Consider the following 57,671-nt stretch of genomic DNA (forward strand, 5'->3'; position numbering starts at 1 on the left):
TGCCGCCTCGGCCGAGGACCTCACGGGCACGCTCCAGAAGATTAAGGAGACGAAGAAGGTCACGCTCGGCTATCAGGAAGCGTCCGTGCCGTTCAGCTATCTGGACGGCAACCAGAAGCCGGTCGGCTTCGCCATGGACATCTGCCTCAAAGTCGTCGATGCGGTGAAGAAGCAGCTCAACATGCCCGACATCGCCGTCGACACGCTCGCGGTGACCTCGTCGAACCGGATTCCCTTGATGGTCAACGGCACGCTCGACCTGCACTGCTCGGCGACCACCAACAACGCCGACCGGCAGAAGCAGGTCGCCTTCACCAACACGCATTTCCTCAGCGCGACGCGCTTTGCTGCCAAGAAGGCCGCGAAGATCAACACCATCGACGACCTCAAGGGCAAGGCGGTCACGGCGGTGGCCGGCTCGGTCAACCTGACGCAGCTCGCCAAGGTCAATACGGAGCGCAATCTCGGCATCAATATCATGCCGGCGAAGGACCAGGCCGAGGCGTTCCTGCTGCTGGAAACCGACCGTGCCCAGGCTTACGCACTCGACGACGTGCAACTCGCGGTCGCGATCGCGCGCTCGAAGGAGCCGCAAGCCTTCATGATCAGCGAGGAGGCGTTCTCCAAGCCCGAGCCCTACGGCATCATGCTGAGGCGTGAGGATGCGCCGTTCAAGGCGCTCGCCGACCGCGCGACTGCGGAGCTCTACGCGAGCCCGGAGATCGAGGTGCTCTACAAGAAATGGCTGCAATCGCCGACGCCGCCGAACGGCCTCAACTACAACGTCCCGATGTCGCCCGCCCTGCGCAACGCCTTCAAGAAGCCGAGCTCGAGCGCAGATCCCGACGTGTATGTGGTGAACTGAGGCGAGGGCGCTCGATCGCGCACTTCGCGCTTCTCACCCGTTCGAATATTTTTTCAGCTCGAACCGGGCGATCTGGTTCCGATGGACCTCGTCCGGTCCGTCGGCAAGCCGCAGCAATCGCGCGGTGGCATAAGCTTGCGTCAGCCCGAAATCGTTCGAGGTGCCGCCGCCGCCATGGGCCTGGATCGCCCAGTCGATGACCTGGCAGGCCATGTTGGGCACGGCGACCTTGATCATCGCGATCTCGGCTTTCGCCACCTTGTTGCCGACCGTGTCCATGGCATAGGCCGCGTTCAGCGTCAGGAGCCGGGCCTGCTCGATCATGATGCGGGATTCCGCAATGCGCTCCTGCGTCACGGTCTGCTCCGAGACCGGCTTGCCGAAGGCGACGCGGCTGCGCACGCGGCGGCACATTTTTTCCAGCGTACGTTCGGCGAGGCCGATCAGCCGCATGCAGTGGTGGATGCGGCCCGGGCCGAGCCGGCCCTGCGCGATCTCGAAGCCGCGGCCCTCGCCGAGTAGCATGTTCTCCCTGGGGACGCGCACGTTGGTGAAGACGACTTCGGAGGCGCGGTCGGGGACACCATAGAACCCGAACACGGGCAGCGGGCGCTTCACCTCGATGCCTGGCGTGTCCATCGGCACCAGGATCATCGATTGCTGCCTGTGACGGTCCGGATTGTCCGGATCTGTCTTGCCCATGAAGATGCAGATCTTGCAGCGCGGGTCGGTCGCGTTGGTCGTGTACCATTTGCGGCCGTTGATGACGTAATGGTCGCCATCGCCCACGATCGAGCTTTCGATGTTGGTTGCGTCGGAGGAGGCCACTGCCGGCTCGGTCATCGCAAAGCAGGAACGGATCTCGCCGGCGAGCAGCGGCTTCAGCCAGCGCTCCTTGTCCTTCTCCGAACCATAACGCTCCAGCACCTCCATGTTGCCGGTGTCGGGCGCCGAGCAGTTGAAGACTTCAGGCGCCAGGTGAGAGCGGCCCATCACTTCGCAGAGCGGGGCGTATTCGAGATTGGTCAGGCCTGCACCATGGCCGGACTCAGGCAGGAACAGATTCCAGAGGCCTTCGGCGCGCGCCAGCGGCTTCAGCTGCTCGACGACCGGATAGACCTTCCAGGGTCCCAGCTCTTCCGCCTCGCGATAGAAACGCTCCTCGTTCGGGTAGATGTGCCGATCCATGAAGCTCTCGAGCTTGCGCTTGAGCTCGACGACTTTTGGTGACATCGGGTAGAGCATCTCTGGTCTCCTTGATCGGCGGACGGTGCGGGCTCCAGCGCGCGTCGCTTCAAGCGACGCGATAGTCCCTGAATTTCTCGCGCAGCGTGGATTTGAGCACCTTGCCCGTGCCGGTCATCGGAAATTCGTCGAGGAATTCGACGGCGTCCGGCATCCACCAGTTGGCGATTCTCGGGCGCATGTGGTCAAGCAGCGTTTTGCCGTCGACGGTTGCGCCCTTCCTGCGGACGACCAGGAGCAGGGGACGTTCCTGCCATTTCTCATGGTTGATCGCGACCACCGCGGCCTGAAGCACATCGGGGTGGGACAAGGCGACGTCCTCGAGCTGGATCGAGGAGATCCATTCGCCGCCGGACTTGATGACGTCCTTGGAGCGGTCGGTGAGCGTGACGTGGCCCTGGCTGTCGATCACGGCCATGTCGCCGGTGATCAACCAGCCGTCGCGGTCGAGACCTTCCTCGAGCTTCATGTAGCCGGAGGCGACCCAGGGACCGCGGGCGCGGAGATGGCCGACGGTCTTGCCATCGCGCGGCAGCTCGTTTCCGGCGTCATCGACGATACGCAAGGCAGTGCCGAAACAGGCGCGGCCGGAGACCTGGCGCCGGTCGAATTTCTCCTTGTCGCTGAGATGCTCCGAGCCGGGCCTCAAGCCCGGCATCGAGCAGCCCAGCGCCTCGGTCATGCCCCAGGCCTGTATGTAGTCGATATCGTAGTCACGCTTGAGCTTCTCGACCATGGCGCGCGGCGGCGCCGAGCCTGACGACAGCGTCGCCCGTAGCGTGGAGAATTTGTTGCCGGTGCGGCCCAGCCAGTCGAGCAGAATGAGCCAGAAGCTCGGCACGCCCGCCGACAGCGTCACCTTTTCGCCTTCGAGCAATTCATAGAGCTTGTCGGGCTCGTAATTGCGGCCGGGCAGCACCAGCTTCGAGCCGGTATAGGGCGCGGTGAACGGCATGTTCCAGCCATTGCCGTGGAACAGCGGCGCCATCGGCATCATCACCTCGCGCACGCCTTCGACATGGCCCGGCAGGAAGTCGAAACTGCTGCAGGTCATGGTCTGCAGGATCGCGGCGCGGTGCGAATAGATCACGCCCTTGGGATTGCCGGTCGTGCCCGAGGTGTAGCAGATGGTGGAGGCGGACTTTTCGTCGAACTCCGGCCAAGCGAAGCCGGCGTCGTTCTCCTTGTCCAGCAGCTCTTCGTAACAATGCACGTTGGCAAGTTTGGTCTCCGGCATCCGCTCGCGCGAGGACATCACGACATAGGCCTCGATCGTCTTCAGCTGCGGCGCGATCGCCTCGACGATCGGCAGCGTGGCGCGGTCAATGAACAGCAGGCGGTCTTCGGCGTGGTTGATGATGTAGACGAGCTGTTCGGGAAACAGCCGTGGGTTGACGGTGTGCAGCACATAGCCCATGCCCGGCGCCGCATAGAACATCTCGAAATGACGATGCGTATTCCAGGCCAGCGTGCCGACGCGATCGCCCGGATTCATGCCGAGCCGCTTCAACGCCAGTGCCATGCGCTTGATGCGCGGATGGGCGTCGGCATAAGTGTAACGATGGACGTCGCCCTCGATCTCGCGCGCGACGATCTCGGCTTCGCCGTGATAGTCCGCGGCATACTGGATCAGGCCGCTGATCAGAAGCGGCATGTCCATCATCAATCCCTGCATCGTTTCCTCCACGGCCACGTCGTTGCGTGGCGTTGCGCTTGTGATTTGCGCGTGAGGTTAGCGGAACGCACCGCGCCGTTCACGCAAAAAACGGGTGATGTGATTGCGTGCGTCGCTTTTTCAGGGCTAATTGGAGATGAGTTGCCGAAGAAGCAGCGTCTCCCTGGAGGAAATGGATGTCAGCGGAAAGACACAAGACGGGTGCAGCCGGCGAACCTACCGTCGATATTGCCTCGCTCCGTGCGCGCTATCGCGACGAGCGCGATCGCCGCCTGCGTGCCGAGGGCAAAGCGCAGTATGTCGAGGTGTCAGGCGATTTCGGCCGATACCTCGATGACCCCTGGGCCGATCCCGGCTTTGCGCGCGAACCCATCAGTGAAGAGACGGAAGTGCTCGTCGTCGGCGGCGGCTTCGGCGGTCTGCTTTGCGGTGCGCGCTTGCGCGAGGCCGGCATCGACGATTTCCGTATCGTGGAAAAGGCTGCGGATTTCGGCGGCACCTGGTACTGGAATCGCTATCCCGGCGCGGCCTGCGATACCGAGAGCTACATCTATCTGCCGCTGCTGGAAGAGACCGGCTACATGCCGGTGCGCAAATACGCCCGGGCGCCGGAGATCTACGAGCACTCCCGTCGTATCGGCCGCCATTTCGGCCTCTACGATCGCGCGCTGTTTCAGACCGTCATCGCGCGGATGACATGGCAGGAGCAGGAGGCGCGCTGGCTGGTCGAGACCAGCAGGGGCGATCAGATCCGCGCACGCTTCGTCATTCTCGCCGGAGGTCCGCTCAGCCGGCCGAAGCTGCCGGGCATTCCCGGCATCGAGACCTTCAAGGGGCACAGCTTTCATACCAGCCGTTGGGATTACGGCTACACCGGCGGCAATGCGGATGGTGGTCTGAGCGGACTTGCCGACAAGCGCGTCGGAATCATCGGCACCGGCGCCACCGCCGTGCAATGCGTGCCGCATCTCGGCCGCTCGGCGAAAGAGCTCTATGTCTTCCAGCGCACGCCGTCCGCGATCGGCGTGCGCGACGACCGGTCGACGGATCAGGACTGGGCGCAGAGCCTCAAGCCCGGCTGGCAGCGCCAGCGCATGGACAATTTCACCGCGGTGATATCAGGCGAGCCGTTCGAGCGGGACCTGGTGCAGGACGGCTGGACCGGCCTGCTCGGCGAGATCCTGCTGGCGCCGCGTCGTCAGAAGCAGCCGGTGACTTCCATGGAAGAGGCGCTGAAGGTCATCGAGCAGGCCGACTACCGCAAGATGGAGGAGATCCGCGCCCGCGTCGATGCGGTGGTCAGGGACACCGCGACCGCGGACGCGCTCAAGCCCTGGTACAAGGCGTTCTGCAAGCGGCCTTGCTTCCACGACGAATATCTCGACACCTTCAATCGCCCGAACGTGCATCTGGTCGACACCCAGGGACAGGGCGTCGAGCGTATCACGGAGAATGCCGTCGTGGCCGGCGGCAAGGCCTACGAGCTCGACTGCCTGATCTACGCCAGCGGTTTCGAGGTCGGCACCGACTACGCCCGCCGCATGGGCTTCGAGGTCCATGGCCGCGACGGCATGAGCCTGTCCGAGCGCTGGCGGGACGGCGTCAAGACGATGCACGGCTTCTACAGCCGCGGCTTCCCGAACTGCTTCCTGATCGTCACCGTGCAGGCCGGCCAGAGCGCCAACTTCCCGCACATCATCGACGAGCAGTCGCAGCACATCGCCTATGTGATCGCCGAAGTGCGCAAGCGCAAAGCCCGAACGCTGGAGCCGACGCTCGCCGCCGAGAACGCCTGGGTCGAGGAGGTCGTCAAGGCTGCGATCGGCCGGCAGACCTATCTCGCCGAATGCACGCCGGGTTACTACAACAATGAGGGCGTGTTCGATCCGATCGCGGCAAGAAACAGCCAATATTGGCGCGGGCCGATGGCGTTCCTGCGGCTGCTCGACAAATGGCGGAAGGAAGGCAATCTGGAAGGGCTCGAATTGTCCTATGATCGGGCCATGGAGTCGGCGTCTTCCACCGGTTAAGATGCGCGCCGATCGGTACAGGACGGAGACTTGGTATGATCAGGGGCAGGGCTGTTGCGGGAGCGGTTGTTGGCGCGATGGCGCTGCTCGGGTGCCTGGCGCCGGCCGCCGAGGCCGCGCAATGCGGCAGCTCGCCGGCGGGGTTCGAGGCCTGGAAGCGCGAGTTCAGCGCGGAGGCGCAGGGCAAGGGCATCGGCCAGACCGCGCTCTCGGCCTTGATGCAGACCAACTACGCCAGCGCCACCATCGCGGCCGACCGCGGCCAGCGGAGCTTTCAGCTGACGCTCGACCAGTTCCTCGCCAAGCGCGGCGCCACCACCATCGTCGCCAAGGGGCGCCAGCTCAAGCAGTCGCAGGCGGCCTTGTTCGCCTCGATCCAGCAGCGCTATGGCGTCCCGCCCGGACCGCTCCTCGCGATCTGGGGGATGGAGACCGGTTTCGGCAGCCAGCGCGGCAACCAGAACATGCTGTCGTCGATCGCAACCCTAGCCTATGACTGCCGCCGCCCCGAATTCTTCACCGATCAGCTCTACGCCGCCCTGAAGCTGGTGGACCGCGGCACACTGTCGGGGGCGACCCGCGGCTCGATGCACGGCGAGGTCGGCCAGACCCAGTTCATGCCCAAGAACATCCTGGCCTATGGCACCGGAAATCTCGAAGTTGCCGCCAACGCGCTGAACTCGACGGCGAATTTCCTCAAAGCGCATGGCTGGCGCGCGGGAGCCGGATACCAGCCGGGCGAACCGAATTTCGCCGCCATCGAGGCTTGGAATGCGGCGGGCGTCTATCAGAAGGCGATCGCGCTGATGGGCCGGCAGATCGACGAGGGCGGCGGGACGGCGGCGTCGCGCTGAAGAAACCCCGTCCACGTCGCTCGAAGACGTTCTGCTCAGCAAGGCGTGATGCGCCGACACGAGAAAGTTGTTGCCATCCGGAACCGACGGCACGAGGTTTGCTTTGATCAGATTCAGGGCTGGGCATGAGGAGACTCAACATGGCTACCCAGATCGTGATGGACCAGACTGGCGATACGCGCCACGAGTTTGATCCTGACAATGCCGAAGCGCTGGCGCGAGCCGAACGGCGCTTTCGGGAGCTGACGGGGGCCGGCTTCACCGCCGCCCTCCGAACCGGACCCGGCGAAGTCACTCGCGTCAAATCGTTCGACCCGACCGCGCAGGAAACGCTGTTCTATCCTCGCCTGGTCGGCGGTTGATCTGAGCTGCTCATGATGACGGCGGTTTGGCTCCGCGCGCCGGCGCGTGCGCGTCTGCATGCGCTGCGTGAACTCTATCGGCGCTTCTTCGGCGAGAACACGCCGGACGCGCGTGGCCGCCGGCTGCTGTTCGAATGGCTTTCGCCCGCACAACGCGCACAGTTCGAAGAGCATCGGTATTTCGACGTCATCGGCTGCGACACCGGCAAGACCTATCGCATACATTACGGCACGGCCGCCAACGTCCACGAAATCGACGGCGACGGCCGGGCGATGATGGGATGGTGCTTCGTCCCGTCAGGCTTCCTGGTGCCGGGCGACGTCATGCTGGCCCAGAAAATCGCGATCGAGACGGACGAAAAAGGCGCGCTCTCGCTCGCCAACCGTTTTCCGCCGGCAACGCATTCCGAGCAGTTCTACCGTCGGCCTTTCTAGCGGCTGAACGGTGAAGCGCGCGGTGCTCAGTAATGTGTGGTGCGGTAGGCATCCAGCGCATGCGCCGCGAAGACACCGATGCTGCAGAGGGCGAGCAGGCCTGAAATCAGCTCGATCATAGTTCGTCCTCCCGGTGCGAATGGGCGACGAGGTTGCGGCAGCAGGAATAATCGTAGATCAGGTCGAGGAGGAATTGCATGGTGGCCGTCCCTGTATTTATTTTGACAACCACTTAGACGGCCGTCTGTTTCAGGCGTGTTTCGTCGCACCGGGAAAGGGGTTTCGCGTGGAACCCTGGGCTGGTTTGTGCGGCGCAGAGAAGCTACGTCTCATTCCTGGTTAATGTCTTGAGCCGCGCCTTCTGGTGGGGCGATCAAGATGAGGCTCCCCAGGTAAGGCCTTGCGGCACTCCCGCGGAGGTGGTCATCTCAGCCCGGGAACGCGCTGGAGGCTGACATGAAACGATATCTTCTCGCCGCTGTGCTGACCGCGGGCGCCCTGGGCGCCGGGCCGGCGCTTGCGCAGCAATCCAAGGTCGGCGACTGGACCATCGAAAAGCGCACGCAGGATACGCATTGCAATGCGAGCCGTGGCTACAAGGACAAGGATGACGAGAACCGCGACTACGTCATTGTGATCACCTATTCCGACAAGGCGATCGTGATCGTGATGATCTACGACGGCTGGGAGTGGGAGAAGGTCGGCGAGATCCTCCGGGCCGACGTCGGCACCGACGACGCCGACATCATGAAGAAGGCGAAGTGGGAGGTCATGGACAAGACCACCGTGCGCGGCATCTTCGAGTACGACCAGTCGATGATGGACCGCCTGTCGAAGGCGAGGCGCCTGACGCTCGATTTCGAGGACGATGACGACGACAGTATCGAGATGCAGCTTCCGCGTGCTGGCGAAGCGCTGGCGGCGTTGAAGTTCTGCGAGGAGAATCGGAAATAGATTGCCGCTGCCGGCTGTGAAGCCGGCAGGATCTCCGCAATGAAGTGGGTGGCAGCGAACCCGCGCGTGACTCATCGCACAGAGTACGCGCGCTGTTCGCATTTATCCTAGTCTTTGGCGAAACCGTCCAAGCCGCACCCTGCGGTTGACGTTACGCAAGGACGATGTTCGAGATTCCAGCATCCGGCTGCAACGTTATTTTCTCGCCGAAGGCCGCAATCGACCGGCCCGTCTTCTCCGTCAGCTCCCGGATCGCGAGCCGCCCGTCTCGGACGGGCCGCCGGCAAATGGCGTCGTCCGTCCGATGACGATCCATCAGGCAAATCGGTTCTCGTCTCTCATCGGCGAGATCTACGATGCGGCAGTTGACCCCGCGTTGCGCAGCGGCGCGTTGGAACAGATTTCGCAGTTCGTCGGTGGTTGCGCCGCGATGATCCTGTCCAGGGATTCCGCGCGGCTTTCGATCGAGATTCACCAGCATTTTGGAACCGACGCCCGCTTCCGTCAGCTTTATCGCGATCGGTATGTGGAGCTCGATCCTCTGCTCGACCGTCATCTCACCCTCGCGCCCGAACGGACGATCGGCGTGACCGACATCATGTCCTATGCGGATTTTATCGAGACGAGCTTCCATCGCGAGTGGGTGGAACCGCAAGGGGCCATCGACATCGCGACGGTCGCGCTCGAGAAGACCGCCGCCCGCACCACGATCCTGCAGGTGCTGCGTCATCGCTCCCGCGGAACCGTCGACGAGGCGATGCGCGAACGCATGCGGCTGCTCGCTCCGCACGTCCATCGGTCCCATATTATGGGCCGACAGATCAGGGCACGCTCCCACACGGTGGACGACCTCGCCGACGTCCTCGACGGATTGAACACGGCGATCTGCCTGCTGGACGCCGACGGCCGGGTCGTCCATGCCAACGCAGCATGCCGCCAGTTGTTCGCCGACGCTAATTTGCTTGCGATGGTCGGCGACCGGATCGTGGCCCGTAACACCCAGACCGACAAAATATTCCGTGGCCTGTGCGAAATCGATGATAGCGCTCGCCGTCGGATCGAGCTTGCGACGTCGACTGATGGGCAGCACTATCTGCTTCATGCCCTTCCGCTGAAGCGGGACCGCAGCTTGGCGCGGGATGCAGCGGCCACGATGCTCTTCATTCAAAGGGCATCCATGTCGCCAATGCTCGCCACTGCCGCGATTGCAGCGGCCTTCAGGCTGACGCCATCCGAATTGCGCGTGCTGATGGCAATCGTCGAGATCGGCGGTGTTCCCGACATCGCCGCAAAACTCGGCATCGCCGAAACGACTGTGAAGACGCATCTCGGTCGCCTGTTCGAGAAGACGGGCGCGGGCAGGCAGGCTGATCTGGTGAAGATCGCCGCCGGCTTTGCCGTTCCATTCGGGCGACGGACGGGCGGCGATGACAGGGCCGCGTGATACGCATTCACGTGCTTCGGTGTTACGCGCCGCGCTCTCAATCCATTGTGATGGGTCGCGATCTCGGGTCCTCCGAACGCAGGACGCCAGCCATTCGAGACTTTCGTATATCGCGCTTGAAAGAAGAGCAGCGCCCGCCGCACGAACATGCCGCGATGGCATCGAACGCGCGTGTGAGGAAACGACAGCGTATGGCCGGCCTGCTCGTCGGTTGGAGAGATTGCAGTGAGCAGCATGGATGATTTTTCCGTTCTTAACGTTTCGACCAATGAAATTCCTGAAGGCGACCGCATCTCGGTGCTTCGCGATTTCTATTGTCGCGGGGTGCTGAAGGCAGAGGTCGAGGCAAGGGAAGGAAAGCCGGCCGCGGCGAGCTTCACGTCCCACGTTATGCCGGAAGCCCAGTTGCTGATCGGGGGATTGTGCGGAGCGCGGGTCATTCGCACCAAGCAACTGGTGGCCGATGGCGACGACAGTCTTGCCCTGATCGTGAACAGGTCCGGCGTTCTAGGGATATCCGAGCGAGGACACGATCTGCAGCTCCATGCAGGGGAAGCGGTCCTGACGAGCGCGGAGGACGTCACGACGTTCGAGCGGCTAAGGCTGGGGATCTGCCTCTCGTTGCGTGTGCCGAGGCGCGTACTGGCGCCGATGATCGTGGACGTCGATGATGCCATGATGCGCGTCATGCCGGAAAGCTCCACCGGACTCGGTCTGCTGGTCGATTACGCGGTGACGCTGGTGCGGGAGAATGCGTTCGCGATGCCCGAGCTCCGGAAGCTCGGGGTCGGGCATCTGCATGATCTTCTGGCGATCGTCCTCGGCGCGACCGGTGAGACGCGGGAGCTGGCCGGACGGCGCGGTGTCAAGGCGGCCCGTCTCCAGAAGGCGAAAGTCTCCATCGCCAACAATTGCTGGCGGCAGGATCTCTCGGTGGCCTCGGTTGCCCAGGAGCTCGGCGTGACGCCGCGCTATCTCCAGCGCCTGTTCGAGGCCGACGGCAAGACCTTCTCCTCCTTCCTGATCGAGCAGCGCGTCAAGCGGGCGCATCGCATGCTGCGGGAACCCGGATACGCCGGGCGAACGGTGAGCTCGATCGCCTACGACGTCGGCTTCGGCGATCTCTCTTATTTCAACCGCTGTTTCCGGCGGACCTACAACGCGACGCCGAGCGACGTCAGGAGCGGCGAGATGCCGTAGCCGTCGCGACTGAATTCAAACCAGTTTCAATCGACTGGCAGGGATCTGGCCGATCCCTGATCGCGAAGTCATGACCACCGCGTTGCGTGCGGCATCGGCAGCCGGAGTATCGAATGCGCCGTTTCTTTTTCGACCTGCTGGTCGGCAATATCGTGAAGATCGACCCTGGCGGTATGATCTTCGAGCAGGCCGGGGCGACGTTCATCGTTGCTGACGAGATGGCGAAGCACCTGTTCGTCTGGCGCGACGATCTGCGCGACCGCGACGCCTGGATTCGCGTCAGGGATGCCGGCGGCAACGAGATCTATCGCTCCCCGGTCTGGGCGGAGAATGCCGAGAAGGTCGGCTGGGACCAGGCGTAGTTCTTTCGAAGCACGGTGTCGCAATTACGCATCAGTGCGGCACGAAGCGGCATCGGTTCGTTCCAGGCCGAGCTCCGGTCGTATTCGTCCAAGTCTGAAGTGACGCTCCTTCCTAACCTGGCGTTCAGCGAATCCAGGCCGCCGCTTCCATCGGGCGGGATGGCGGACGACGGCTCGCGGGTGACGAGGAACTGGAAATGATTATGACGGGTTTGGACGGCGTTGCACACTGGCGTTTGGCGAAGCGCTCGCTGCGCCTCTGGATTCCGGCCGCGCTGGTCATCTCGATATTTGTGAGCCAGCCTGCCATCGCCGCCTGTACACCGACGGCGCCGGTCAGCAATGCGACGGTGGTGTGCGCGACCGACACGGACACCCAGCAGGGCGCCGGCACTGGCTACGGTACCAGCAACGACGACAACAATTCCTATGACATCCGCGCGGGCGTTACCGTCCGGGGAAGCGATTTTGGCTTTAAGGTGGGCCTCAACAGCGTTTTCACGAACGCAGGCACGATCAGTGGGTCGAACGCGGCTGGTATTACCGGTGGCGACATGACGATCAATAACCTGGTGGGGGCGACGATTGAGGGCTTCAACGCCATTACGCCGACGACAATCGTTCTCGGCAATGCCGGCACGATCAGGGGCGAGGACAGAGCCATCGACACCAATGGCAATGCGACCGTCACCAACCTCAGCACAGGTCTGATCACGCAGACCCGAACATCGGGCGTCGCGATCTTCTCCGATCGTCTGGCGACTGTCGACAATTCCGGTGCGATTGCCGGTCATGAAGCCGGGATCATGGCAAAAAGCATCAATCTGACGAACCGTGCAGCCGGCACCGTCACTGCTGGAACCAATGCGGTTTTCGCCGCGACCTCGGCCGTCATCGACAATGCCGGGACGATCAGCGCCGACGGCGGCACGGGCATTGCCATCGTAGTGGACGCGGGAGATGCGACCGTCCGCAACAGCGGTACGATCAGCGGGACCCAATCCGGCATCAACGCCGGAAACGGCGCGGCTAACGTGCTGAACAGCGGCACCATCACCAGCGGCTCCACCGTGATTTTCGCCACGACGGTGAATGTGACCAATGCCGGCCGGATTGCGACGACGCTCGGCTTCGGCCTGAGCGGCGTCACGGTGAACCTCGACAACTCTGGAACCGTCACGGCGGACCGCGGCGTCAGCGCGATCTTCGGCAACGTCAACAATTCCGGATCGATCATCGGAGGGCGCGCCGCCGTCAACGCCAATGTTGCCAATGTCACGAATACCGGCTTGCTTCAGGGCTCGACGACCAATGGCAGCGGCATCCTGACGACCCAGGCGACTGTCAAAAATTCCGGCACGATCATCGGCAGGTTCGGCATCACCTCGAGCGATGGATCGAACATCACGAATTCCGGCACGATCACCGGCGCCGGCGGGGTTGCGATCCTGCTGTCCAACAGCGCAGATACGCTGACGCTGCTACCTGGATCGAAGATCAACGGCGTGGTCGATTTCGGATTCGGTGCCGACGTCGTCAACGTCAACTTCATTCCTTTGAGCAGCCGGGTATCGTCCCTGACGAGCATCCAGCTTCCGACCTTCGTCAACTTCACCGGCACCATCAACACCAACATCTCGGGCGGCGGCTTCAACGGTCCATCGGTCTTCGCCGGCGGCACACTGGCGACGCTCGACCCCACCGCGCTGGCGCAGACCGACCGCACCTTAATGGACTTCACCGGCGGCGCCTCCTCGCTGGTGCAGGGACGCCTGAACGGCGGCGCCGGGCAGAGCGGCAGCAACATGATGGCGATGGCCTACGCGCCGGAGACCGCGCAGGCCGGTCCCTTCGCCAAGGCACCGCGCAGCCTCTGGACCGATCCGGCGCCGATCACGGTCTGGGCCAACAGCTTCGGCGGGCAGCGCATCCAGGACGAGACCACGGCGACCCTGCGTGCGACCTCGACGGCGTGGGGCGGGGCGATCGGTGTCGATCGCAAGGTGCGGCCGGACTGGCTGGTCGGCGCCTTCCTCGGCGGCGGGCAGGGCGGTCTCTCGGTCGATCTCAATTCGCAGTCGGTCGACACCAATTACGTCTTCGGCGGCGTCTACAGCCGCTTCGAATGGGCTTCGCAATTCTTCGACTTCACCTTCCAGGGCGGCAATGCAGACAACAAGTCTCGCCGCCTGGTGCTGAACAATGCGGCCGTCGGCGGCATGGAGACCGCGACGGCGAATTACAGCGGCTGGTACGTCAGCCCGGAGGTCGCCTACGGCTACAAGCTCGACATCGGCAACGGCTATGTGCTGACGCCGACGGCGCGGCTGCGCTACGTCGCCGGCCGGTTCGACGGCTATAGCGAGACGGGTTCGGCGCAGTCGCTCTCGGTCGGCGGTCGCACGCTGCAGGATTTCGAGGAACGGGGCGAGGTCGATCTGTCGCGGGTGGCGAGTTTCGTCGGCGGTGAACTCAAGGCCAACGTCCATGGCGGCGTCATCGCGCTCCAGCGCGTCGGCGACACCACCATCAACACGGTGCTGATCGGCCAGAACCTGTCGTTCGTCACGCCGGGCAGCCGCAGCACGGTGGGTGCGGTGGCCGGCCTCGGCTTCGACTACCGTACCGGGCCCAACGTGTCGGTGTTCGGCGCGCTTGAGGGCATGATGATGTCCGACCAGAGCCGCAGCGGTACGGCCAAGGGTGGCGTTCGCGTCGCGTTCTGAGCCGGCATCAGCCCTGGCGGTTCGAACGCGATGCCGCCGGCCGGGCTCCATCCGCCCGGCCGGCGCCTCCTCCTCCTCCGATCGGAGGATGCCGCGTGCTGCGGTTGCGTTATACTTCCGGCATTGATCATTCAGTGCCATTCTGAGCCATGCACGGATCGCAAAAGCTGCCAGCTCTCGTCGAGTCCATTTACGATGCCGGGCTCGATCCCTCGCTGTGGAATGATGTGGTGGCCGGCGTCCGCGATTTCGTGGGCGGCCAGGCCTGCGGGCTGTTCTCCAAGGATGCGATCAGCAAATCCGGGGTCACGCATTACTATTGCGGAGCGGACCCGCACTACATCCAGCTCTATGCCGAGACCCATGCGAAATTCGATCCGCTGTCGGTCCTGCCGCCGCACGGCCGGATTGTGAGCATTCCAGATCTGGTCAATTTCGATGAGTACCGGCGCGGCCGCTTCTATCAGGAATGGATGCAGCCGCAGGGGTGCCGCGATGCGGCCAATGTCGTGCTCGAAATGTCGAATGCGAGCTGCCCGGTGATGATGACCGTGCTGTCGGGCCGCCGCATGGTCGATCGGGGCATGAAGCAGCGCCTGTCGCTGCTGGTGCCGCACGCCAGCCGCGCGCTGCTGATCAACCGCGCCATGACCGCGCAACTGACGCTGGCGACGGCGCTGGCGGACGTGCTCGACAATCTGGCGGTCGGAATCTTCCTGCTCGACGGCGTCTGCCGCCTGGTGCACGCGAATTCGGCTGGCCAGATCCTGCTCGCGGCCGATGACGTGGTGCGGTCGGTTGCCGGGCAGCTTGTCACCAGCAGCACTGAAGCCAACCAGGTGCTGCGCAAGGCATTTGCGGGCCGCGGTGACGGCGCACCGCTTGCCGCGGGCGGCGATGCGATTCCGCTGTTGTCCGCCACCGGCGAGCGCTATGTCGCTCACATGCTGCCATTGTCGTCCCTGTTGCGCGATGGCAACGAGCGCGTGGCCGATGCCGCCGGAGCGCTGCTCGTGCGCAAGGTGTCGCTCGGTGGACAATCCTGTGGCGAATTGATCGCGCGAACGTTCGAGCTGACGCCGGCGGAGCGCCGCGTATTCCTGTCGATCGTGGAGGTCGGCGGCGTCCCGGAGACGGCGGCAGCACTCGGTATCGCGGAGACGACCGTGAAGACGCATCTGCATCGCGTCTTCGCCAAGACCGGCGTGTCCCGGCAGGCCGATCTCGTCAAGCTCGCGGCGGGATTTGCCAATCCGCTCGTCCACTGACAGATCGCCGTCTGCGTTGAACCTTTTGCTCTCGCCACAGACTCACAGGAGCCGGAAGGCACGAAGAACATTCCGCAAACTTTCGAATGTGACCATTGGCTCTTCCGATGCCCCGAGCTGCCAAACATTCCGAGCTGATCGAGAGCATTTATGATGCAGGACTCCACCCCGAGTTGTGGAGCGACGTCGTCGTCATGCTCAATGGGTTCATCGGCAGCCAGGCCTGCGGTCTGATTTCGAAGGATACGGTCAACAAATCAGGTGCGACGCATTATTATTGCGGCGTCGATCCTCACTATATCCAGCTCTATTCAGAAACCTACGCCCGGTACGATCCGCTCGCCCGGCTTCCCCGTTACGGCGAGGTCCGCAACATTCCGGACCTCGTGAATTTCGACGAGTACCGCCGCGGACGCTTCTATCAGGAATGGCTGCGCCCGCAGGGCTGCATCGACGTCGCCAACGTGGTGCTCGAGCAGTCGAACTCGCCGTGTCCGATGCTGCTGACCGTCATCCCGGGCAGGGAGATGCTCGACGCCGAGCAGCGCGCGCGCATGCAGTTCCTGGCCCCGCATGCGAGCCGGGCGCTGCTGATCAACCGCGCCATCGAGCGGAAGCAGCAACGCGCCAGCGCGCTTGCCGACGTCGTCGATCGTCTGAATGCCGGCGTCATCCTGCTCGATGCAGCCTGCCGGATCGTCCACAGCAATCCGGCGGCCGAGACGATCCTGGCCGAGGACGACGTCCTGCGCTCGATCGCCGGTCGGCTGGCGACGAGATCCTCCGAGGCCAATCTGGCCCTGCGCAATATCTTTCGTGATCCGGGCGAGGTGGCGGTCGCCGCGGCCGATGGTCGAAAGATCCCTCTGACGTCGCATGATGGTTCGCACTACGTCGCGCACGTGATCGCGCTGCCGTCGCTGCTGCGCGATGGGGCGACCGAGCGCAGCTCGGCGGTCGGAGCCTTGCTGGTCTGGAAAGCGGAACTCGACAGTCGCTCCAGTGCCGGCCTGATCAACCGCACCTTCGAACTGACGCCGGCGGAACTGAGGGTTCTCCAGTCGATCGTCGAGGTCGGCGGAGTGCCGGAGACCGCGGTAGCGTTGGGGATCGCCGAGACGACGGTGAAGACGCATCTGCATCGCGTCTTCGCCAAGACCGGCGTGTCCCGTCAGGCCGATCTCGTCAAGCTTGCGGCGGGATTCTCCAATCCGCTGCTGCACTGACGCGCCCGCGTCGCGGACTCTTCGCCGCAGCTCGCGAACAGGTTCAAACAGAGACATCATTTGAAAGTTATCGCGCGTCATTCGATCGAATGACGCGATTTTTTGCGTTCTCTTCTAGTCACGCATCACACGCGTTGTTGTTCGACGTCTCATATTTTCTGTGAAGCAACTCACGGCAGGCCGGCGTGAACCCAATCATTCTCTGTCACGGGTTGAGAGGAGATCGTCATGCGAAGGACGTCATTTGCCATGGCCGACAAGTTCCGCGACATCGTCGCTCGCGTCGGCGCTGTGTTCCGCGAGCAGCGCAGGATCGAGGCGCGGCGCGCATTGCAGCGCTATCACCATCTGCTGGCCCGGCCGGACGAGATATTGCCTTTGAACGAAATCGCTCCGCTCAGCAAGCAAGAGGATATTTCAGGACATGCCCACGGATCTGATGCGCGCGAGCGCGGCGCCGGCCAGCCGGCCTACGAGCGCGCGTAATTTCAACATCGTCGCGATCGCGCTGACGACGGCGCTCGTCGCGCTTCAACTGATCGGGCTGGCGCTTCTGGAACGATCCCACGCTCATGCCATGCAGATGTCGTTTTCGCACGAGGCGGCCGCCTGCACCGACAGCCCGGATGCTGCCGTTCCGCAGACCCCCTATGATTGACCGGAGGACGGTCCGTGCCTGATGTCACGACTCTGATTCTGCTTAGCGTTGCCGTGTTCGCCGGCGCCTTCGTGTCGGGGCTCTCGGGTTTCGCGTTCTCGGCCGTCGCGGGGGCGATCCTGCTGCGGGTGTTTCAGCCGCTCGAGGCCGTGCCGTTGATGATGGCGTGCAGCATCGGCGTGCAGGCGACCAATCTCTGGGCGCTCCGGCGCAGCATCCGCTGGGAGGGCAGTCTGCTGCTGATCGTCGGCGGATTGATCGGCGTGCCCATCGCAGTGTCGCTGCTGCAGAGCGTGGATACGCATCTGCTCAGGCGCGGCTTCGGTATCGTGGTTGCGCTCTATGCGGCCTACATGCTGCTGCGCCCGACGCTGATCACCGCCGGTGACGCGGTCGGCCGGCACTGGGTCGCGCTGATCGGCTTCGGCGGAGGGCTGGTCGGCGGGCTGACGGCGATGCCGGGCGCGATCCCGACGATCTGGTGCGACATGCGCGGCATGCCCAAGAGCGAGCAGCGCGGTCTGATACAGCCTTTCATCGCCGCGATGCAGGTATTCGCGATCGTCCTGCTGGTCGGACACCAAGACCTGTCGTCGAAAGTCTTCGTCGATCTCGCGGTCAGCCTGCCGGCACTGTTCGCTGGTTCGGCGCTCGGCGTGATCGCCTTTCACCGCGTCAACGAGACGGTCTTTCGCAAGACCGTGCTCGTCCTGTTGCTGCTCTCGGGCGTCTCCCTGGTTTAGTGGGAAGGCGTGGTGATCGACCCCTGAACCGGTGCCGCGCTGATGTCGCTGCCGTGATGCACTAGCGGCTTGTTGCCGGTCACGGTCCGCAGCAGCACGTAGAACACCGGCGTCAGGAACAGGCCGAACACGGTGACGCCGATCATGCCGGAGAACACGGCAACGCCCATGGCTCGCCGCATCTCCGAGCCCGCGCCGGTCGAGAGCACCAGCGGCAGCACGCCCATGATGAACGCCATCGACGTCATCAGGATCGGGCGAAGCCGCAAGCGGCTCGCTTCGATCGCGGCACGGATCGGCGGGCGCCCCGCGAATTCGAGCTCGCGCGCGAATTCGACGATCAGGATCGCGTTCTTGGCCGAGAGTCCCACCAGAACGATCAGGCCGATCTGGGTGAAGACGTTGTTGTCGCCCTTGGAGATCCAGACGCCGAACATGGCGGCGAGCAGGCCCATCGGCACGATCATGATGATCGAGAGCGGCAGCGTCAGGCTCTCGTAGAGCGCGGCCAGCACCAGGAACACCAGCAGGATCGCCAGCGGGAACACCCAGAGGCCGGAATTGCCGGCGATGAACTCCTGATAGGTCAGGTCGGTCCATTCGAAGGCAAAGCCGGGCGGCAGCGTCTCTGCCGCGATCCGGGTCGCTGCCTCCTGCGCCTGGCCCGACGAGAAGCCGGGCGCGGCGGCGGCGTTGATGTCGGATGACAGGAATCCGTTGTAGCGGATCGCGCGCTCCGGTCCCGCGCTCTGGCGGATGTTGAGCAGCGCCGACAACGGCACCATGTCGCCCGAGGACGAGCGCACCTTCAACTGCCTGATGTCGTCGGCGCGCGCACGGAACGGTGCGTCGGCCTGCACATAGACCGAATAGGTGCGGCCGAACTTGTTGAAGTCGTTGACGTAGTACGACCCGAGGTAGATCTGCAGCGTGTTGAAGACTTCAGTCACGGGCACGCCGAGCTGCAGCGCCTTGGTGCGGTCGATGTCGGCGAACAGCTGGGGCACGTTGACCTGGAAGCTGGAGAACACGCCGGCGATCTCCGGTGCCTTCTGCATCGCCGCCATGAATGCGTTGGTCGCCTCGTTCAACGCCTCGTAGCCGAGACCGGCGCGGTCCTCGATCTGAAGCTTGAAGCCGCCGATGGTGCCGAGACCGTTGACCGGCGGCGGCGGGAACATGGCGATGAAGGCCTCCTGGATGCCGGCATATTTCTTGTTCAGCTCGGCCGCGATGGCGTTCCCGCTCAACTCCGCGCCCTTGCGCTCGTCGAACGGCTTCAGCGTCGAGAACACGATGCCGGCATTGGACGAGTTGGTGAAGCCGGAGATCGACAGGCCGGGGAAGGCAACGGAGCTCTCGACACCGGGCTGGGTCAGCGCAATGTCGCTCATCTTGCGGATCACCTCTTCGGTGCGGTCGAGCGTCGCGCCATCGGGCAGGCGCGAGAAGCCGACCAGATACTGCTTGTCCTGGCCGGGCACGAATCCGCCAGGCACTTGCTGGAACAGCAGGGCGGTGAGACCGACCAGCACCACGTAGAGCCCCATCACCGCGGCCTTGCCGGAGATCACCTTGGTGACGGTGCCGCTGTAATTATCCGAGGAGCGCGTGAAGGCCTTGTTGAAGCCGCGGAAGAACCAGCCAAGGCCCTTTTCCATGATCAGCGTGAGCTTGTCTTTGGGCTCGTCGTGTCCCTTGAGCAGCAGCGCCGACAGCGCCGGCGACAGCGTCAGCGAGTTGACCGCCGAGATCACGGTCGAGATCGCGATCGTCAGTGCGAATTGCTTGTAGAACTGCCCGGTGAGGCCGGAGATGAAGGCCAGCGGCACGAACACCGCGATCAGCACCATCGCGATGGCGATGATCGGGCCCGATACCTCGCGCATGGCCTGATAGGTGGCGTCGCGAGGCGACAGCCCGGCCTCGATGTTGCGCTCGACATTCTCGACCACGACGATGGCGTCGTCGACGACGATGCCGATCGCGAGCACGAGACCGAACAGGCTGAGCGCGTTGATGGAGAAGCCGAACACGTGCATCACCGCGAACGTGCCGACGATCGACACCGGCACCGCCAGCAGCGGGATGATCGAAGCGCGCCAGGTCTGCAGGAACAGGATCACCACCAGCACCACCAGCGCGATCGCTTCCAGCAGCGTGTGGATGACGGCCTCGATCGATGAGCGCACGAACTGGGTGGGGTCGTAGACGATCTGGTAGGACACGCCCTCCGGCATGTTCTTCTTGATTTCGGCCATGGTGGCGCGGACGTTGTCCGAGATCTGCAGCGCGTTGGACCCCGGCGCCTGGAAGATCGGGATTGCCACCGCCTGCTTGTTGTCGAGCAGCGAGCGCAGGCCGTATTGCGAGGCGCCGAGCTCGATCCGCGCAACGTCGCGCAGCCGCACGACTTCGCCGCGCGAGCCGGTCTTGACCACGATGTCGCCGAACTGATCTTCGCTGGAGAGCCGGCCTTCCGCATTGACGGACAGTTGCAGGTCGATGCCCTTCACGTTCGGGGAGGAGCCGACGACGCCGGCGGCGGCCTCGACGTTCTGCGCCTGGATCGATCGGACGATGTCGCTCGCGGTCAGGCCGTGCTCGGCCGCCTTCTGCGGATCGACCCAGACCCGCATGGAATAGTCGCCGGCGCCGTAGAGCTGGACGTCGCCGACGCCGTCGATCCGCGCCAGCCGGTCCTTGACGTTGAGCACCGCGTAGTTGCGCAGATACGTCATGTCGTAGCGGCCGTTCGGCGACAACAGATGCACGACCATGGTGAGGTCGGGCGACGACTTCTTGGTGATGATGCCGAGTTGGCGCACCACGGCCGGGAGACGGGGCTCGGCCTGCTGCACGCGGTTTTGCACCAGCTGCGTCGCCTTGTCGGGGTCCGTGCCGAGCCGGAACGTCACCGTCAGCGTCATTGCGCCGTCGGTGGTCGCCTGGCTCGACATGTACAGCATGTTCTCGACGCCGTTGATCTGCTCCTCGATCGGGGTCGCGACCGTCTCGGCGATCACCTTGGGATTGGCGCCGGGATAGTTGGCGCGCACCACGACGGAGGGCGGCACCACGTCCGGATATTCCGAGATCGGCATTGCGAACAGCGAGATCAGGCCGGCAAGGAAGATCAGGACCGACAGCACGCCGGCAAAAATCGGACGATCGATGAAGAATTTCGAGAGATTCATGGCTTTGCCTCTGGGCAACATCAACCCGATCTCCGATCGCCTCACCGTCATTCCGGGGCGTGCGCGTAAGCGCGCAGACCCGGAATCCAGAGGTGGAGTGATCGGAGTTTCGTAAGCTCGAGATCCCGGGTTCGCGCTACGCGCGTCCCGGGATGACGGAAAGCACTAGCGTTGCACCACGTCCTGGTTGCTGTGATTGGAGGCTGCTTGCTGCCCGCGCGCGCCCATCGCCGCGACCTCCGTCTTGAGCAGGGCGCCCGGACGCACGCGCTGCAGACCGTTGACGACGATGCGATCGCCGGACTTCAGGCCCGAGGTGACGATGCGAAGCCCGTCGACGGCGCCGCCGAGCGTGATCGGCCGGTAGACCGCGCGGCTGTCGTCGCCGACCGCCATTACGAACTTCTTGTCCTGGTCGGTGCCGATCGCGCGCTCGTCGATCATCACCAGCGTCTGCTGCTTTGGCTGTCCCATGCGCACGCGGGCAAACTGGCCGGGGATCAGACGCCCGTCCTCGTTCCTGAATACCGCGCGGACGCGGATGGTACCGCTCTGGCCGTTGACCTGGTTGTCGATGAGCTGGATGTGGCCTTTCGCCGAGAGGCCGCCGGAGGTCGTCATCTCCACCGGGATCTGGTCGAGCTTGCCGCGCAGGCCTGAGCTATCGGCGATCGAGTTCAGCGCGCGCAGGACCACCTCTTCGTCGGCATCGAACGAGGCATAGATCGGATTGACCGAGACCAGCGAGGTCAGCACCGGGGAGGCGGTGCCGGCAGCGACGAGATTGCCGACGGTGATCTCGATCTTGCCGACGCGCCCGTCCACGGGCGCGCGCACCTCGGTGTAGTCGAGATTGAGCTTTGCGGTTTGGAGCGTTGCCTCGGCCGCCTTCACGCTGGCGATCGCTTCGCGGTTGGCGTTCTCGCGCTGGTCGAAATCACGCCGCGTCACCACGGCGTTGCCGACAAGCTGCGCGCCGCGTTCGACCTCGCTGGTGGTGAACACCACGCGCGCCTTTGCGGCCTCGAGCTGGGCGTTGGCCTTGTCGACCTCGGCGGCGTAGGGCGCCGGATCGATCTTGAAGAGAATGTCGCCGGCCTTCACCAGCGCGCCTTCGGTGAACTCCGTCGCAAGGATCGCACCGGCAACGCGCGGGCGGAGCTCGACGCGGTTGATGGCTTCCAATCGGCCGGAGAAATCGTCCCACAGCGCGGTCTGCCGTGGTTCGATCATGGCGACGGTGACCGGCACCGCCTGTTCAGCCGCGGCGGCCGTTGCGGTTGCCTGGGCCGAACGAAGATAGTGGCCGGTCGCGATCGTACCGGCTACGGCGAGGGCACCGACGATGGCAACGCCGCCAAGGAGGCGGCGGAAACGGCCGGTGCGGGAGGTATTTCGGGCGGGGTGCATTTGCGCGCTCCAGATATGTAGTGTTCACTACAGATGTGGAGCTGGATGCCGCAGTGCAAGATACTTATGTACCAGTCACTAAGAAAATTGTACGCCGATACCGCGACGATGGGAAGACACAAGAAAAAGAAAGCTAGAACAAATAGATAGGACCGGCGTTAGACCGACACAGGCCGCCGCTTCCGAGGAGACAGGGAACATGCGCATGGGACGTCCCCGCGAATTCAACGCCGAAACGGCGTTGGATCAGGCGATGGAAGTGTTTTGGCGCCACGGCTATGAGGGCGCCACCATCGCCCAGCTGACCGAGGCCATGGGCATCAATCCCCCAAGTCTCTACGCCTGCTTCGGCAACAAGGAAGGCCTGCTGAAGGCCGCGCTCGACCGTTACACCAAACTGCGCAATGTCTGGATGAACGAGGTGGTGGCCGCATCCACCGCCCGCGAGGTTGCCGAACGGATGCTGATGGGCATCGCCGACAAGCAGACCGATCCGGCCAATCCGCCCGGCTGCCTGCTCGTGCAGGGCGGCATCGCCTGCGGCACCGGCTCCGAGAACGTCCCGTTCGAACTCGCCGCCCACCGCGCCCGGAATGAAGACCAACTCCGCGACCGTTTCATCCGCGCCAAGGCCGAAGGCGATCTCAAGGAAAGTGCCGACCCCGCCGCGCTCGCCCGCTATGTCTCGGCCGTCTCGGTCGGCATGGGCGTGATGGCATCCTCCGGCGCGGATCGCGAAGCGCTGCGGCAGGTGGCGAGCGTCGCGGTGCAGGCGGTCGAGGCGCAATCGGCCGATTGAACCTGAATCATTTTGGAAGCGACGGCGGCGCAACGAAACCGCCGAACTCGCGTTCGATCAGTCCGGCCAGTGCGATCGTCGTGCGATCCTCCAGATACGGCCCGATGATCTGCACGCCGACCGGCAGGCCCGCCGGCGTGCGCTCGATCGGGACGGCGGTTGCCGGCAGTCCGCAGGTCGAGGCGGGGTCGGCCCAGATGAAGCATGCGTCGGAATAATTGAAGCGCTTACCGTCGATGTCCAGCGTTCGGGCGTCGAACGGCTCGGACTGGTCTTGCAGGAAGGCTGGCACAGCGGCGGCGGGATAGATCACCGCATCGAACTCGCGGAAGAACTGATACCACTTCTGCTGCAATTGCAGCCGCGCCGCATCGGCCGCGAGCCATTCGCGGTGGCTCATGCCCCAGCCACGAGCGCGTTCGGCCTGCAGGCTGCGGTCATCAGACGCCAGTGTTGCGGCAGCTGCTTGCGCTTCGGCGAGGGCGGCCGGCGTCAGGCGCGGGCTCCTCGCTCCGTTCAACAGCCTCATATAGAGCCGGGCGGAGTCCGCGAGATCGGGCAGTGACGCGCTCGTGCGGGCGACTTGCGCGCCCGCACGTTCGAGCCGTTCGGCCAATCGTCCGATGGCAGAGCGCACGGCGTCGCCCGTCGGCATCAGCGGATGCGTGTCGATCACCAGGATCCTGAAATCCTCGAGTTGCTCATGGCGCGGGGCGGCCAGCGCGAGGCGATAGCCGACGCCGTCGCGCGTCTCATCGGGGCCGGCGATCACGTCGAGCGACAGAGCAAGGTCCGAGGCGGTGCGCGCCATCGGCCCGACGACGGCGAGATCGCCCTGTCCAGGCACGGGCGAGGCCGGCGGCAAACTGTATCCGCGCAGCGGGACCAGGCCGAGGCTCGGCTTGTGTCCGAACACGCCGCAGAAATGCGCAGGCACCCGGATCGAGCCGCCGATATCCGAGCCGATCGAGAGCGGACTGAACCCTGCCGCGAGAGCGGCCCCGCATCCGCCCGAGGAGCCGCCGGGCGACCGGCCGAGATCCCACGGGTTGTTGGTCGTCCCGTAGATCTCGTTGTAGCTCTGGAAATCCCGCAGCCCGATCGGGATGTTGGTCTTGCCGAGGATAATGGCGCCAGCAGTCTTGAGCCGAGAAACAACCAGAGCATCCTCTGTCGGGTGAAAATCCCTGAAATGCGCAAAGCCCCATGTCGTCGGCAGGCCGGCGACATTGAACGGCTCTTTTATGGTCACGGGAATGCCGAGCAACGGCAGCCTTTCCCCGCGGTCAAGGGCGGCATCGGCCGCGCGTGCGGCCTCCCTGGCACGATCGAAATCGCGAACGATGATGGCGTTGATCGGGCCGTCCAGCGCCTCGATGCGCGCGATCGTGTGTTCGAGCAGCTCCAATGAGGAGAGCTTGCGCGCGTGCAGGGCGCTCAGCAGTGCGCCGATCGAGCCATAGTTCAGGTCAGCAGCATCTGCGGTCATATGACGACCTCCAATGCATCAATGTATCTCATCGCCGGGTTGACGCTACCCCGCCGCGCCGATCGCGCGGGGCACCAAACATGCGATTTTGAAATGGCGATGAGGAGGCAGCGCGACGGGTATGCCCGCCGGTTGGGGCGGGGATGGACCGTTGCCTGTGGCCATTCTTCGAGACGCCTGCCAAAGCGGGCGTCTCGAACCATGCAGGCCGAGCTTGCCTCAGGAAGCTTCCTTCAGCACTGGCGCTGCCGATTCCTCGGCCTTGAGCTCCTCGAGACTGCGATGCCGCGGCTCGATGCCCAGCGCCCAGACCGTGATGATCTGCACCACCAGCAGTCCGATCATCAGCGCCATCACGCCGGCCACGCCGCGCGACTCGAACAGCGACACCACGAGGAACGGCGTAACGATCGTCGCGCCGCGTCCCAGCGTGTTGACGATGCCGGACGCACGCAGGCGGACTTCGGTGGGGAACAGCTCGGGGATGTAGATTCCGAACAGAAGCGCGACGAGGATGTAGATCGGCACGGTCAATGCAAAGCCGACAGCCGGCAGCAGGATCGGATCGGAGATCATCGGATACACGATCCCGAGCGCCACCGTGACCAGCGACGCGCCGATGATGGTGGGCTTGCGACCCCAGCGGTCGGCTGTCATTGCGCCGATGGCCGCACCGATCGGCGCACCGAGCGCCATCAGGAGCGAATAGCTGAACGAGGTCGCGATAGAGAGACCTTGCTTGACGAAGAACACAGGGAGCCAGGTGACGAAACCATAGAGCAGAGTGTTGATCGTGATCAGACAGACAGCGCCGACGATCATCCGCGACAGCAAGGGAGCAGTGAACAGCGTGGCGAGATCGGGGGACGCCGGCACCGGTGTGGTGGCCGCAGGCGCGGGCAGGGGCTGCCCCTGGGCCGCCTCCTTTTCGATGGCCTGCATGAGCGTTTCCGCCTCAGTGGTGCGCCCCACGGCTTCCAGCCAGCGCGGCGATTCCGGTAGAGACTTGCGCATGTACCACACGACGAGCGCGCCGACGCCGCCGAGCACGAACATCGAGCGCCAGCCGAATTGCGGAACCAGCACGGAGGCGACCAGCAGCGCGACGGGCAGGCCGGTGACGACGCAGACGGCCGTGAGGCCGAGCCATTTGCCGCGGGTGCGCGCCGGCACGAACTCGGTCATCGTCGAATAGCCGACGACGTTCTCCGCGCCCAACCCGACGCCCATCACGAAGCGGCAGGCGATCAGGAAGGCCATGTTCGGCGAGAACGCGGCGGCAAGCGAGGCGATGCCGAAAAGGAGCAAATTGAATTGATAGGTAAAGCGGCGTCCGTAGCGGTCGCCGAGAAAGCCGGTGCCGAACGACCCCAGCATCATGCCGACGAAGGTCGCGGAGATGAAGGCTGCGTTCTGGGCGAGTGTCGAGAAGCCGGTCTTCAGGGTGACGCTGAGGACGGTCCCGGCGATATAGATGTCGAAGCCGTCGAAGAACATGCCAATGCCGATCAACAGCATGATGCGGCGGTGGAATGGACCGATCGGCAGCCGATCCAGACGGCCGCCTGCGTTCACCGATGTCGACATTGACGCTCTCCCTTGACTGTTGTTCTGGTTGATGCGGGCCGCCTTCTATGAGCGGTCGGCCGCTTGCAGTTCTGCTAGTTCAGCCGCTTCTGGTTGGCCGTGTCGCGGTACCAGTCGAACGGCTGCTCGTGGGTCGCGACCATCACGCTCTTGGTGTTGAAATGGTCGTTGAAGCTCTCGATGCCGCATTCGCGACCGATGCCGGAATCATCGACGCCGCCCCAGGGCGAGGCCGGGTCGAGCCGGTGATGGTCGTTGATCCAGACGATGCCGGCCTTGACGGCGGCGGCGACGCGGTGAGCGCGCGCGACGTCGCGGGTGCGGATGGCTGCTGCCAGGCCGAACGGCGAGTCGTTGGCGAGCCGTAGCGCATCGGCCTCGTCCTTGAACGGCGTCACCGAGGTGAAGGGACCGAACACCTCCTCCTGGAAGATGCGCATGTCGGATCTGACGTCGGCGAATACCGTCGGTTCGACGAAATAGCCGTTGTCGTGGCCCGGCACCTTGGCGGCGACGCCGCCGGTGACGAGACGCGCGCCGTCTTCGCGGCCGTAACCTGCATAAGACAGCACGCGGTCGCGCTGCCTGGCCGAGATCACGGGACCCATCTGGGTGGCGGGATCGAAGGGATCGCCGACGCGGATCGTGCGGGTCTTGGCCTGCAGCTTCTCGACGAATTCGTCGTAGATCGAGGCCTGGACGATGTGGCGCGAGGCGCAGACGCAGGTCTGTCCGGCGCCGATGAAAGCGCCGAACGCGGCGTAGTTGACGGCGCGGTCGACGTCGAAATCGTCGAACACCATCACCGGCGTCTTGCCGCCGAGCTCCATGGTCTGATGCGCGAACACTTTTGCGGCCGCGCTGCCGGCGATGCGGCCAGCCTCGGTGCCGCCGGTCAGGACCAGCTTGTTGATGTCACCGTGCTCGGCCAGCATCTTGCCGGCGCTTTGGCCGAGACCGAGAACGATGTTGAAGACTCCGGGCGGCAGGCCTGCCTCGGTGAAGATCTGCGCCAGCTTCAACGTCGTCAGCGGCGTGTATTCGGACGGCTTGACCACGGTGACGCATCCGGTCGCCAGCACCACGGCGAGCGACTTGCACAGGATCATCAGCGGATGATTGAACGGCGTGCAATTGGCGACGATGCCGATGGGGGTGCGGAGCGTGTAGTTGAGATATGCGCCTTCGACCGGGATCACGGAGTCGCGGCGCGCCAGCGCTACGCCGGCAAAGTAACGGAAGAAGTCGGGCAGGCGGGAGAGCTGCGCGCGGGTCTCGTTGATCGGGCGGCCATTGTTGAGGGTCTCGAGCCGGTACAGGCTGTCCAGATTGGCCTCGAAGGCATCGGCGAGCTTGTTGACCAGCCTGGACCGTGCACGAATGTCCATGCCGCCCCAGGCCTTGCCTTCGAACGCGGCACGCGCGCTCTTCATGGCGCGGTCGATGTCCTCAGCGGTGGAATTGGGGATGCGGGCGATCACGTCGCCGGTCGCGGGATTGCGAACGTCAAGCAGCGCGCCCCCTCCGGCCTCGACTTCACGCCCGTCGATGAAATTGCCGTGGATTTCGACGTCGATCGACGCCGGTTTTGACGGGATGTTCATGACGACCTCTCTTCGACGATGACGGCGTTGCGCTTGAGCGCCGGCAGGACACGCTTTTCGGTGGCTCCGATATGAGCCTTGATGATGCGCGCGGCGGTTCTCGCCTCGCGGTTCTGCATGGCGTCGATCAGGGCGACATGCTCGGCGACGAGCTTTGCAGGATCGTGGCCTTTCAGATTGGACACGCTGACGCGGACCAGCCTGTCGGCCTGGCCGATCAGGTCGCACAGCGCGGTCGCCATCCGGCGATTGCCGGACGCATGCGCCAGTGCGGTGTGGAAGCCGCGATTGTAGGCGATGAAGTCTTCGTGGTTGCCCGCGAAGCGCCGGAACTCGTCGAGCGATTTCAAGACGCTGTCCGGCGCGCTCTCGATCGCCTCGGTGACGCAGGCCGGCTCCAGCGCAAGACGGAAGCGCAGCAGGTCGCGCGCGTCCGACAGCGAGATTGGCGTGACCCGATAGCCCTGGCGCGGCTGCACCGTCACAAGGTGCTCGCGCTGCAGCCTCAAAAGCGCATCCCGGACCGGTTGACGGCTCACCGAATAGCGCTCGGCCAAATCCTGCTCCCGCATTTCATCGCCGGGAGCAAGGCGACATGCTAAAATATCAGACCTGAGGAGATCGTAGATGTTTTCGCGTAAAAGCATGAGATTTTGGAACCTCGTTGGCTTTAATTTGGCAATCCTGATATTTCACGTCAAGGCCCAAAAGCTTGTAATCCCGCCGATTTGATTTATCAATCGGACCGATGAGGCCTGCGATCACGCGCGGGCCGGTCGACGCAGTCGGGGAAAGACCGGACATGGACAGGCTTCTTGCCAACGGGACCGTCAACGCCGCGCAATCGGGCGAGGGGCCGCCGCTGTTCCTCTTCCACTCGCTGTTGTCGGACCGTGCGAGTTTCGATGCGATCGTGCCCGGGCTTGCCGGATCGTTTCGCATCATCGTGCCGGAGCTGCCGGGCTTCGGCAGGTCGCGCGCGGTGGACGGCGGCCTTGCCAAGATTGCGGACCGAATGGCCGAGGCCGTGCGCGATGCTGCGGGCGGTGCGCCGGCGATCGTGCTCGGCAATGGCTATGGCGGCTTCGTCGCCCTGCAGATGGCGATCCGGCATCCCGACATCGCCAGCAAGCTCGTTCTCGCCGACAGCGGCGCGGCGTTCTCGGAGCCCGGCCGCGAAGCATTTCGCAACATGGCGAAGGTGTCGCGGGACAAGGGGCTGGAGGCGATCACCGACGTCGCGATGCGGCGCCTGTTCGCGCCGGAGTTTCAGGCGCAACATCCTGAGCTGATGCAGGATCGCCGTGCTGCGTTTCTGCGGACGGATCCGGAGGTGTTTCGTGCGGCGTGCGACGCATTGGCAAGCCTCGACCTCCGCTCAGAACTTGTCGCGGTGAAAGTGCCGGTGCTGGTGTTAGTTGGCGAGCATGACGAAGCGACGCCGCCGCCGATGTCACATGAGCTGGCCGCCGGACTGCCGCGCGCCGAACTCAGGATCCTCGAAGGTTGTGCGCATGTGCCGCAGCTCCAATCGCCGCGACAATTTCTCGAAGCCATCGAGGAATTCTTGCGGTGATCAGCGCGTTTGGTTCTGGACCTGTTTTGCCCGACGGAGCAAGCGAATATTTCGCCCTTACCGAATTTGAAAAAGATCAATGATTCCGGTGCGATCCCTACTGTGCATGGGGTTGTTTTCGCATTTTTGACGGGAGCGCCATCGCGCTACGTGGTTCGGGGCACGAGCTACCGGGATTGAACCGGAATCCCTAAGGGTTTTTACACACAGTTCTGGCACGTTCCCGCGCGTCAAGATCCGCGACCTGCATCGTCGCGTCTCAACGCGCGCACGAAAAGACGGGGACCGCGGAGACCACGGGGGCGTTGTTGATGACTGCACTTGCTTCGGACGCCGGTTGCGCGAAGCGGGGGATCGTGCCGATCCTGCTGTGCGTCGTGCCGTTCAGCCAAATTCCGCTCGATGCCTACACGCCCGGCCTGCCGCAGATGGTAGCGGATCTCGCCGCCGATCCCGCCGCGATGCAGAACACCGTCACCGCGTACATGCTCGGCATGAGCCTGGCGCTGGTGCCGGTCGGCATCGCCTCCGACACGCTCGGCCGCCGCAACGTCCTGCTTGCGGGCTTCGCCGTGCTGATCGCGATGAGCGTCGCCTGTGCGCTCGCGACCAGCGCCCCGCTGCTGCTTGGCTTGCGCTTCCTGCAAGGCATCGGCGGCTGCACCTGCCTCGTGGTGGCCTATGCGGTTGCTGCCGACTGCTTTCGCGGCCGCGAGCTCACCGCGATCTCCGGCCTGCTTGGCGCGGCCTGGGGGCTAGCGCCTGTGCTCGCGCCCGCGGCCGGCGGCTTCATCGTCGAACTGACGTCATGGCGCGGTGTCTTCGTCTTCATTGCCGTCGCCGCGGCCGTCGTCGCTGCGATCGTCATGCTGCTTCTGCCCGAAACGTTGCCGGCAGAGCGGCGCGCGCCGTTCGATCCGCGCCGTACCGCCGGCATCTTGCGCGACGCGCTTGTCCGTCCGGGCTTCCTGGCCTTCGTGCTGGTGTTCGCCGCGGCGGCGAGCGCGCAACTGGCCTTCGGCGTCGTCGCACCGTTCTTCTACCAGACCGGCCTCGGCTATTCCGCGGCGATCTACGGCCTCGTTGCCCTCGGCCTTGGCGGAGTCAATCTCGCCGGCGAGCTCGGCTGCGCGCATTTCGCGCGCGTCGTGCCCGCGCGCGTGACGGGGTTCGGCGCCTTCGCGCTGCTTGTTGTCGGCGCGGCTGTGCTGGCCGTAACAGGCATGGCCTGGGGTCTCGATCTTGCGTCGATCACGATCGGCGGTGCGCTGGTGCTCGGCGGCTGCGGGGTGCTGTGCCCGATGATGTACGGCATGGCGCTCGGCCTGTTCGAGCGCGACCACGGCCTGATCGGCGGCCTCATCAGCGCGCTCTGCTATCTCGCCGTCAGCGGTGCCATGGCGATCACGGCGGTGTTGCCTGAAGCAACCCAGGCGCCGATCGGATGGCTCTATCTCGGCCTCTGCGCCATCGGGGGCACGCTGCTCGCGGTCTCGCTGCCGTCGGCGCACCACGCCGCACAGTCCTAAGGAAGGAACCAGTTCATGACCACCGTCGGCATTCGCGGCACGTTCTTCGACTTCATCGACGATCCCTGGAAGCACGTCGGCAACGAGCAGGCCGCCGCGCGCTTTTACCAGGACGGCCTCATGGTCGTCACCGACGGCGTCATCAAGGCGTTCGGTCCTCATGACAAGGTTGCTGCCGCGCGTCCGGGCATCGAGGTCACCCATATCAAGGACCGCATCATCGTCCCCGGGTTCATCGACGGCCACATCCATCTGCCGCAGACCCGCGTGCTCGGGGCCTATGGCGAGCAGCTGCTGCCGTGGCTGCAGAAGTGGGTTTATCCGGAAGAGCTCAAATACCGGGATCGCAACTACGCGCGCGAGGGCGTCAAGCGTTTCCTCGACGCGCTGCTGGCATCCGGCACCACCACTTGCCAGGCCTTCACCAGTTCCTCGCCGGTCTCGACCGAGGAACTGTTCGAGGAAGCCGCCCGCCGCAACATGCGCGTGATCGCGGGCCTCACCGGCATCGATCGCAACGCGCCGGCGGATTTCATCGACACGCCCGAGAATTTCTATCGCGACAGCAAGCGGTTGATCGCAGAGTATCACAACAAGGGCCGCAACCTCTACGCCATCACGCCGCGCTTCGCCTTCGGTGCTTCGCCGGAATTGCTCAAAGCGTGCCAGCGCCTCAAGCACGAGCATCCGGATTGCTGGGTCAACACCCACATCTCCGAGAACCCGGCCGAATGTAGCGGCGTGCTGGTCGAGCATCCGGATTGCCAGGACTATCTCGGCGTCTATGAGAAATTCGACCTGGTCGGTCCAAAATTCTCCGGCGGCCACGGCGTCTATCTCTCGAACAACGAGTTCCGCAGGATGTCGAAGAAGGGCGCCGCGGTGGTGTTCTGCCCGTGCTCGAACCTGTTTCTCGGCAGCGGCCTGTTCCGCCTCGGCCGCGCCACCGATCCGGAGCACCGCGTGAAGATGTCGTTCGGCACCGACATGGGCGGCGGCAACCGCTTCTCGATGATCTCCGTGCTTGACGACGCCTACAAGGTCGGCATGTGCAACAACACGCTGCTCGACGGCAGCATCGATCCCGTGCGCAAGGACTTGGCCGAGGCCGAGCGCAACAAGCTCTCGCCCTATCGCGGCTTCTGGTCGATCACGCTCGGCGGTGCCGAGGGCCTCTACATCGACGACAAGCTCGGCAATTTCGAGCCGGGCAAGGAGGCCGATTTCGTCGCACTCGATCCGAACGGCGGCCAGATCGCGCAAGCGTGGCACCAGTCGCTGATCGCCGACGGCGCCGGCCCGCGCACGATGGACGAGGCCGCGAGCATGCTGTTCGGCGTCATGATGGTCGGCGACGATCGCTGCGTCGACGAGACCTGGGTGATGGGCAAGCGTCTCTACAAGAAAAGCTGAGACGGCAGCTCATGAGCGGATCCCTTGACACAGCCGGCCAGCCGGTCGCCCTCGTCATCCAGCGCCGCATAGCGGACGACGGCTTTGCCGCGTTTTCGCGCTGGAACGGCGAGGTCGGCGACGTGCTCAAGGCCTGGCCCGGGTTCCTGGGGCAGGAGGTGGTGCCGCCGCAGCCGCCGGCGCATGTCGACTGGGTGACGATTTTGCGTTTCGCCAGCCCGGCCGCGGCGCGCGCCTGGCTTCAGAGCGAGGTGCGGGCGCGGCTGATCGCCGAGGTGCAGCGCTTCTTCGTCGGTTCGGAGGATGTCCATATCCTGCCCGACACCGGCGTTCAGCGCGACAGCGCTGTCTCTGCCGTCATCTCTTTCAAGGTGCCTGACGGCCTCGAGGACGCGTTCCTCACATGGCAACAGCGCATCCAGGCCGCCGAAGCCGAATTCAAAGGCTTCCTGCGCCACAAGATCGAGCGGCCGATTCCGGGCCTGCACGACGAATGGATCATCATCCTGTCGTTCGACAGCGATGCCAACCTCAATGCCTGGCTCGACTCGCCGATGCGGCAGACGCTGCTGCAGGAGGGTGGGCGCTTCAATGCCGGCATGAATGTCAAGCGCGCAAGCTATGGCTTCAATTTCTGGTTTCCCGCCGGCAAGACGCGCGCGCCGGAGCAAAGCGCGGCACTGATCTGGAAGAGCAACCTCATCGTCCTCCTGGTGCTCTATCCCGTGGTCTATCTCTGGGGCACTTTCATCAGCGCGCCGCTGATCGACAGTCATGGCGTGCCGGTCTGGCTGTCGCTGTTCGCAGGCAATCTCGTCAGCACCCAGCTGCTTGGCTGGTGGCTGGTGCCGGCCGCCTTCAGGGCGCTCGACTGGTGGGTCACGCCGAAGGCCGCGCTCAGTCGCCAGATCGCGGGCTACGCACTTCTTGCCGCGCTCTATGCCGCCTCGATGGCTCTGTACGCGCTGCTGCTCGCGTGGCATTGGGGGCGGTGAGGCCGAGCAGGCGGTTTGGCGTTCAGTTCACACTCGACAGGAAGCCCGCCAGAATCGTCCGGCTTTGGCTGAGCGTCTCGATGCGTTCATCGATGAGGCTGACCTGCTGCGCGAGTATTCTGCGCAGATTGTTGCACGGCGTGAATTCCGGATCGTTGTTCCGTACGCACGGCAGCAATTGCTGGATCGTTTCCAGCGTCATCCCGGCCGCGCCAAGCATTTTGATCCGCCGAACGGTCTCCTCTTCCGCCGGACCATAATCGCGATAGCCGGAGTCTGTCCGCTGCGGCGCAAGCAGTCCTTCGGCTTCGTAGTAACGCAGCATCCGGACACTGACTCCCGTCCTGCGGGAGAGCTCACCTATCTTCACTGAAAAATCCTCTTGACCCTGACAGTGCTGTCAGACCTTACAGGTCGTGCTCGTCCATGTGAACACCATCGCGGAGGAGCAACGATGAAAGCTTACCATTTGAACGGCGATGCCGGTGCCGGGGGCCTTGTGCTGGCCGATGTCAGTCGACCTGAACCCGCCGGCGGCGAGGTCCGTATCCGGATCGAAGCGGCAAGCCTGAATTATCGCGACCTGATGATCCTCGACCGCGTTGGCCAAGGCGGGCTGAATGGTCGCGTGCCGTTGTCGGACGGCGCGGGCGTCGTCGACGCCATCGGTTCGGGCGTTACGCAATGGCAACCCGGAGACCGCGTCGTCGCGTCGTTCTTTCGCGATTGGGTCGCGGGACCATTCAAGTCCAGCTATGTTCCGTCTGCCCTTGGTGGCAACACCATGGACGGTATGCTCGCGGAGTATGTCGTGCTGCCGGCAACCGCGCTTGTCTCCGCGCCGGCGCACTTGTCCGCGGTCGAAGCGGCGACCTTGCCCTGTGCCGGCGTTACGGCCTGGCACGGCCTCATCGCTCGCGGCGGGATGGGCAAAGGCGACACGCTGCTGGTCCAGGGAACAGGCGGCGTCGCGCTGTTCGGCCTTCAGTTCGCCGCGGCGCTGGGCGCGCGCGCGATCGTGATATCCTCCTCGGATGAGAAGCTCGCCCGCGCCAAGGCGCTGGGCGGTTCTATTCTCATCAACTACCGCGACACGCCTGAGTGGGATGCCGCGCTGATGAAGGCGACGGACGGCGAAGGCGCCAGCCATATCCTCGAACTCGGCGGACCCGGCACTTATGACCGATCGTTGAGATCGGTCGCGTCGGGCGGCAAGATCGTCCAGATCGGTGTCTTGACAGGATTTGGTCCGAAGCCGGACCTCGCGCGTCTTCAGTGGGAGAACGCCGACATCATCGGTGTCACCGTCGGATCGCGCGAGCATTTCACCGCCATGAATCGCTTCTTGACCGACAAGGCAATCCACCCGATCGTCGACCGGGTGTACGGTTTCGACGAGGTCCCCGACGCGTTCGCCCATCTCCGCACCGGCTCCCACTTCGGCAAGGTCGTTGTGAAGCTGTAAGGTCTCGGAGACGTCAGGGCGGCATCATCTCTGGACAGACGACGACCATGTTCGCCCTGACATTTCTCGGGACCTCTGCGAGCGTTCCGTCCTCCGAACGCAACCATCCGGCCCTGCTGATCGAAGCGGCCGGCCAGCGCATGCTGGTCGATTGCGGCGAGGGCACGCAGCGCCAGTTGCTGCGTAGTGGCGCCGGCTTTCGGCGGCTGGACCGCATCCTGCTGACGCATGCGCATCTCGATCACGTGCTCGGCATCCCCGGCCTGTTCTCGACGCTGCGCCTGCGGCAGAGCGCCGAGGTGATGACGGTTCATGGTGGCCCGGCCACGCTCGAGACCGTCATCCGGATATTGGCAGGCTTGTGGGGTGCGGGCAGGGCGCCGCTTCCGGTGGAGTTCGCAGCCTTGGCTGCAGGACGAATCCTCGATGCCGGCGACTTCGCCATCGACTGCTTTCCGGTCCGCCACCGCGACACCGACAGTTTTGGATTCGTCTTCCAAAGCCCCGCGCGCCGTCATCTCTTGTCGGAGCGCCTTTCGGCCCTCGGCGTGCCGGATGGCCCTATCCGTGGAGAATTGGCTGCGGGACGAGCTGTCGTGATCGCCGATCGCACGATCGATCCGGAAGACGTCCTGGGTCCGCCGAGCGGCGGAAAGAGGCTCGTCGTGATCGGCGACACCGAAACCACCGAGGGGCTGGCGCAACACATCGCTGATGCCGATCTGCTGGTGATCGAGGCAACGTTCCTCGATCGTGACGCGTCGACCGCGCGGGACTACGGGCATCTCACCGCGGCAGAAGCGGCGTCGGTTGCGGCGGCGAGCAATGTGAAGCAGCTCGTGCTGACCCATATGTCGGGACGCTATGAGGACGAAGAGGTTCTCGCTGAGGCGGCAAGGATCTTTCCGAACAGCCGGATCGCCGCCGACTTCGATCACAACGTGATCTGACCGTCGCGACGAAACATCGCCAATCGCCGTCTCGTCCGGCGCTATAGACCGGCGGCAACACCGAGGCGGCCGATGCCCGGCAGCTTGACGGCGGGCCGCCGGATGTCGAGGCCGAGCACGGCGCCGAAGAAGTTGATCTCGAGGCCTTCGACCCAGCCTAGCGTCAGGCCGAGATAGCCGGAGAGCGAGGCATAGAAGCCGGTGCGCGAGGCGGTCAGCCCAATCCATTCCCCGGAATAGGGATAATCCTTGCCGATAGCGGTCGGCGGCAGAACCGCGCGAAGTTCCGGCACGGCATCAAGAGCGGCTTGTACGAAGGTGTTTGAATTCGGTCCCGGCCAGGCGCTGTAGTCGCCATAGGCTCGAAACTTGTAGGTCTCGATCACAGTCCGGATCCTGGGAATGAGAAGCTCGGCCCGCGGCCCATCTACGGCGACGACGGTTTCCGGCAGGGCGCCGAACCACCTTCCATCGGGGGCGAAGCCGTTGCTCCGAATCGGTTCGCCCCACGCGGTGTAGTCGTATCGGCTGTAGCTGGTTGCATCCTTTTCCTTGACGACGATCCACGTGTGGACGGCGAAGATACTTCGCCAACGGACCGTTCGCGCCGCATAAACCCGGATCAGGGCATCGGGATGCGAAGAAGCCCGTGGCAGCAGGCCCGCGCTGGAGCGGTCAGCCGTCTGCCAATTGCCGCGGCCGTCTCCAAGCCAATAGTACCGCGCGGCCGACAGGCCGATCGGCACGAACAGAAGCAGGAAGAAAATGAGCAAGGGTCTTCGCAAGGAGAGATCGGGTTTCGGAACGGAGTCTCGAGGATATAGGCGATGAAAGCACTTTCACAATGACAGGTCGAATAGGGTTCTGCTTTGCTCGTTGCGAGATCGCCTGACATGGTCGCTCCCGACCAAATTTGAGTGACGCCTTCTATGGCGTCGATCTCTCGCATTTTCTCCTTATCCGGATCGAGTTCGATCCGGTCACGCCCGTCAATCCGCGCGTTGTGAGCGATTGGCGAATTCTGTTTCAGACCCTGGGCATGCTGCTCGCATCCACGGTGGTCGCGCCCGCCTTCGAGTTCTCGGTGCAGCGATGGATCGACGTGGGTTGAGACAGTCCCGTCTTGTCCACGCGAACGCAGCGAGAACAAGCCGAGGATGTTTACAGAAGGGCTGGACCGCGAAGGTCAGCGCGGCTATATGAGCGGCCTGCGAGCCGCTGATTTGCAAAACAGTCAGCCTGCCTTGCAAAACTTCCGAAGAAAGCTTAGCGATTTCAAGCGCTTCGGTGGGGAATGGTGTAACGGTAGCACAACAGACTCTGACTCTGTTTGTCTTGGTTCGAATCCAGGTTCCCCAGCCAGCTCCGGGTCCTTCCAAGGTCCGGCTCCCCAGGTCCCTCAGTGACAGCGATTGGTCCCCGGCCGCTCCGCCGATCGCGACCGATTGCCTCATCAGGAATCGCGTCTGCCCGGTCGGATCGCCGCGCGCTCCATCGTCCTTGGGGCACACAAATCGAGGAGATCCGTGATGCCCTATGTCGATGGGTTCGTTCTGGCCGTGCCGAAGGACAAGGTCGAGGCCTACAAGACGCTGGCGACGACCGCCTGTGCGATCTGGATGGAGCACGGTGCGCTCGATTACGTCGAATGCATCGCCGACGACGTTCCCTATGGCGAGCTGACCTCGTTTCCGCGCGCGGTGATGGCGAAGGAGGACGAGGTCGTGGTGTTCTCCTGGATCGTCTACCGCGACCGGGAGACCCGCGATGCCGTCAACAAGAAGGTGATGGCGGACCCGCGGCTGAAGATGGAGGGCATGCCGTTCGACGGCAAGCGCATGATCTATGGCGGCTTCACGACGTTGCTCAGGGCGAGCGACATCGTCGGCTGACAGCGGGGGCAAGGGGCCTATTTCGGAGGCGCGCGGTCGATCTCGGCCTGCAGCAGCAGCGCCAGGCATCCGGCGAGCCGCGTCTCCATTTCTTTGGACGGCAGCGACAGCGGTCCGGGATCGTTGAGGATCGCGTTCACGAGCGTGCCCAGCACGATCTGGAAACCGAATGCGATGGCGCGGGTCTTTGCCGCCTTGCGGCCCTTGCCCATGGCCGGCAGCAGGAGCGGGGTGGCGCGCGCAGTGGTCGCCTTCGCGAGCGCCTTGAACGGTGTCCATTGGTCCGGGCGGGTGTCGTCGTGCTGGAGGGCGGCGCGCAGCACGCCCTCGTGGTTGCGCATCCAGGCGATGATTCCGCCGACGATGATTTGGCAGAGCCGGTCGAGGCTTGTGTCCTGCGACGGGGGGCTGATCTCGTCCAGCCGCTGCTCGCCATCACGGGTGGCCAGTGCCATCAGCGCGTTGAAATAGGTCTCCTTGCTCTCGAAGCGGCTGTAGAAGGCGCCGACGGTGGCGCCGACCTCGGTGCAGAGTGCCTCGATCGAGAGTTCGGCGAGGCTGCGCGTCTTCAGCATGTCGGCGCCGGTGCGCAGCAGCGCCAGCGTGGTTTCCCGGCTGCGCTTCTGCCGCGACGGGGCGACACCCGGCAGGTCGAAATCGCGAAGCTCCGGCTGGTCTGACCGTGGGCGCATCTGGGCTTGCATCCGCCAAAAATCATAATCATAATTCTGATTATAATTTAGGATGGGGCGCGCCGCGGGTCAACCGCGGGCGCCAGGACAACGAAACAGCGGATCCGGCAGGGAGGATCAGATGAGCGCAGGCAGCGGCACGCCGTTCCGCGGCACCGTCGGCAAGACGGTTGCGGAGTCAAAGCCCTGGTGGCCCGATGCGCCAAAGCCGCCCGCGGGCGCGCCGAACATCCTCGTCGTGCTGTTCGACGACGTCGGCTTCTCGGATTTCGGCTGCTACGGCTCGGCGATCAGGACGCCGACCATCGACAGGCTCGCCGCGGAGGGCCTGCGCTACAGCGGCTTCCACACCACGGCGATGTGCTCGACCACGCGCGCCGCGCTGCTCACCGGGCGCAACCATCATTCGGTCGGGGTCGGGTGCCTCGCCAATTTCGATTCCGGTTATCCCGGCTATCGCGGCAAGATCGCGCGCGAGGCGGGTACGCTGGCCGAGATGCTGCGGGTGCATGGCTATCGCAACTACATGGTCGGCAAATGGCACGTCACGCCGCTGACCGAGAGCGGCGCCACCGGTCCGTTCGACGGCTGGCCGCTCGGGCGCGGCTTCGATCGCTTCTACGGTTTCCTGGACGCCGAGACCGACCAGTACGCGCCGGAGCTCGTCTCCGACAACACGCATATCGATCCGCCGGGCACTCATGCCGACGGCTATCATCTGACCGAGGATCTGATCGATCAGTCGATCCGCTTCATCGGCGATCACGTCGCCGATCGTCCTGATGTGCCATGGCTGACCTGGGTCGCGCTCGGGGCCTGCCACGCGCCGCACCAGGCGCCGGCCGAGATCATCAGGAGCTATGATGCCGCCTTCGCCCATGGCTGGGACGTCGAGCGGGAGCAGCGTCTCGCGCGCCAGAAGGCGATGGGCCTCGTCCCCGGGGATACGCGGATGCCCGCGCGCAACGACGGCGTGAAGGCCTGGGAGGAGCATTCGGAGGACGAACGCCGCGTCTTCACCCGGCTGCAGGCGGCCTTTGCCGGCATGCTCGACCATTCCGACCGCCATCTGGCGCGCCTCGTCGCATTCCTCGACACGGCCGGCATCCGCGACGACACCGTGATCATCGTGATGTCCGACAATGGCGCGAGTCAGGAGGGCGGGCCGCTCGGCTTCGTCAACGCGATGGGACCGTTCAACTTCAAGCCGGAGCCGATCGCGGAGAAGCTCGCCCGCATCGACGACATCGGCGGACCCGACACCCACAGCAATTTTCCGCATGGCTGGGCGATGGCCTCCAACACGCCGCTGCGGCGCTACAAGCAGAACACCCATGGCGGCGGCATCCGCGATCCCTTCGTCATCAACTGGCCGAACAGGATCGCGGCCAGAGGCGAGCTGCGGCACCAGTTCGTCCACGCCTGCGACCTCACGCCGACGCTGTTGGAACTGATCGGCATCGAGGCGCCAGCTGATATCGCGGGTTGCCGGCAGATGCCGCTGGAAGGCGAGAGCTTTGCGCGTTCGATCGCGGACGCGTCGGCGCCGTCAAAGATTTCAGCCCAATATTTCGAGATGTTCGGCCATCGCGGTCTCTGGCAGGCGGGATGGAAGGCGGTCGCGTTCCATCCATCGGGCACGCCGTTCGAAAACGATAAATGGGAGCTGTTCCATCTCGACGCCGATTTCTCCGAGACCAACGACCTTGCGACGAAGGAGCCGGAGCGTCTGGCGCGGATGATTGCGACATGGTGGGACGAGGCCGAGAAGCACAAGGTGCTGCCGCTCGACGATCGCTTCGGGCCCCGCTTTGCGGAGAATGCCGCGCGTTTCCACGGCGCGCGCCACCATTTCGTCTTCCACGCCGGCATGGGGCACGTGCCGACCGACGTCGCGCCGGACGTGCGCAGCCGCAGCTACACGATCGAGGCCCATGTCGAGATCGGCGAGGCCGGCGCCGACGGCGTGCTGATCTCGCACGGCGATGCGACGTCGGGCTACAGCCTCTATGTCAGCGACGGCCATCTCGTGCACGATCTCAACATCGGCGGCAGCCATCAGATCGTGCGGTCGGACCGCAAGGTGCCGTCCGGCGCGCGGCGGCTCGCGGTGCACGTCGAGAGGCTTGTGCGCAAGGAGGCGCCGGCCAAGGGCTCGCGCACCGGCGTGACCGAATACACGCTGCTGATCGACCGCGAGCCGGCCGGTTCGCTCCAGACCCAGCTCGGCTTTCACACGCTGATCTCGTGGTCCGGACTCGACATCGGCCGCGACCGCGGCAGCCCCGTGTCGCATTACGAGACGCCGTTCGAATTCGCCGGACGACTGCTGCGCGTCACCGTCACCATGCACAGTGACCAGCGGCTCGACGGCGAAGCCGTCGGCAACGCGCAGATGGCGCGGCAGTAGCGGCGCGAGCCTTACTTGATCTTGTCGTACGCGGAAGCGAAGTCGCCCAGCGGCATCGGGATCGCGATCGTCTCCTTGGCCATGTTCTGGAAGGAGACCTTGAGCTGCTTGCCTGACCGCAAGGCGGCGAGCAGGTCCGGCGCGATCGGCGACGAAGCGTAGCAGCCGCGGTTCTCGCAGGTCTGGATCTGGAGGTCGACCGTCTTGCCCTCGTCGACCTGAAGCTTGGCGCCGATGGGAAGGTTGAGGCCGAGCGGCAATTGCAGCAGCGCCACCGGCGTGCGGGTATCGGGTGCGATGCGGATGTTGATCAGGACGATGGTCTGGCCGGTCTTGGTCAGTACCGCATTCTGCTCCATGGCGCATTCGAGCGGCGCGTCACGGCTGGCGCTGGTGCAGCGCACGATCCAGCCGGGCTGTTGCGCAGGCGAGCCTTCGGCCTGCGGCTGCGTCGGAGCCGGCTGTGCCGCCGGAGCGGGGGCGTTCTTCTTGGTGCCCTGCTGGGCATAAGCGGCGCCAGTCGACAGCAGGACAGCAGCGGCGAGGGCGACAAGTCTGGATTGCATGAGCATGGCGAAACCGCGTTGGCGTGAACCGGGGCCTCGCTGTAGCGTCGCCGCAAGAGCCGTGCAAGCCGCTACTCGGCGGCTTCCTTAACGGTGCCGTGCTCGACCGCCTCGCCGCCTTCGCCGTCACCCGAACGGCCCCAGCCCGAGAACCAGTTGTTGAGCTCGTCGAGATAGAGATAGACCACCGGCGTGGTGAACAGCGTCAGCGCCTGGCTGACGATCAGGCCGCCGACCATGGCGTAGCCGAGCGGCTGGCGGATCTCGGCGCCGGTGCCGTGACCGAGCATCAGCGGCACGCCGCCGAGCAGCGCGGCCATCGTCGTCATCATGATCGGGCGGAAGCGCAGCAGCGCGGCCTGGCGGATCGATTCCGCCGGCGTCTTGTGCTCGTCGCGCTCGGCGGCGATGGCGAAGTCGACCATCATGATGCCGTTCTTCTTCACGATGCCGATCAGGAGAATGATTCCGATCAAGGCAATGAGGCTGAAGTCGAAGCCGGCCGCCATCAGGATCAGAAGCGCGCCGACGCCGGCCGAGGGCAGGGTGGACAGGATCGTGATCGGATGGATGTAGCTCTCGTAGAGGATGCCGAGGATCAAATAGACCACGACGAGGGCTGCGAGGATCAAGAGCGGCACGGTGCCAAGCGATTGCTGGAACGCCTGCGCGGTGCCCTGGAAGCTCGAGTTCAGCGTCGGCGGCGCGCCGAGATCGGCCATCGCCTTCTGCACGGCTTGCGTCGCCTGGCCGAGCGCGACGCCCTGGGCGAGGTTGAAGCTGATCGTGGTCGCCGGGAACTGGCCCTGGTGGCTGATCGAGAGCGGACGGACCGGATCGGTGGTCCAGGTCGCGAAGGTCGATAGCGGCACCTGGTCGCCGGTCAGCGGCGACTTCAGATAGAGCTTGTTGAGGCTGTCGAGATTGCCCTGCATCTCCGGCAGGATCTCCAGGATCACCTTGTAGGTGTTGAGCTGGGTGAAATACTGCGTGACCTGCCGCTGGCCGAAGGAGTCATACAGCGTGTCGTCGATCAGCTGCGGCTGGATGCCGTAGCGCGCGGCGGTGTCACGGTTGATCTTGAGCTGGACCGTGGTGCCCTGGGTCTGCTGGTCGGTCGCGACGTCGCGCAGTTCCGGCAGTGTCTGCATCTTGGCGAGGATCTTGGGCGCCCATTCGTTGAGCTCGTCCAGATTGGCGTCCTGCAGCGTGAATTCAAACTGCGTGCGGGTCGGCCGGCCGCCGAGCCGCACGTCCTGGGCTGCCTGCATGTACAGGCGGGCGCCCTGGACCTTGTCGAACTGGGGACGCAGTCGCGCGATGATCTGCTGAGCCGAGGCCTCTCGCTTGTCGCGCGGCTTCAGCGTGATGAATATGTTGCCGTTGTTGCCGGCGCGGCCGCTGCCGCCGATCGACATCGCGACGCTGGCAATGTCGGGATCGGCCAGGATGATCTTGCCGAGCTGTTCCTGGCGCCGGGTCATCTCCTTGAACGAAATGTCCTGCGAGGCTTCCGAGGTTGCGGTGATCAGGCCGACGTCCTGCTGCGGGAAGAAACCCTTCGGGATCAGGACGAACAGGTAGATCGACAGGCCGAGCGTGGCGAAGAAGATCGCCAGCGTGGTGCGCCGCCAGGCGAGGGCATGGTCGAGCACGTATTCGTAGCCGCGCAGCATCCCGTCGAAGGCGCGCTCGCTCCACTGGTAGAACTTGCCGTGCTGCACCTCGCCATGGGCGCGCAGGAAGCGCGAGGCCATCATCGGCGTCAGGGTCAGCGACACGAACATCGAGACGAAGATGGTCATCGCCAGCACGACGGCGAATTCGCGGAACAGGCGCCCGATGATGCCGCCCATCAAGAGCAGCGGAATCAGCACCGCGACCAGCGAGATGCTGATCGACACGATGGTGAAGCCGATTTCCTTCGAGCCGCGGAAGGCCGCCGCCATCGGCGATTCGCCTTCCTCGATGTAGCGCGTGATGTTCTCGAGCATCACGATGGCATCGTCGACGACGAATCCGACCGCGATGGTGAGCGCCATCAGCGACAGATTGTCGAGCGAATAGCCGGCGACCCACATCAGGGCGCACGCGCCCAGCAGCGCCAGCGGAACCGTGATGGTCGGAATGACGGTGGCCCAGAAGCTGCGCAGGAAGATGAAGATGACCATGACCACGAGGGCAATGGTCAGCAGCAGGGTGAACTGGACGTCCTCGACCGCGGCGCGGATGGTCGTGGTGCGGTCGCTGATGAGCTCGATCTTGATCGCGGGCGGGATCGCCGCCACGAGGCGGGGCAGGGTCGCCTTGATCCTGTCGACGGTCTCGATGACGTTGGCGCCCGGCTGCTTGAAGATCACCAGGAACACGCCGCGTTTGCCGTTGGCCCAGGCCGCCTGTTTGGCGTCTTCAGCGGCGCTGACCGCCTGGCCGATGTCGCGGATTCGCAACGGAGCGCCGTTGCGATAGGCGATGATGACGTCGTTCCAGTCCTTCGCGTGCGTGAGCTGGTCGTTGGCGTAGATCGTGTAGGCGCGCCTCTCGCCGTCGATGTTGCCCTTCGGGCTGTCGACCGTGGTGATCGCGATCTGGCTGCGCACGTCCTCCATCGACAGGCCCTTGGCGACCAGTTTCGCCGGGTCGATCTGGATGCGGATCGAGGGCTTCTGCTGGCCGCCGATGAAGACCTGCGCGACGCCGGAGAGCTGGCTGATCTGCTGGGCAAGCTGGGCGTCGACCGCGTCGCTGACGCTGGTCAGAGGCAGCGTTTCCGATGTTGCCGACAGCAGCAGGATCGGCGCGTCGGCCGGGTTGACCTTGCGATAGGTCGGCGGCGACGGCAGGTTCTTCGGCAACTGGCCGGAGGCCGCGTTGATGGCGCCCTGCACGTCGTTGGCGGCGCCGTCGATGCTGCGGTTGAGATCGAACTGGATGGTGATCGATGCCGTGCCGAGATAGCTCGTCGAGGTCATCTGGGCGATGCCGGGAATCTGGGCGAACTGGCGCTCCAGCGGCTGCGCCACCGACGAGGCCATCGTCTCCGGGCTGCCACCCGGCAAATTGGCGGTGATCTGGATGGTCGGGAAGTCGACCTGCGGCAGCGGTGCGACCGGGAGCAGGGGATAGGCGACGAGACCGACAAAGAGAATGCCGGCCATCAGCAGCGAGGTGCCGATCGGGTACCGGATAAAAGGTGCCGAAATCCCGCCCCCGGTCATTCCTGTCGTACCTTGTTCTGGGTCGGGGCCGGATTCGAGCTTGCCACCGCGGTCGAGACGAGGCTGCCGGGCTGCACCTTGAACTGGCCGCCGGTGATCACCTGCTGACCGGGGCTCAGCCCTTCCTCGATGACGGAATGTCCATCGATGGCGTAGCTGACCTTGATCTTGTGCACCTCGGCCTTGTTGTCCTGGTTGACGGTATAGGCGTAGAGGCCGTTGGTCGAATGCTGGACTGCGTCATCCGGAACCACGGTCGCATCCTTCAGCGTCCGGACCAGAAGCCGCGTCGAGACCGACTGGCCCGGCCACAGCGCGTGGTCCTTGTTGTCGAACACCGCCTTGAGGCGGATCGTCCCGCTGGCGGTGTCGACCTGGTTGTTGATGACCGCAAGCTTGCCCTCGGCCAGCGTCTTCTTGCCGTCGGTGGTGAAAGCGATCACCTTGAGCGCGCCGGTCTTCTGGCCTTCGCTGATATAGGGCAGCTGGTCTTCCGGCGCGGTGAAGATCACGGCGATCGGCTCGACCTGCGAGATCATGACGATGCCCGTCTGCGTCGAGGCGTTGACGATGTTGCCGACGTCGACCTGGCGCAGGCCGGCGACGCCGGTGATCGGCGCCTTGACCTGGGTGTAGTCGAGCTGGGTCTGGGCGTTGGAGATCGCGGCTTCGTCGGCGGCGATCTGGGCGGTGAGCTGGGCGACGGTCGAGCGCTGGGTGTCGACGCGCTGCGCGGTCGCGAATTCGCCGAGCTTCATGGCGCGCTGAAGTTCGAGATTGGCGTTGGCGAGACTGGCCTCGTCCTGCGCCTTCTTGGCCTTGGCCTGGTCGAGCGTGGCTTGATAGGGACGGGGATCGATCGAGACCAGAAGCTCGCCCTGCTGGACGATCTGTCCTTCCTTGAAGGCGAGCTTGTCGATCTGGCCATCCACGCGGGTGCGGACTTGTACGGTGTTGAACCCCTGAACCGTGCCGAGACCGGTCAGATAGACCGGGAAATCGACCTTCTGGACCGGGGCGACGCTCACCGGGACGGCGGACGGGCGGGACGGCCCTTTGTCGGCGGCCTGGGTCTTGCCGGCGCCATGCCCGTATTTCTGCCAACCATAGTAACCCGCGGAGGCCACGGCCGCGATGATCAGAATCCAGAGGATCGGCCGGGACTTTTTCATGTCGTCTCGTGTCGGCTCGTATGCCCCCCAACTACGAATTATCAGGGCAATCGCAGGGTTCCAGCGCGCTTGTATAATACACGCCAAGTTCGAGTGTAAACAGCACTATCCGTCGGGAATCCTAAACAATTGGAAAGCTTTGCACCGTCTAGGCAGTGCTGTGGCGCGGCGGCGTGCAATGCTGCATTTTCCCGGCCAAACCGAACTGCGGGCAAGTCCTGTGCGGCACTCGCAGACAGTGTGCTCAACCCGAATGATGCCGCGCCGGGTCGCAGCCCGATGGTGGCGACGAGAACGGTTCTAAATTGCGCGGCGGCCGTTTCGGTTGTCAGGGATATCGCCATCATCCATATCGGCGCCGCCACACATGGAGCGCAGCATGGACGAACTGAACGGCAAGTTGATCGCGTGTCAGATTCTGATCACGGGATTGATCGCGCGTGTCGCCAACGAGCAGCGCGATCCCTTGCGCTTCCTCACCGACTTCCGGGACGAGATCAAAGCCGTCGTGACCGGCGTCAACATCGCCGGCATGGAGTCAACCGATCGCGTGCGCGCTGTCGCGCTGAAAACCGTCGACGAATTGTTTTCGCTGATGAAGCCGCCGAGCAGCGATTGATGCTGTGGGCGAGACCGCAGATTTGCGCAGCATTCGCTAGCGACTTTTAGAACGAGTCCAATCTCGATTTAGAACGATTTCAAACTGCAGATTAGAATCGTTTTGATCTGGATCGATTCAAGGGTTCTTGCGAGCTGCTCGCATTGACCCGCTATTTTACGGCCGATACCAACAACTCATCGTTCGCCGAGATGAATGCGCGAACAGGAAGATGGGGCGTTTGGTAATGGGGCAGGTGGTGGCACCGAAGTCGCTGCGTTCGTTCGCGGCATTCGATCTGGTGGATGAAAAATTCGCGGGCGTTTCTGGCAAGAAGGCTTCGGCGGTTGCGAGCTTGATCGCGGTGGCGTCGGTGTCGAGCGGCGCGCAAGCACAGCAGTCGAACCTGCCGCCGGTGACGGTTGATGCTCCCGTCGAGCGTCCGCGTCCAAAGGCATCGAAGCCTTCGCCGGAGCAGGTCCGCGCCCGTAACGCGATTCGCCGCGCCGCGCAGCGCGAGCAGGCGGCGCAGCAGGCTGCGCCGACCACGCCCGCAGGCGCTGTCGACGGCAATCCCTATGCCGATCCGGCCGCGCCCTACAAGGTCGATCACGTCCAGGCGTCCGGCAAGTTTCCGGAGAAGATGCTGAACACGCCCAAGACCATCACGGTGCTCAGCAAGGAAGTGCTCGAGGACAAGAACGCGACGACGCTGAAGGAGATCGGACGCTCGACCGCGGGCGTGACGCTGGGCTCGGGCGAGGGCGGCAACGCGTTCGGCGACCGCTTCTTCATCCGCGGCTTCGACGCGCGCAACGACGTGTTCATCGACGGCATCCGCGATCCCGCGGTTTCCATCCGCGAGAACTTCTTCACCGAGCAGATCGAGATCCTGCGGGGGCCCGCATCGTCCTATGCCGGCCGCGGCACCGCCGGCGGCGCCATCAACATCGTCACCAAGCAGGCCGGTGATCGAAACTTCCAGCGCATCGGTTCCGAGTTCGGGACCGACATGACCAAGCGCGTCACGCTCGACGTCAACCAGGTCATCGACCCGACCTTCTCGGTGCGCACCGGCGGCCTGTTTCAGGACGCAAACGTCGCCGGCCGCGACTACGTGACCGACAATCGCTGGGGCTCCTTCATCTCGACCAAGTACACCCCGACCACCGACATCAAGATCACCACGAACTACGTCCACACCGACCTCAGCGGCTACCCGGATTTCGGCGTGCCCTATTACAAGCAGGGCAACGTGCCGGTGACCTCGGCCGGCATTCCGCGCGGCAATTGGTACGGCTTCCTCAACCGCGACTTCCAGACGGCGCGGCAGGATTTCGGCACCGGCACGATCGAGTACAAGGTCAACGAGGCCATCACGCTGACCAGCAAGGTGCGTGGTGAGCATTCGCTGCTCAACTACATCGGCACGCTGCCGCAGAATCCGATTACGACCAGCTCCAATCCGATGCTGTGGACCACGACGGCGAGCGCGCAGAGCCGCTACCAGAACGTGGACGTGTGGGCCAACCAGAACGAGGCCACGTTCAAGCTCGACACCGGTGGCGTCAAGCACACCGCGGTGTTCGGCGTCGAATATTCGAACGAGAACATTTCGATCGACCGTTACACCGGCCTCTCTTCCGAGCTGTTCGGCGGCGGTTCGACTAGCAACGGCGCCGTCACAGGAGTCAATCTCTACTCGCCGCAATACACCAACATTCCCTTCAGCAACACGCCTTCGCTGGTCGGGAACCCGACGCGCTATGGCGTCAACACCAGCAGCGTGTATGTGATGGATACCGCGAATTGGCAGGACACGGTCATCGTCAACGGCGGCGTGCGCTACGATGGCTACAGTCAGAGTTCATCCACCAATTCGGCCTACCTCAAGCAAAGCTCCGATCTCGTCAATTACAACGTCGGCGTGGTCTACAAGCCGATGTCGATCGGAAGCGTCTATGCCGCTTATGCGACCTCCGCGAATCCGTTCGGTTCGGAGCTCGACGCGACCGGCACCGATTACGGTGGCGTTCCCGCCAACTCGACTATCCTGCTCGGGCCCGAGCGCAACAAGGCGGCAGAGATCGGCACCAAATGGGAGCTGGCGGACCGTCACCTGTTGGTCAGCGCAGCGCTGTTCCAGACCACCAAGGATAACGCGCGAGAGACCGTCAATAACCTGCTCACCTCGGGTGCGGCCTACCGCATCCAGGGCATCGACATCGAGGCCGAAGGCAAGATCACGGATCGCTGGAGCATCTTCGGCGGCTTGGTGTTGATGCAGTCGAAGGTCACGCAAAGCGGTGTCGCCTCCAACATCGGCCTGCAACTCGCCAACGTCGCCCATCAGTCCTTCAGCATGCTCTCCAAGTACAAATTCGACGACGGCTGGGAGATCGGCGGGCAGGCGGTGTACCGCTCGAAGGTCTATGGCGGCACGTTCGCGGCCAATACCGGCAACGAACTGCCGAGCTATTGGCGCTTCGACGCGTTCGTCGAGAAGAAGATCGACAAGAACTGGACCATGAAGTTCTACGCGCAGAACCTGACCAACAAGCTGTACTACGACACGCTCTATCGCAGCGCGGTGCCGTTCGTGGCGGTCGCGCCGGGCCGGGCCTTCTACCTGATCACGACGGCGAAGTTCTGATCATGCTGACGTGCCTGCCTGGCATTCTGAGCAAAGACGATGTGGCGGATTTCCGCCGCATCATGGATGCCAGCGCATGGGAGGATGGCCGCTCGACCGCAGGGGCGCAGTCGGCCATGGTCAAGCGCAACGAGCAATTGCCGCCTGACAGCGAGGTCGCGCGGAAACTCGGCAATCGCATCATCTCGGCGCTGACGTCGAACCCGCGCTTCATCGCGGCGGCTGTTCCGCTCCAGATCTTCCCGCCGCTGTTCAACCGCTATGCGGCGGATAGCGGCCATCATTTCGGCCTGCATGTCGACAATGCGATCCGCGGCGACCGTCTGACCGGCCTTCGCATCCGCACAGACCTCTCGGTCACGCTGTTCCTCGCCGAGCCGGAGGAGTATGACGGTGGCGAACTTGTGATCGAGGACACCTACGGCTCGCACGAAGTCAAGTTGCCAGCCGGCGACTGCGTGCTCTATCCCTCGACCAGCCTGCACCTCGTCACGCCGGTAACCAGGGGAACGCGGGTTGCGTCTTTCTTCTGGCTCCAGAGCATGATACGGGACGATCAAGCCCGGAGCATGATCTTCGACCTCGACACCGCGATTCAGGCGCTGGTGGACCGGCTCGGGCGTGACGATCCCGAAACGGTCAAATTGACGGGTATCTATCACAACCTCATTCGCTACTGGGCCGAAGTATGAAGACCATGTCCCCGAGAGCTAGCCTTGCCGCCGCCGCGATGCTGGCGGCTGCCTGGCTCGCATCCCCCGTTTTGGCCCAGACACAAACCCCACCGGCACCCGCGCAGTCGGCGGCCCAGCCGGCTCCGGCGGCGCCGGCAGTGACGGCGCCTGCTGTCCAGGCTCCGACGGCGTCCACTCCGGTGGCGTCCCCGGCGGCCCCCGTTTCGACCACCGCCAAGCCCGATGCGGCGGCCGGCATCGCGCCGGCGATGAAGGAATTGTCGCCCTGGGTGATGTTCATGTCGGCGGACGTCATCGTGAAGGCGGTGATGATCGGGCTCGCCTTCGCATCGCTGATGACCTGGACCGTCCTGATCGCCAAGTCGATCGAGCTGTCGGTCGCATCCACCAGGCTTCGTTCGGCCCTGAAGAAAATTGCGGAGTCGCGCTCCCTCTCCGAAGCGCAGATGGCGCTCGGAGCCAGGGAGGGGATCCTGCCGTCGTTCCTGGCGGCGGCCCTGCGCGAGGCGCGGATGTCGGCCGGTCTGTCCAGCGATTCCGGCATCAAGGAGCGCGCAGCCTCCAGCTTTTCCGAGATCGTGCGCGCCGAGGCGCGGCGGATCCGCATCGGCATGGGCGTGCTCGCGACCATCGGCTCGACCTCGCCCTTCGTCGGTCTGTTCGGCACGGTCTGGGGCATCATGAACAGCTTCATCGGCATCTCGAAGTCGCAGACCACGAACCTCGCCGTCGTCGCGCCCGGCATCGCCGAAGCGCTGCTCGCCACCGCGATCGGCCTCGTCGCCGCGATCCCGGCCGTCATCATCTACAACCACTTCTCGCGCGTGACGAAGAGCTATCTCGAGCTCGTCAGCCGTGCCTCGGGTGCCGCGGGCCGGCTGCTCTCGCGTGATCTCGATCGCAGCCACGGCGGCGTGCATTCGCGCGCAGCGGAGTGAGCCATGGGCGTTTCGCTCGCAGACAACGATGACGACGACGATTTCTCGGAAACGCATGACATCAACGTCACGCCGTTCATCGACGTCATCCTGGTGCTGCTGATCATCTTCATGGTCGCAGCGCCGCTCTCCACGGTCGATCTGCCGATCGACCTGCCGACGTCCAGTGCGACGCCGCAGAAGAAGCCTGACAAGCCGACCTATCTCAGCATCAAGCCAGATCTGACGCTTGCCCTCGGGGAGAACCCGGTCCACCGCGCCGAGCTGATCGGGACGCTCGACGGACTGTCGGACATGAGCAAGGACAAGTACGTGTTCCTGCGTGCCGACAAGTCGGTCCCGTACGGGGAGTTGATGGGCGTCATGGAGCTCCTGCGCTCAGGCGGCTATACGCGGGTGAAGCTGGTGGCGCTGGAAGGCGCGCCGGGAGCGCCTGCGGCAGGCGCCGCTCAGCCTTAGAGGCCCGCGATGTCGGACGAACTCAAACCATCCCGGAAGCTCTGGATCCTGGCGGCGGTGGCCGCGCTCGTGCTTCATCTCGGCGGTGCTGCGCTCGCGCTGGCGCATTTGCGTGCCGATGACGACGGCGACGGCCTCGGCGCGAACGGCGCGGAATTCGCCGTGGAGATGGCCTCGCCCAAGGCGCCCGAAACCGATCTGCCGCCCGGGCCCGACAGCGAAGCGATGCAGGAGCAGCAGGCACTTCCCGAGCAGAAGGCCGAGACCAAGGAGACGGACCTTCCAAAGGACCAGTCGCAGCAGGTCGAGGATCCCGACCGCGTCGTGACCGAGAACGACTCGAAGAAGCCGACGGAAGAAGACCCGAAGATTCAGGCGGTGGAGACGCCGGCCGCCGAAGCCTCGCCGAAATCGGTCGCGACGGCACGGCAGACGCTCGAGGAGGATGCGCGCGAGGCCGAGAAGGCGCTGGCGCCCGTCATCGGCATCGGCAAGGACGTTCTGAAGCTGACAGCCGACTGGAACCGCAAGATCAGCGCGCATTTGTCGCTGCACAAGATCAATCCGGAAGGCAAACAGCCCAATAACCAGAAGGTCAAGGTGAGCTTCGCGATCAACCGGAAGGGCAACGTGTTGTCGGTGGATGTCGTGGAGTCATCAGGGGATCCAGCCTACGACGCGGCCGCGGTCTCGATCGTCCGCAAATCGGATCCGATCCCGCAGCCGCCAGCCGGGTTGACCGAAGACCGGTTCGAGCGGACCGTCGATATCATCTTCACGCCGGCCGACGCGAAAAAGAAGAAGACGGCTCAGCGCCAGTAGAGCCGGATCCCGACATAGACGACGACGAGGCAGCCAAAGATCAGCGCCACCGGCAGGGGCCGTTTCTGGGTTCCAGCTGCCGCGCCAGCCCCGAAAAAGCTGCTCGTCTTTGGCTTCGGCGCCGGGCGGCGGAAAGCGGTAACATTGTCCTCTGCCGGCTCTGCCGGGCGAGGGCGGACGTCGGGCGGGTTTCCCCCGCCGCCCATCTCGACATAATAGGCCTTGTAGATCGCGCCGATGGTCGCCTCGGTGGCCTCGCCCTCGCTCATCTGAGCCAGCAGGTTCTGGTAGCTCGCGAGGAATTCCTGGGCGCCCGAAGGCAGCGCGGACGCCCCGTTGAGCTTGGCCATCATCTTCCAGGTGGCAAAATCGGCGCGGGCGCGGGTGTCCGCGCGTCGCGCGATCAGCATATCGGCAGCTTTGACCAAGTCGGCCTCTGGCCCTTCGGCTTAAAGTTCGGGTACGGCTGTTCAACTACGCATTGCCGGTCAGGAAGAGAACAGCCTGAATCACATGACCGGTCAACGTTCGCAGTATTGCTGAAATAACATCAAGATTTAGACCGAACTGGGAACCTGCAAGGGGCAGCAGGATCAGCAGGCCGATCAGGATCAGCATCCCGAACGGTTCGAGCCGGGCCAGCGGCATGGCGAGGGCGCGCGGCAACAGCCCGACCGCGACGCGCCCGCCATCGAGCGGCGGGATCGGCATCATGTTGAAGACGGCCAGCGCCGCATTGAGCCGGATCGCATTCCAGATGTTATCGAGGAACCATCGCGCCGAGGCGGCCGGAGCCCATGACAGGGCGTGGATGGCAAGAGCCGCGATCAGCGCCAGCACGATGTTGGTGACGGGCCCGGCCAGCGCCACCCAGACCATGTCGAGCCTGGGGTTGTTAAGCTTGCGGAAATTCACCGGCACCGGCTTGGCGTAGCCAAATAGGAACGGCGAATGCGCAAACAGCAGCATCGCTGGAAGGATCACGGTGCCGAACGGGTCGATATGCCGGAACGGGTTGAAGCTGACCCGACCGAGCTGCGAGGCCGTGTCGTCGCCGAGACGATCCGCGACGAAAGCATGCGCTGCTTCGTGAAACGTGATGGCGATCAATACTGGGAAGACCCACACCGATAGGTCATAGAAGGAGATGTTCACGGCTCGTCCGTTCCGGTTTGCCTGGGCGCTCTGCAAAGCAGGCCGTATAGGGCCACAACCCTTTACGATCTACCGTCATATGGTGCCCAATTCCGAAATTGCCCGCTGCAAATGGTTCGCCGCCGAGCGCATTCGTGGTCATGATTTCCTGCGATAAAGGATGAACCGGGTTGATTCTTCGGTGCGCTCAAACTGCGCCGACAGGATCTGCTCCACCATGTCCTTCAGCCAGTCATACTCATAGGTCGCACCGCGATCCAAAATGAATTGGTCGGCCCCGGCAAAGCTCCGCGTAACGTGGTCCGGGCTGAACGTATCCCGGAAGGGGAGGAAGTAGCTCTTGGGTGCTCTGCCAACGGCCGCAAGAACGAGCCAGTCCTGGTCCGACAACAGCAACATGCGACCATCGGGAGGCTCGACCCTGTTGACCAGGTCGATGTCGCTGCCATCGAGCCGGACCGTGACCTGTCCCGCTCCGCGTCCCAGCCTCAGGCTGGCTATGCTCGGATATTGCAAGTACGAGCGCAGTCCGATCGTCACGCTCTGTTGACGATCCTGCGCGCACAGAAGCACGGTGACCGAGAGCGCTGCCGTTGCCGCCAACGACAGGGCAGGGATGATTTGCGAAGTCATTCGACCGAAGGCGGCGCGGAATGCCGATCGGCACCACCATGCGCAAACGGCAAGATAAGCAAAGGCGTTTTGCTGCCATACCGCGTCAAGTGACCGGTTCATCCACTTTGCCATGAAAACCAGCGCGACGAGAGACAGTACCAGCAGATAGGCGCGCTCGATGTTGCGGCAGCCGGCCCACGTTGCGGCGACGCTGACGACTGTGCCTATGGCCATCGCCGGCAAGATCAACTGGTAGACTGTCCCGAATCCGGGATGCCAGTTGATCGTCACCCCGACCCAATTCGAGACGCTGTGCAGGCCGATCGGGGCGAGCAAGACGTGCAGGAAGTCCATCGAAAGTACGGCCGGACCGAAGGCGGCGACGAACAATACGAGCAGGATGACGGCAGACAGTCCGGTGAATGCCACGACCTCCCAAGGCCAGCGCTTTTCCAGCACCCGCGCCGACAATGCCGTGCAGCCGACCAGCCAGGTATAAATCCCCGTCTCGGTATTCCAGAAGATCGAAACCGCGCAGACGGCAGACAGCGCCGCCAAAGACCAGCCTGAAGGCTGGATCATAAAGCGCGCAAGAATGCCCGTGGCGATGAACACGAACATGTACCTGATGGCGAGCGAAGACGGTCCGGCGAACGCGTCCCCCGCGCCATATTGACAGAGTGCGAGAAATACGAAGGCCAGGAGAAACGGCAGCGCCCTGTTCTGGAAGAAGTCGCGCAGCACCCAATAGGCCGAGAGGTGATAGATCGCGAGGCAAACCGCAACGAAACCGATGTAACGCAAATACAGGGCGTTCGGGTCGGTGCGCACAAACCGCCCAAACAAATACGAAGGGCCGTATCCATAGAAGGACAGGAAGTCGCGGCCAGGCACCAGGCCATCTGCAAACTGATAGAGCGCCGGTCCGACCAGGAACGATACGGCGTGCGGATTGCCCGCCGCCTCACTGGCCAGACGTTGCACGCTCAGCGGCAGAGTCAGGGCGAGCAGGGCTGTGACGAGCGCTGCGTCGATCCATCCAAATTCGAAGAAGGCGATCGGCCTGACGTCCTCGTCGCCCTTGATGCTGATGGGGGTCCGGATGCGCTTCACGAAAGGGATGAGGACCGCGCCGACCGTGACCGCTAGCGCGACCATTCGAACTCTCTGCTGGAATGCATCTTCCAGAAATGCCTCCAGCGCCACGACAATTGCCAGCGCCGAGACGTGAAACAGGATCAGCGACCGGCCTTCAAAGAATTTCCGGAGCCTGAGTGACGCAAAGGCCGAGAGGCCGCCGATCACATAAAACAGGACATAGAAGATCTTCTCGGCCCGCTTGATTACCGCACTGTCCGCGAAACCCAATTGGACGACTGGAAAGTCCTGCGCGAGATTGGCGCCCATATCCAGCTTGGCAGCGTTCAAGATCAGATAGGCAGAGATGCCGGCCGCAACAGCGCCGACACACGCTCCCCACACCGCAAGAGTCTGAAATCGCCAAAGTCCAAGTTCTGATTTTGTTATTGGCCTAACAAGACGCAACACCATCCCCCGCAAAACTAGCCCTGCGGAAGCTTAAAATAAAAAGAAACCTGTGGCCACCATGACGGGTTTCATGGCCCTCGCCGGAAGACAAGAGGCAGACGTCGGCCACCCCGACCCGAAATCGCAACAGCGCCGGAATCCGGATCGCGACGACGATGGCGGTGAGGTGCTCGGGCCGCCGGTGCCGCGTCAGGCGAAGCCCGACATCACGTCGGAATCGTCCCCTGATATTGCACCAGGCCGTCGTCGAGCTTCAGCCAGGTGGGCTTTTCCGAGACCCAGATGTGCTCGGTCGGCGCGAAGGCGTTGCGGTCGTCGAACACGGAGAGGGACACGCCCGCCAGCGTCCCATTGCGTCGCCAGGCGAACAGGCGCGTGCCGCAGCGCTTGCAGAACACGCGGTCGATGGCCTCGGACGACGCATAGCGCTCGGTCTCGCCTTCGACGCTCAGCGCGCGCTGGTCGAACTGCGCGCGGGCGAAGAAGGGCGAGCCCATCGCTTTCTGACACAGACGGCAATGGCAGACGCGAACGTTGAGCGGCTCGCCCTCCGCCTTGAACCGCACCGCGCCGCACAGGCACCCGCCTTCCCGGATCATGCTGTCCTCAATAGGTTGCGCGTCCGCCGGAAATGTCGAACACCGCGCCGGTCGAGAAAGCACAGTCTTCGGACGCGAGCCAGGCCACCATCGCGGCGAGCTCTTCGACCAGAACGAAGCGCCCCTTCGGAATCTTCGACAGCATGAAATCGATGTGCTGCTGTGTCATCTGGTCGAAGATCGCAGTCTTGGCCGCGGCCGGCGTCACCGCATTGACGAGGATGTCGTGTGCGGCGAGCTCCTTGCCGAGCGATTTGGTCAGCGCGATCAGGCCAGCCTTGGAGGCCGAATAGTGCGAGGCGTTCGGATTGCCTTCCTTGCCGGCGATGGAGGCGATGTTCACGATGCGCCCGTATTTCTGCTTGAGCATCGCGGGCACGATCGCCTTGCAGACGATGAAGGGACCGTCGAGGTTGATGCGCAGCACCTTGCGCCATTCCTCCAGATCGGTCTCCCAGACCGGCTTGTTGACGCCGGCGATGCCGGCGTTGTTGACGAGGATGTCGATCTTGCCGAACGCGGCCAGCGTCGCATCGCGCGCCTGCTCGACGGCTGCGGTATCGGTGACGTCGACCTTGAAGACTTTGGTCTCGCCGCCGATCTCCTTCGCCGTCTTCTCGGCCAGCGCGGCGTCGAAATCCCAAATCGCGACCTTGGCGCCGGAGGCGGCGAAGCGCTGGGTGATGGCGCGGCCAAAGCCCTGCGCGCCGCCGGTGACGATGGCGACGCGGCCGTCGAGGTCGATCTTGTTCATGAGACTGATCCCCAGGCGTCAGAGCATGTAGCCGCCGTCGACGACGAGGTCGACGCCAGTGGTGAAGGCGCTCTCGTCGCTGCCGAGATAGACGGCCATGTTGGCGATCTCCTCGGCGGTGCCGAGCCGGCCCATCTTCTGGCGGGAGATGAACATCTCCTTGCCCTGCGGTCCCTGTGCGGCGGCGCGGTCGAGCATCGAGGGCGTCTCGACGGTGCCGGGGCAGATCGAGTTGCAGCGGATGCCCTTGGTGATGAAGTCGAGCGCGACCGCACGCGACAGCAGCGACACGGCAGCCTTCGACGAGCTGTAGACGTAGCGGTTCGCCGGCGGTCGCAGCGCGGCGCAGGACGAGATGTTGACGATGCTGCCGCCGCCGCCCGCGAGCATCTCGGGCAGGAAGGCCTTGATGGTCCGGTGCATCGACTTGACGTTGAGGTCGAACGAGAAGTCGAAATCCTCCTCCGAGCACTCCAGGATGGTGCCGTGGTGCACGAAGCCGGCTGCATTGAGCAGGATGTCGATCCTGCCGACGCGCTTTGCAAAAGCGTTGACGTCGGCGGTGTTGCGGACGTCGAGCTTGGCGACCTCGGCGATGCCTTCCTTGGTCAGATCGGCGATGCCGGCTTCATTGATGTCGGTCGCAATGACCGTTGCGCCTTCACGCGCGAATGCGAGGGCGCAGGCGCGCCCGATGCCGGCGGCTGCCGCCGTGACGACGGCACGTTTGCCCTTGAGGCGGTTGGCCATGTTCTTGTTCTCCTCACCTTGAATTTGATTTCAGTGCCGTAGCCCGGATGAGCACGCAAGCGCGATATCCGGGA

50 protein-coding genes and 1 tRNA gene (1 of these 51 running past the window's edge) are annotated in these 57,671 nt (G+C 64.1%); 31 read left to right on the forward strand and 20 right to left on the reverse strand.

Annotated features, from left to right (window positions below; all coding sequences use genetic code 11):
* Positions 1-865, forward strand: partial view of an amino acid ABC transporter substrate-binding protein gene (locus CIT40_RS13780; protein WP_094896491.1) — the 3' portion only. Its footprint begins 44 nt before the window's first position; 865 of the gene's 909 nt are visible here — the last part of the coding sequence; the start codon falls outside the window, past its left edge; its stop codon occupies positions 863-865.
* Positions 866-898: 33 nt separating this feature from the next.
* Here the strand turns inward: CIT40_RS13780 and CIT40_RS13785 are convergent, their stop codons facing one another.
* Positions 899-2,110: an acyl-CoA dehydrogenase family protein gene (locus tag CIT40_RS13785; RefSeq protein ID WP_094896492.1), complete on the reverse strand. Its 1,212-nt coding sequence runs from the start codon at positions 2,108-2,110 to the stop codon at positions 899-901.
* Between the two features lie 49 nt (positions 2,111-2,159).
* Positions 2,160-3,785: a long-chain fatty acid--CoA ligase gene (locus CIT40_RS13790; protein WP_094896758.1), complete on the reverse strand. Its 1,626-nt coding sequence runs from the start codon at positions 3,783-3,785 to the stop codon at positions 2,160-2,162.
* Positions 3,786-3,961: 176 nt separating this feature from the next.
* On the opposite strand from CIT40_RS13790, the gene CIT40_RS13795 reads away from it, so the two are divergent.
* The 13 genes from CIT40_RS13795 (at position 3,962) to CIT40_RS13855 (ending at position 18,047) form a co-directional block, all read left to right on the forward strand.
* Positions 3,962-5,815, forward strand: a complete 1,854-nt coding sequence (locus CIT40_RS13795) for a flavin-containing monooxygenase (RefSeq protein WP_094896493.1) — start codon at positions 3,962-3,964, stop codon at positions 5,813-5,815.
* A 35-nt stretch (positions 5,816-5,850) separates the two neighbouring features.
* Positions 5,851-6,669: a lytic murein transglycosylase gene (locus CIT40_RS13800; protein ID WP_094896494.1), complete on the forward strand. Its 819-nt coding sequence runs from the start codon at positions 5,851-5,853 to the stop codon at positions 6,667-6,669.
* A gap of 140 nt (positions 6,670-6,809) precedes the next feature.
* Positions 6,810-7,031, forward strand: a complete 222-nt coding sequence (locus tag CIT40_RS13805; RefSeq protein WP_094896495.1) for a hypothetical protein — start codon at positions 6,810-6,812, stop codon at positions 7,029-7,031.
* A gap of 12 nt (positions 7,032-7,043) precedes the next feature.
* Positions 7,044-7,466: a hypothetical protein gene (locus CIT40_RS13810; protein WP_094896496.1), complete on the forward strand. Its 423-nt coding sequence runs from the start codon at positions 7,044-7,046 to the stop codon at positions 7,464-7,466.
* Positions 7,467-7,922: 456 nt separating this feature from the next.
* Positions 7,923-8,420 (forward strand): hypothetical protein, encoded by a 498-nt coding sequence (locus CIT40_RS13815; RefSeq protein ID WP_094896497.1) that lies wholly within the window; start codon positions 7,923-7,925, stop codon positions 8,418-8,420.
* Positions 8,421-8,724: 304 nt separating this feature from the next.
* Positions 8,725-9,864: a helix-turn-helix transcriptional regulator gene (locus CIT40_RS13820; protein ID WP_094896759.1), complete on the forward strand. Its 1,140-nt coding sequence runs from the start codon at positions 8,725-8,727 to the stop codon at positions 9,862-9,864.
* Positions 9,865-10,098: 234 nt separating this feature from the next.
* The gene (locus CIT40_RS13825; protein ID WP_193550917.1) at positions 10,099-11,064 is read left to right on the forward strand and encodes a helix-turn-helix transcriptional regulator; all 966 of its coding nucleotides are present in this window, start codon (positions 10,099-10,101) and stop codon (positions 11,062-11,064) included.
* Positions 11,065-11,177: 113 nt separating this feature from the next.
* Positions 11,178-11,426, forward strand: coding sequence for a DUF6894 family protein (locus CIT40_RS13830; protein WP_094896499.1), 249 nt, complete (start codon positions 11,178-11,180; stop codon positions 11,424-11,426).
* Between the two features lie 203 nt (positions 11,427-11,629).
* Complete coding sequence (locus tag CIT40_RS13835) at positions 11,630-14,152, forward strand: autotransporter family protein (protein ID WP_162307485.1); 2,523 nt, start codon at positions 11,630-11,632, stop codon at positions 14,150-14,152.
* Between the two features lie 149 nt (positions 14,153-14,301).
* Complete coding sequence (locus CIT40_RS13840; protein WP_094896501.1) at positions 14,302-15,420, forward strand: helix-turn-helix transcriptional regulator; 1,119 nt, start codon at positions 14,302-14,304, stop codon at positions 15,418-15,420.
* Between the two features lie 107 nt (positions 15,421-15,527).
* Positions 15,528-16,646, forward strand: coding sequence for a helix-turn-helix transcriptional regulator (locus CIT40_RS13845; protein ID WP_094896502.1), 1,119 nt, complete (start codon positions 15,528-15,530; stop codon positions 16,644-16,646).
* Positions 16,647-16,895: 249 nt separating this feature from the next.
* Positions 16,896-17,132: a hypothetical protein gene (locus CIT40_RS13850; RefSeq protein WP_244611967.1), complete on the forward strand. Its 237-nt coding sequence runs from the start codon at positions 16,896-16,898 to the stop codon at positions 17,130-17,132.
* A 186-nt stretch (positions 17,133-17,318) separates the two neighbouring features.
* A complete protein-coding gene (locus CIT40_RS13855) occupies positions 17,319-18,047 on the forward strand; it encodes a sulfite exporter TauE/SafE family protein (protein WP_094896505.1) in 729 nt (242 codons plus the stop codon).
* On the opposite strand, the gene CIT40_RS13860 is transcribed toward CIT40_RS13855, so the two are convergent.
* Together CIT40_RS13860 and CIT40_RS13865 are read right to left on the reverse strand one after the other, a co-directional pair.
* On the reverse strand, positions 18,044-21,244 hold the full coding sequence (locus tag CIT40_RS13860; RefSeq protein WP_094896506.1) for an efflux RND transporter permease subunit: 3,201 nt from the start codon (positions 21,242-21,244) through the stop codon (positions 18,044-18,046). The two genes, CIT40_RS13855 and CIT40_RS13860, sit on opposite strands and share 4 nt — an antisense overlap.
* A gap of 165 nt (positions 21,245-21,409) precedes the next feature.
* Complete coding sequence (locus CIT40_RS13865) at positions 21,410-22,654, reverse strand: efflux RND transporter periplasmic adaptor subunit (RefSeq protein WP_094896507.1); 1,245 nt, start codon at positions 22,652-22,654, stop codon at positions 21,410-21,412.
* A 199-nt stretch (positions 22,655-22,853) separates the two neighbouring features.
* Here CIT40_RS13865 and CIT40_RS13870 point away from each other — a divergent pair, with 199 nt between their 5' ends.
* Positions 22,854-23,453 (forward strand): TetR/AcrR family transcriptional regulator, encoded by a 600-nt coding sequence (locus CIT40_RS13870; protein ID WP_094896508.1) that lies wholly within the window; start codon positions 22,854-22,856, stop codon positions 23,451-23,453.
* Positions 23,454-23,460: 7 nt separating this feature from the next.
* Here the strand turns inward: CIT40_RS13870 and CIT40_RS13875 are convergent, their stop codons facing one another.
* The 4 genes from CIT40_RS13875 to CIT40_RS13890 all read right to left on the reverse strand — a co-directional run bounded on the left by CIT40_RS13875 (position 23,461) and on the right by CIT40_RS13890 (position 28,780).
* Positions 23,461-24,942, reverse strand: a complete 1,482-nt coding sequence (locus CIT40_RS13875) for an amidase (protein WP_094896509.1) — start codon at positions 24,940-24,942, stop codon at positions 23,461-23,463.
* Positions 24,943-25,161: 219 nt separating this feature from the next.
* Positions 25,162-26,529, reverse strand: a complete 1,368-nt coding sequence (locus tag CIT40_RS13880) for an MFS transporter (protein WP_094896510.1) — start codon at positions 26,527-26,529, stop codon at positions 25,162-25,164.
* A gap of 74 nt (positions 26,530-26,603) precedes the next feature.
* A complete protein-coding gene (locus CIT40_RS13885) occupies positions 26,604-28,133 on the reverse strand; it encodes an aldehyde dehydrogenase (RefSeq protein ID WP_094896511.1) in 1,530 nt (509 codons plus the stop codon).
* On the reverse strand, positions 28,130-28,780 hold the full coding sequence (locus CIT40_RS13890; RefSeq protein WP_094896512.1) for a GntR family transcriptional regulator: 651 nt from the start codon (positions 28,778-28,780) through the stop codon (positions 28,130-28,132). Before CIT40_RS13890 ends, CIT40_RS13885 begins: the two co-directional genes overlap by 4 nt.
* 155 nt (positions 28,781-28,935) lie before the next feature.
* Between CIT40_RS13890 and CIT40_RS13895 the strand changes: the two genes are divergently transcribed.
* From CIT40_RS13895 to CIT40_RS13910, 4 genes are all read left to right on the forward strand, one after another.
* Entirely contained in the window at positions 28,936-29,709 is a 774-nt protein-coding gene (locus CIT40_RS13895) for an alpha/beta fold hydrolase (protein WP_094896760.1), read from the forward strand.
* A 311-nt stretch (positions 29,710-30,020) separates the two neighbouring features.
* A complete protein-coding gene (locus CIT40_RS13900; RefSeq protein WP_094896513.1) occupies positions 30,021-31,238 on the forward strand; it encodes a multidrug effflux MFS transporter in 1,218 nt (405 codons plus the stop codon).
* 15 nt (positions 31,239-31,253) lie between these two features.
* Entirely contained in the window at positions 31,254-32,651 is a 1,398-nt protein-coding gene (gene guaD, locus CIT40_RS13905) for a guanine deaminase (RefSeq protein ID WP_094896514.1), read from the forward strand.
* Between the two features lie 11 nt (positions 32,652-32,662).
* Positions 32,663-33,646: an antibiotic biosynthesis monooxygenase gene (locus CIT40_RS13910; RefSeq protein WP_094896515.1), complete on the forward strand. Its 984-nt coding sequence runs from the start codon at positions 32,663-32,665 to the stop codon at positions 33,644-33,646.
* A gap of 22 nt (positions 33,647-33,668) precedes the next feature.
* Here CIT40_RS13910 and CIT40_RS13915 read toward each other — a convergent pair whose 3' ends face one another.
* Positions 33,669-34,016 (reverse strand): MerR family transcriptional regulator, encoded by a 348-nt coding sequence (locus CIT40_RS13915; RefSeq protein ID WP_094896516.1) that lies wholly within the window; start codon positions 34,014-34,016, stop codon positions 33,669-33,671.
* A gap of 84 nt (positions 34,017-34,100) precedes the next feature.
* On the opposite strand from CIT40_RS13915, the gene CIT40_RS13920 reads away from it, so the two are divergent.
* Together CIT40_RS13920 and rnz are read left to right on the forward strand one after the other, a co-directional pair.
* Entirely contained in the window at positions 34,101-35,111 is a 1,011-nt protein-coding gene (locus CIT40_RS13920; protein ID WP_094896517.1) for a zinc-dependent alcohol dehydrogenase family protein, read from the forward strand.
* A 47-nt stretch (positions 35,112-35,158) separates the two neighbouring features.
* Complete coding sequence (gene rnz, locus CIT40_RS13925; RefSeq protein ID WP_094896518.1) at positions 35,159-36,061, forward strand: ribonuclease Z; 903 nt, start codon at positions 35,159-35,161, stop codon at positions 36,059-36,061.
* Positions 36,062-36,102: 41 nt separating this feature from the next.
* Here rnz and CIT40_RS13930 read toward each other — a convergent pair whose 3' ends face one another.
* Complete coding sequence (locus CIT40_RS13930; RefSeq protein WP_094896519.1) at positions 36,103-36,834, reverse strand: DUF3750 domain-containing protein; 732 nt, start codon at positions 36,832-36,834, stop codon at positions 36,103-36,105.
* 140 nt (positions 36,835-36,974) lie between these two features.
* Between CIT40_RS13930 and CIT40_RS13935 the strand changes: the two genes are divergently transcribed.
* The 3 genes from CIT40_RS13935 (at position 36,975) to CIT40_RS13945 (ending at position 37,953) form a co-directional block, all read left to right on the forward strand.
* Positions 36,975-37,172, forward strand: coding sequence for a hypothetical protein (locus tag CIT40_RS13935; protein WP_094896520.1), 198 nt, complete (start codon positions 36,975-36,977; stop codon positions 37,170-37,172).
* 177 nt (positions 37,173-37,349) lie between these two features.
* A tRNA-Gln gene (locus CIT40_RS13940) sits at positions 37,350-37,423 on the forward strand.
* Between the two features lie 167 nt (positions 37,424-37,590).
* Positions 37,591-37,953, forward strand: a complete 363-nt coding sequence (locus CIT40_RS13945; protein WP_162307486.1) for a DUF1428 domain-containing protein — start codon at positions 37,591-37,593, stop codon at positions 37,951-37,953.
* Between the two features lie 17 nt (positions 37,954-37,970).
* Here CIT40_RS13945 and CIT40_RS13950 read toward each other — a convergent pair whose 3' ends face one another.
* Positions 37,971-38,645, reverse strand: a complete 675-nt coding sequence (locus CIT40_RS13950) for a TetR/AcrR family transcriptional regulator (protein ID WP_162307487.1) — start codon at positions 38,643-38,645, stop codon at positions 37,971-37,973.
* 121 nt (positions 38,646-38,766) lie between these two features.
* On the opposite strand from CIT40_RS13950, the gene CIT40_RS13955 reads away from it, so the two are divergent.
* The gene (locus tag CIT40_RS13955; RefSeq protein WP_094896523.1) at positions 38,767-41,055 is read left to right on the forward strand and encodes an arylsulfatase; all 2,289 of its coding nucleotides are present in this window, start codon (positions 38,767-38,769) and stop codon (positions 41,053-41,055) included.
* Between the two features lie 11 nt (positions 41,056-41,066).
* Here the strand turns inward: CIT40_RS13955 and CIT40_RS13960 are convergent, their stop codons facing one another.
* The 3 genes from CIT40_RS13960 to CIT40_RS13970 all read right to left on the reverse strand — a co-directional run bounded on the left by CIT40_RS13960 (position 41,067) and on the right by CIT40_RS13970 (position 46,011).
* Complete coding sequence (locus CIT40_RS13960; protein WP_162307488.1) at positions 41,067-41,627, reverse strand: invasion associated locus B family protein; 561 nt, start codon at positions 41,625-41,627, stop codon at positions 41,067-41,069.
* A gap of 65 nt (positions 41,628-41,692) precedes the next feature.
* On the reverse strand, positions 41,693-44,839 hold the full coding sequence (locus CIT40_RS13965) for a multidrug efflux RND transporter permease subunit (protein WP_094896524.1): 3,147 nt from the start codon (positions 44,837-44,839) through the stop codon (positions 41,693-41,695).
* On the reverse strand, positions 44,836-46,011 hold the full coding sequence (locus tag CIT40_RS13970) for an efflux RND transporter periplasmic adaptor subunit (protein WP_094896525.1): 1,176 nt from the start codon (positions 46,009-46,011) through the stop codon (positions 44,836-44,838). The genes CIT40_RS13965 and CIT40_RS13970 overlap by 4 nt, the downstream gene beginning before the upstream one ends.
* A 379-nt stretch (positions 46,012-46,390) precedes the next feature.
* Here CIT40_RS13970 and CIT40_RS13975 point away from each other — a divergent pair, with 379 nt between their 5' ends.
* The 6 genes from CIT40_RS13975 to CIT40_RS14000 all read left to right on the forward strand — a co-directional run bounded on the left by CIT40_RS13975 (position 46,391) and on the right by CIT40_RS14000 (position 52,176).
* A complete protein-coding gene (locus CIT40_RS13975; protein ID WP_094896762.1) occupies positions 46,391-46,630 on the forward strand; it encodes a hypothetical protein in 240 nt (79 codons plus the stop codon).
* A 226-nt stretch (positions 46,631-46,856) separates the two neighbouring features.
* On the forward strand, positions 46,857-49,262 hold the full coding sequence (locus tag CIT40_RS13980; protein ID WP_094896526.1) for a TonB-dependent receptor: 2,406 nt from the start codon (positions 46,857-46,859) through the stop codon (positions 49,260-49,262).
* 2 nt (positions 49,263-49,264) lie between these two features.
* On the forward strand, positions 49,265-49,954 hold the full coding sequence (locus CIT40_RS13985) for a Fe2+-dependent dioxygenase (protein ID WP_094896527.1): 690 nt from the start codon (positions 49,265-49,267) through the stop codon (positions 49,952-49,954).
* Positions 49,951-50,895, forward strand: coding sequence for a tonB-system energizer ExbB (exbB, locus tag CIT40_RS13990; protein WP_094896528.1), 945 nt, complete (start codon positions 49,951-49,953; stop codon positions 50,893-50,895). Before CIT40_RS13985 ends, exbB begins: the two co-directional genes overlap by 4 nt.
* A gap of 3 nt (positions 50,896-50,898) precedes the next feature.
* Positions 50,899-51,354, forward strand: a complete 456-nt coding sequence (gene exbD, locus CIT40_RS13995) for a TonB system transport protein ExbD (RefSeq protein ID WP_038970925.1) — start codon at positions 50,899-50,901, stop codon at positions 51,352-51,354.
* Between the two features lie 9 nt (positions 51,355-51,363).
* A complete protein-coding gene (locus CIT40_RS14000; RefSeq protein WP_094896529.1) occupies positions 51,364-52,176 on the forward strand; it encodes an energy transducer TonB family protein in 813 nt (270 codons plus the stop codon).
* Here CIT40_RS14000 and CIT40_RS14005 read toward each other — a convergent pair.
* The 6 genes from CIT40_RS14005 to CIT40_RS14030 all read right to left on the reverse strand — a co-directional run bounded on the left by CIT40_RS14005 (position 52,164) and on the right by CIT40_RS14030 (position 57,597).
* Entirely contained in the window at positions 52,164-52,586 is a 423-nt protein-coding gene (locus CIT40_RS14005; protein ID WP_094896763.1) for a hypothetical protein, read from the reverse strand. The genes CIT40_RS14000 and CIT40_RS14005 overlap by 13 nt on opposite strands.
* A 64-nt stretch (positions 52,587-52,650) precedes the next feature.
* Entirely contained in the window at positions 52,651-53,331 is a 681-nt protein-coding gene (locus tag CIT40_RS14010) for a site-2 protease family protein (RefSeq protein ID WP_094896530.1), read from the reverse strand.
* 138 nt (positions 53,332-53,469) lie between these two features.
* A complete protein-coding gene (locus CIT40_RS14015; protein ID WP_148667194.1) occupies positions 53,470-55,374 on the reverse strand; it encodes a hypothetical protein in 1,905 nt (634 codons plus the stop codon).
* Positions 55,375-55,700: 326 nt separating this feature from the next.
* The gene (locus CIT40_RS14020; protein WP_094896532.1) at positions 55,701-56,093 is read right to left on the reverse strand and encodes a GFA family protein; all 393 of its coding nucleotides are present in this window, start codon (positions 56,091-56,093) and stop codon (positions 55,701-55,703) included.
* Between the two features lie 7 nt (positions 56,094-56,100).
* Entirely contained in the window at positions 56,101-56,847 is a 747-nt protein-coding gene (locus CIT40_RS14025) for an SDR family NAD(P)-dependent oxidoreductase (RefSeq protein ID WP_094896533.1), read from the reverse strand.
* 18 nt (positions 56,848-56,865) lie between these two features.
* Positions 56,866-57,597: an SDR family oxidoreductase gene (locus CIT40_RS14030; protein ID WP_094896534.1), complete on the reverse strand. Its 732-nt coding sequence runs from the start codon at positions 57,595-57,597 to the stop codon at positions 56,866-56,868.
* Positions 57,598-57,671: the final 74 nt, after the last annotated feature.

It is taken from the genome of Bradyrhizobium amphicarpaeae, from assembly GCF_002266435.3.
GTDB lineage: Bacteria > Pseudomonadota > Alphaproteobacteria > Rhizobiales > Xanthobacteraceae > Bradyrhizobium > Bradyrhizobium amphicarpaeae.

Excerpts from the sequence above, each read along its gene's own strand:
- CIT40_RS13785 (WP_094896492.1), bottom strand. The coding sequence starts at position 2,110 with ATGCTCTACCCGATGTCACCAAAAGTCGTCGAGCTCAAGCGCAAGCTC.
- CIT40_RS13790 (WP_094896758.1), bottom strand. The coding sequence starts at position 3,785 with ATGCAGGGATTGATGATGGACATGCCGCTTCTGATCAGCGGCCTGATC.
- CIT40_RS13795 (WP_094896493.1), top strand. The coding sequence starts at position 3,962 with ATGTCAGCGGAAAGACACAAGACGGGTGCAGCCGGCGAACCTACCGTC.
- CIT40_RS13800 (WP_094896494.1), top strand. The coding sequence starts at position 5,851 with ATGATCAGGGGCAGGGCTGTTGCGGGAGCGGTTGTTGGCGCGATGGCG.
- CIT40_RS13805 (WP_094896495.1), top strand. The coding sequence starts at position 6,810 with ATGGCTACCCAGATCGTGATGGACCAGACTGGCGATACGCGCCACGAG.
- CIT40_RS13810 (WP_094896496.1), top strand. The coding sequence starts at position 7,044 with ATGATGACGGCGGTTTGGCTCCGCGCGCCGGCGCGTGCGCGTCTGCAT.
- CIT40_RS13815 (WP_094896497.1), top strand. The coding sequence starts at position 7,923 with ATGAAACGATATCTTCTCGCCGCTGTGCTGACCGCGGGCGCCCTGGGC.
- CIT40_RS13820 (WP_094896759.1), top strand. The coding sequence starts at position 8,725 with ATGACGATCCATCAGGCAAATCGGTTCTCGTCTCTCATCGGCGAGATC.
- CIT40_RS13825 (WP_193550917.1), top strand. The coding sequence starts at position 10,099 with ATGGATGATTTTTCCGTTCTTAACGTTTCGACCAATGAAATTCCTGAA.
- CIT40_RS13830 (WP_094896499.1), top strand. The coding sequence starts at position 11,178 with ATGCGCCGTTTCTTTTTCGACCTGCTGGTCGGCAATATCGTGAAGATC.
- CIT40_RS13835 (WP_162307485.1), top strand. The coding sequence starts at position 11,630 with ATGACGGGTTTGGACGGCGTTGCACACTGGCGTTTGGCGAAGCGCTCG.
- CIT40_RS13840 (WP_094896501.1), top strand. The coding sequence starts at position 14,302 with ATGCACGGATCGCAAAAGCTGCCAGCTCTCGTCGAGTCCATTTACGAT.
- CIT40_RS13845 (WP_094896502.1), top strand. The coding sequence starts at position 15,528 with ATGCCCCGAGCTGCCAAACATTCCGAGCTGATCGAGAGCATTTATGAT.
- CIT40_RS13850 (WP_244611967.1), top strand. The coding sequence starts at position 16,896 with ATGGCCGACAAGTTCCGCGACATCGTCGCTCGCGTCGGCGCTGTGTTC.
- CIT40_RS13860 (WP_094896506.1), bottom strand. The coding sequence starts at position 21,244 with ATGAATCTCTCGAAATTCTTCATCGATCGTCCGATTTTTGCCGGCGTG.
- CIT40_RS13865 (WP_094896507.1), bottom strand. The coding sequence starts at position 22,654 with ATGCACCCCGCCCGAAATACCTCCCGCACCGGCCGTTTCCGCCGCCTC.
- CIT40_RS13870 (WP_094896508.1), top strand. The coding sequence starts at position 22,854 with ATGCGCATGGGACGTCCCCGCGAATTCAACGCCGAAACGGCGTTGGAT.
- CIT40_RS13875 (WP_094896509.1), bottom strand. The coding sequence starts at position 24,942 with ATGACCGCAGATGCTGCTGACCTGAACTATGGCTCGATCGGCGCACTG.
- CIT40_RS13880 (WP_094896510.1), bottom strand. The coding sequence starts at position 26,529 with ATGTCGACATCGGTGAACGCAGGCGGCCGTCTGGATCGGCTGCCGATC.
- CIT40_RS13885 (WP_094896511.1), bottom strand. The coding sequence starts at position 28,133 with ATGAACATCCCGTCAAAACCGGCGTCGATCGACGTCGAAATCCACGGC.
- CIT40_RS13890 (WP_094896512.1), bottom strand. The coding sequence starts at position 28,780 with ATGCTTTTACGCGAAAACATCTACGATCTCCTCAGGTCTGATATTTTA.
- CIT40_RS13895 (WP_094896760.1), top strand. The coding sequence starts at position 28,936 with ATGGACAGGCTTCTTGCCAACGGGACCGTCAACGCCGCGCAATCGGGC.
- CIT40_RS13900 (WP_094896513.1), top strand. The coding sequence starts at position 30,021 with ATGACTGCACTTGCTTCGGACGCCGGTTGCGCGAAGCGGGGGATCGTG.
- guaD (WP_094896514.1), top strand. The coding sequence starts at position 31,254 with ATGACCACCGTCGGCATTCGCGGCACGTTCTTCGACTTCATCGACGAT.
- CIT40_RS13910 (WP_094896515.1), top strand. The coding sequence starts at position 32,663 with ATGAGCGGATCCCTTGACACAGCCGGCCAGCCGGTCGCCCTCGTCATC.
- CIT40_RS13920 (WP_094896517.1), top strand. The coding sequence starts at position 34,101 with ATGAAAGCTTACCATTTGAACGGCGATGCCGGTGCCGGGGGCCTTGTG.
- rnz (WP_094896518.1), top strand. The coding sequence starts at position 35,159 with ATGTTCGCCCTGACATTTCTCGGGACCTCTGCGAGCGTTCCGTCCTCC.
- CIT40_RS13945 (WP_162307486.1), top strand. The coding sequence starts at position 37,591 with ATGCCCTATGTCGATGGGTTCGTTCTGGCCGTGCCGAAGGACAAGGTC.
- CIT40_RS13950 (WP_162307487.1), bottom strand. The coding sequence starts at position 38,645 with ATGCGCCCACGGTCAGACCAGCCGGAGCTTCGCGATTTCGACCTGCCG.
- CIT40_RS13955 (WP_094896523.1), top strand. The coding sequence starts at position 38,767 with ATGAGCGCAGGCAGCGGCACGCCGTTCCGCGGCACCGTCGGCAAGACG.
- CIT40_RS13960 (WP_162307488.1), bottom strand. The coding sequence starts at position 41,627 with ATGCTCATGCAATCCAGACTTGTCGCCCTCGCCGCTGCTGTCCTGCTG.
- CIT40_RS13965 (WP_094896524.1), bottom strand. The coding sequence starts at position 44,839 with ATGACCGGGGGCGGGATTTCGGCACCTTTTATCCGGTACCCGATCGGC.
- CIT40_RS13970 (WP_094896525.1), bottom strand. The coding sequence starts at position 46,011 with ATGAAAAAGTCCCGGCCGATCCTCTGGATTCTGATCATCGCGGCCGTG.
- CIT40_RS13975 (WP_094896762.1), top strand. The coding sequence starts at position 46,391 with ATGGACGAACTGAACGGCAAGTTGATCGCGTGTCAGATTCTGATCACG.
- CIT40_RS13980 (WP_094896526.1), top strand. The coding sequence starts at position 46,857 with ATGGGGCAGGTGGTGGCACCGAAGTCGCTGCGTTCGTTCGCGGCATTC.
- CIT40_RS13985 (WP_094896527.1), top strand. The coding sequence starts at position 49,265 with ATGCTGACGTGCCTGCCTGGCATTCTGAGCAAAGACGATGTGGCGGAT.
- exbB (WP_094896528.1), top strand. The coding sequence starts at position 49,951 with ATGAAGACCATGTCCCCGAGAGCTAGCCTTGCCGCCGCCGCGATGCTG.
- exbD (WP_038970925.1), top strand. The coding sequence starts at position 50,899 with ATGGGCGTTTCGCTCGCAGACAACGATGACGACGACGATTTCTCGGAA.
- CIT40_RS14000 (WP_094896529.1), top strand. The coding sequence starts at position 51,364 with ATGTCGGACGAACTCAAACCATCCCGGAAGCTCTGGATCCTGGCGGCG.
- CIT40_RS14005 (WP_094896763.1), bottom strand. The coding sequence starts at position 52,586 with ATGCTGATCGCGCGACGCGCGGACACCCGCGCCCGCGCCGATTTTGCC.
- CIT40_RS14020 (WP_094896532.1), bottom strand. The coding sequence starts at position 56,093 with ATGATCCGGGAAGGCGGGTGCCTGTGCGGCGCGGTGCGGTTCAAGGCG.
- CIT40_RS14025 (WP_094896533.1), bottom strand. The coding sequence starts at position 56,847 with ATGAACAAGATCGACCTCGACGGCCGCGTCGCCATCGTCACCGGCGGC.
- CIT40_RS14030 (WP_094896534.1), bottom strand. The coding sequence starts at position 57,597 with ATGGCCAACCGCCTCAAGGGCAAACGTGCCGTCGTCACGGCGGCAGCC.